We start from the raw sequence: 56,385 nt of genomic DNA, 5'->3' as shown, positions 1-56,385 counted from the left end.
ACGTCTTCAGGGATTACGCCACCGGTCTGGAGTACATCCGCCATGGCAGGGAGATTGCCGAGAAGGGGTTGTTCGTGGAGCTGGAAGCCTACGAGTACCACGCCTTCCTCGATTTCCGCGAGATCCGCGACGACGACTACGGCACCTGGGGCAAGCTTTGCTTCGGGCTTGAGGGGCGAGGGGTACCGAGCATCGACGAGGAGGTGCAGCTTATCCGTTACGCATCCCTGGTGGAACGGTTCCGGGGACTCTCTCCCTTTGCTGGGGGAAAAGCAGCGCCGAAGACGTCTTTGGAACGTTCGAAAGCGTTTCAGGCGGCCCTTGCGGCGTTTCTTAAGGAACTCGCTTCGGTTGCCGGCGTTGACGGCGATCGTGCCGCGACGGCCGGCGCCGTGACGGAGCGCCTCGATCGCCTCCCCGGCCTCTGGAAGTCTCTGGAAAAAGGAGAGCCTGCGACAGAACTGCCGCTCTTTCCGGCAGACCTCACCGCGCGATGGCTTTGTGCGATGCTCCTTGTCCTCCATGAGACCGGTCGGCTTGGTGGCGACGACGCGGAGTATCCTGCCCGCTCTGTCCAATGGTTTGGCACCTTCGGCCTCAGGCGTGCCCTGGCGGACCTCATCCACGAGGCCGTCGAGGAAGGGGACGAATCCCCCCACGGGGACCCTGACCGTCTAGCCCTTTTGGCGGATATCGTCGTGGTCTATCCCAGCCTTGGCGGGCTTCTCGGAAGTTCTGGGCGTTCCGGAGCCCTCCAGCGCCTTATGGACGACCGTCGGGTCAGGCGGTTCATCGGCGTGAACCGCAGCGGCGTCGTCGAGTGGTTTGTCAAAGAACCGTTCGAGGAACTCCTTTCCTGGCTCGTTCTTTTTGCTGCGGTGACACAACCTCCCGTTGGAAGAGCGCTCAGTGGATTTGGTACAGAACTGGCGGAACTAATGGGAGTGCGTGCGTCGCTGATGGCTCTGGCAGAAGAGGCCGGTTACCGGGTTAAAGCTTTCCTTGCCCTTGTGACCCCATCTTCCGGCAGACCGGAAGAGGAATCACGGCAGGGCATCCTACGGACCACTGCGGCGACCCGGGAGGAAGAGTGGTCAGGGTGAGATAAAGCGGCGTTCCAGCAAGGGCGCCGCTTTTTTTGTAGACTATCCCGGTGCCCTTCAGATAATGGCGCCGGAACCATCGCATCACCGACACGAGGGAGCAGGGTATGGGATTTTTCGCTCGTCTGAGACGAAAGCGGCTTGCCTGTCGGGAGTTTCCCTCCGCGTGGCTCGGGATCATCGAGCGGAACGTCCCCTTTTACCGGATGCTCCCGCCGGAGGACCGGCAGGAGCTTCTGGGGCACGTGCAGATATTCCTGGCCGAAAAGCACTTTGAGGGTTGTGGCGGCGCCGAGGTGACCGACGAGGTGCGGGTGACCGTCGCCGCCCTTGCCAGTATCCTTCTTCTCCACCGCGCAACCGACTATTACCCGCTCCTCTCCTCCATCGTCATCTATCCCGACGAATACGTGGGGGAGCGCCGCCGCTGGGACGAGGCCGGAGTTGTCACCGAGGGGCCGGAAACCCGCATCGGCGAATCATGGGAGCAGGGGACGGTGGTCCTTTCCTGGAAGGATGTGCTCCTGGATGCCGAGGCCCCCGACGATGCCTTCAACGTGGTGTTTCACGAGTTTGCCCATCAACTGGATCAGGAGGAGGGGATTACCGACAACGAGGGATTCCTGCCGGGGCTTCCTGTGGAGGACCGGTGGCGGGAGGTGTTCGAGGGGGAGTTTGAGCGGCTCCTGGCCGATGACGAGGCGGGGCGCTGGACCCTCCTGGACCCCTACGGGGCGGAGAGCCCGGCCGAATTTTTCGCGGTGGCTACTGAAACCTTCTTCGAGATGCCCGGGGAAATGCGGCGGCAGCATCCGGAGCTGTACGAGGTCCTGGGCCTCTACTACCGGCAGGACCCCGCATCGTGGAGCTGGTGAAGGGAATGAATGGGTGGCGGATCAGTTCTCCGCCACCTCGATTTCCACGTAGGGGAACAGGTTCGGATCGTTGGCGTGGCGCAGGGTTACGTCGGAATTGACAAGTTTTTTGTCGATGTAGCTGTACCCGGAGAGGACGATGACCTGGGCCGATGTCTTGACGCCGAACACCTCGGCCGGCGAAGGGGCGCTGTCGGCGTCACCGGCCACGATGACGGTCCGGTGGATCTCCTTGAGCTTCGCGTCGAAGAACTGCTCCACGGCGTGCAGATCCCCTTTCACGGCATAGATCACATGGCGACGTTCCCCGTCGTTCTGGCGCACGAGCCACACCCTGGAGCCGGGATAGCGGCCGGTCTTCAGTTCGGGAGCCGCGGGCTCCACCGCGGGAATGATCTCGACCCGCTTCCATGCCTTGCCGAAGTCCTCCTTCAGCGGAATGGAGAGATCATAGATGGAAACGGTCAAGGGCATGAGGGGGAGGTTGGTTTTCGGATCCCGGGCGATTCCCTCGGAAATCTCGATGGTGTCAGGCACCCCCGCAACCGGGCGGGTCATGGTGATGGCCGCGTCGATGACGGTCCTGTCCCAAGAGAAGTCACCGTAATAGGCGGCGCCGTAGACATTGATCCCTTTCTCAATAAGTTTCTGGTTGAACTTGCGGACCGCCCTTCCGTTGAGGATGGAGTCGGTGGTGAGGGTGAGGAGCCGTGTTCCATCCTTTCCCGCAGTCACCTTCGCCTCGCGATGATTGATGGCCGGGGAAAAGATTTGAACCAACTCCCGGCTTTCCGGGGCCGTTTCGCGTGCTTCGACCGCCAGGTATCCAGTCCCCTTGTCCGCAGGCTGCTCAAGGGCAAATGCCGGGGAGCTGACGGCCGCGAGGCCGGCGAGGATCAGGGAGAGTTTCACGCCATTCATGAAATTCGTGCGAAATGACACGGAATGATCTCCTTATGGTGTGGTTTATCTCATCGTGCCGGCGATACTGTTGGCAATGAGAGGATGCTCATTTTACATGGATCGGGGAAAATATCCAGAGTTTCGTTTCGCGAGTTTGAGTCCCTGCGGCAACAAGGCGTAATCCTTGAAGAGTGATGCCGCTTCTGCCGACAAGGCGGAGAGCAACGATACCCTCAGAGGCATGGGGACGTCAAGACCTTAGAGTCACATGCAGGGATACAAGGGAGCCAATCTTTTTATACACCCATCCTGTTGATGCGCAAAGCTATAGATATCAACAAGTTGTGCGGGATAACCATCGTCGGTAACCGACATAACGGGTTAGAAATTGTACATACTTTCTATACGTTTCCCTCCCTTCATGGCACATCCCGATCAGTCGCAAAATGTAAAAATACCTATAATCTCAAGTTGTTAAGAGAATAGTTCTCGCTGTTTTCTGTTCTGGCATGGCGGCTGCTATAGAAAAAGTCAAGACCCAGCGAATTCATCTCATCCGCAGAACCGGGAGGATGCCATGAAAACAACGCTCGCCACCATGATTACCCTGATTGCCGCCTCATCAGCATTCGCCGCCAGCGGAGCGGAGTCCGAAGGAAGCGGCCTTTTTCTGATCCTCTTCATCGGCATCGGCGCGCTGATAATCGTCGGTCAAATGCTGCCCGGCCTGACGCTGTTCGGCTCGATGCTCAAGGGGCTCTTCTCTGGCAAGGATGCCGAATCCCGCAACTGACCGGCAGAAAGGCTGCTGGCCGCAATCCCGCATCCCTGTGCGGAAAGGGGGAACCGTCATGGAAGAACTGCTCATCGCCGAAAAGGATCCGGCCACCCGCCAGCAGATGGCGGAACACTTCATAAAGGAAGGGTATTCGGTCACGGTCACCGACTCCCTTCCCAACACACTTTCCAATATCCTGAAAAAGGTGACGCGGGTCGTCCTGCTGGGGGCGAAATTCGATGAACTCCCCACCTTCGACCTGATTGACCTCATGAAAAAGTGCAACCAAAAGCTGGCCATCATCCTGGTGTCCGATGAACTCCCCCTGCCGCTCCTGCGCAAGGTTCGCAGCAGCGGAATCTTCTATCACGCTCTCAAACCGTCGGGGCCTGAAGATGTGGAGGAGATCTGCCAGGCAGTTCGGTGCGCCTTTGGCAACGGCATGAAAGGCCATGCGGCGCGATAGACGGCAACCGCCCACGATGTTCGCAGAACTAAGGAAAAGGAGGATGTCATGAAAAGCTCGGCCCCCATCATCAACGCCCTGGTACTCCTTTTTGGCTCCGTCTCGTCTGTCTTTGCAGCCTCGGGCGCACGGGAAGACAACAGCGGCATCTTCGTCTGGATTTTCCTCGGGTTCTGTGCCCTGATCGTGGTCCTGCAACTCGTGCCGGCAGTGCTCATGATGCTGGGAATGGCCAAGGGGCTCAAGAAGGAGTTGCCCCAGGAGCAGAAGGCAACCCACTGATCGGCAGCACAACAATCCGGGTATCGTGAACGAGGGGGGTGATCCAGGGTCACCCCCCTCTGCTTTTCTCTCCCTCCCTGGCGCTTGCATCGCCTTCAACCCGCCCTATACTCAATGCAGGAACTATCTGACGGGGTATCCCATGAAAAATTCGGCAATGTTCATCATCGTGGAGCTTGAGGGTCGGAAGATCAGGATCCCGGAGGGGTTGACAGTGATCGAGGCCCTCTGGGACACGGGGTATGACGTGAAGCGGGGGATCGGCTGTCTCTCGGGCCTGTGCGGCGCCTGCACGGTGGCCTTCATCGAGAGGGAGAGTACGAAGGTTAAGTTTGGCCTCGGCTGCCAGAAGGTGGCGGAGGAAGGGTTGAATGTCATTATGATGCCCTGTTTCCCGTCCCGGGCTGCCCGCTATGCCATGGAGGCCATGGCCCATCCCCTGGAGGAACTGGGGACACACTATCCCGAGCTTTACACCTGCAACGACTGCGGTGCTTGCAACGTCTGCCCGGAGTGGATCAACGTCGCCGGGGTGATGAAGTTCGCCAAGGACGGGGATTACGAGGCCGCGGCATCCCGGGTGACTGACTGCATAATGTGCGGTCTTTGTGCCTCCCGCTGCCCCAAGAGCATCGCTCCCCAGTATGTGGCCCTCTATATCCAGCGGGCCCTGGCCAGAGAGCGGCCGTTTCCCCCTAATCTTGCCAAGAGGCTGACTCAGATGGAATCGTTTGTCTTCGAGGCGGAATGGAGTCGGATCGTCGCCATGGGGGATGATGAGCTGAAGGCCTACTGCGCGGCCATGGAGGGCCCCTAGCATGTATCCGGATTCATTGTGCGATTCCATAGCCATTGTCGACGCCACCCGGGAAAAGCGGAAAGGGGAGGAGCTGCTAAGGCTCACCAGTGCGGAGATGGAAGGGCTCCTCAGGCGGTACCACCCGGACTACCGGGAGGCGGGATTCCGGAACCTGAGGATCGGCGCCAACCGGGGCGACCGCACGACCCATGAGATCGCTGACCTTCTGGAGGCATTCAGCAACCTGGACCACTCGAAGATCAGCCTCGAACCCGAATTCGACACCGATGTGCTGGTTCTCGGCGGGGGAGGAGCGGGGGTGACGGCGGCTCTTTTCGCCGAGAGCATGGGGGCGCGGGTCATCCTGGCCACGAAGCTGCGGGTCGGTAACTCCAATACCATCATGGCCCTTGGCGGGATGCAGGCGTCGGTCCACGAAGACGATTCACCCGTCAGACATTTTGCCGACACCATGGGGGCGGGGAAATTCGCCGGGAAGAGGGAGCTGGTGAAGACCATGGTGGAGGACGGGCCGGCCATCGTCAAGTGGCTCCTGGAACTCGGCGTCGATTTCGACCGGGACGAAGAGGGGAACCTCGCCACCCGCAAGGCGGGGGGGATCACTGCCCCGCGGATCATCTCCATCGGCGACTATACCGGACTGAACATCATGAAGGTGCTGAAGGACGAGATCCGGAAAGGTGAGGGTATCGAAGTCATGGAATTCGCCCCGGCGGTGGAGCTTACCACCAACGGGTTCGGCGAGTGCAACGGCGCCGTGCTCTTCGACCTGGGGAGGAAGCGGCATTTCACGGTGCGGGCGCGGGCGGTGGTCCTGGCGACCGGCGGTTCGGGGCGGCTCCACTTCCAGGGGTTCCCCTCCTCCAACAACTTCGGCGCCACCGGGGACGCCATCGTCCTCGCCTACCGTGCCGGGGCCAGGCTGGAGGGGATCGACTCGTTCCAGTATCATCCGACCGGTGTCATGTTCCCTGACCACATGGTGGGAGTCCTGGTGACCGAGGCGGCCCGGAGTCTTGGCGGCCAGTTGGTGAATGGGAAGGGGGAGCGGTTCATCAACGAGCTGGAGACCCGCGATGCCTGCTCAGCCGCCATCATCCGGGAATGTGAGGAGGGAAACGGCGTCAGGACCCCAGCCGGCAAGGTGGGAGTCTGGCTCGACACCCCTCTCATCGAAGAGACCCAGGGAAAGGGATTCCTCAAGAGGCGCTTCCCCTCCATGTACCGGCATTTTATGCGGGTGAAGATCGACATCTCCAAGCGGCCTCTCCTCACCTATCCCACCCTCCACTACCAGAACGGCGGGATTCTCATCGACGAAAAGGGGGAGACCACGGTGAGAAATCTCTTCACGGCGGGGGAGGCCGCAGGGGGAATCCATGGCCGGAATCGCGCCATGGGGAATTCGCTCCTGGACATCTTCGTCTTCGGCCGAAGGGCGGGGCTGGCGGCGGCAAAACGCAAGTACAGCGAGCCGGGGAACGTCACCCTCGGTCATGTCTATCGCTACTACGACCGGCTCAAGTCGCTGCGGATATCGAGCGTTGCCACGTCGCCGACCCTCTTTCCCGAGTTCATCGTGAGCAAGCTGTAGTTTCTGTTCCTGAACAATCAGAAATAGGTTACTTGCAGCAGCGGCGCCAGGATTCCCCGGTTTGAGATGGGATCGGAAATCTCGATGAGGCCGGGGGTGACGGGTCCCAGATCCTCCAGAATCCTCCAGAATCCTCACCTGGAAGTGGGGTAGCCCCAGCCGTTGTGCTTCCACCATGAGTTGCGTCACGTCAATCGATACATGCCTGCCAACGTCGGCCAGTGAAATCGGCGGCGCGATGGTGGTGAAGGCAAGAGGCGGTTGAATCGTCCGGTCGAAGTCGGTTGTGAGCAATGTGGGCGGCTGGAACGATACGAGCTCGATCCGGATCGGTATGGTGCCGGTGGTCGGCTGGATGCTGTTAATGACTATATCGAGAAATGCCGAATCGATAACGGCGTTGGCCGGGACGCCATTGGTGCCCCCTAGGGGGAAGTCGAGAAATGCCCTGAATTCCGTGAGTGCCACGGGATCAATGCCGGCAAAGACGCTTTGCACGCCCGCGGTCATCCCCTGGGTGATCGCAAACGTATTGGGAGCAGTCTGTTCGATATCGCCGTCAAAGACTGGGTTGCTGGGGATTTGGGAAACAAAGGTGGGAGGCGGAGTGCTGTGGTCATCGCCGCAGCCGGACATGGAGATGACGAGCCAGACCAATGTAATCGCAAGAAATACCCTTTTCATCGCTCCCTCCATTCTGTCGCGCTGGTTCATACCCGCGTTTCAGCTTCGCCATGCGTGCAGGGCCACACATCGAATACATTCATAAAATATCATAGGTCGAGCCGAGTACAAGCAAGGCAACGGCGGCTGTCGTTGGGGAAGGGTAGCGCGGAGAGGTGGCACGAAAAAGACCGGCCCGGTCCTGGATGTGGCAAAAAAGAAGGTTCACGGCGAAAACCGTGAACCTTTGTTGTTGGTGGAGCCACCGAACGGATTTGAACCGTTGACCTGCCGATTACGAATCGGCTGCACTACCCCTGTGCTACGGTGGCGAATGAGGAAAAAATAAATACCGTACTTTGTCTGTCAAGTCAACGGCTAATCGGCCGGTCAGTGGCCGGCGGCCCGCTGCTTTTCCATGGCGTCGTCCATGACCTTGTAGGCGCAAAACTCGCCGCACATGGTGCAGGCGCCGTGCTCGGCAACCCCCGATTCGGCCCGTAGCCGCTGAGCCTTCTCCGGATCGAGTGAGAGATTGAACTGCCCCTCCCAGTCGAGCTTCTTGCGGCACTTGGCCATGGCGATGTCCTTCTCCATGGCCCCCTTGACCCCCTTGGCGATGTCGGCGGCGTGGGCCGCGATGCGGGAGGCGATGACCCCTTCCCGGACGTCTTCGACGCTCGGCAGGCGCAGGTGCTCGGAGGGGGTCACGTAGCAGAGGAAGTCGGCCCCTGCCGAGGCGGCGATGGCCCCGCCGATGGCGCAGGTGATGTGGTCGTAGCCCGGGGCGATGTCGGTGACCAGGGGGCCGAGGACATAGAAGGGTGCCCCGTGGCAGAGGCGCTTCTGGAGGAGGATGTTGGCCTCGATCTGGTTAAGGGGGACATGGCCCGGCCCCTCGATCATGACCTGGACGCCGGCGGCCTGGGCACGCTGGGTCAGCTCGCCCAGGATGATCAGCTCGTGGATCTGGGCCCGGTCGGTGGCGTCGGCCAGGCAGCCGGGACGGAAGCCGTCCCCCAGGGAGAGGGTCATGTCGTAGGCCTTCGTGATCTCCAGGAGCCGGTCGAAGTGCTCGAAGAGGGGGTTCTCGCAGTTGTTGTAGGCCATCCACTCCACGGTGAAGGCGCCGCCCCGTGAAACCACGTCCATGAGCCGCCCTTCGTTCTTCATCCGCTCAACGGTGGAGCGGGTCACGCCGCAGTGGACGGTGATGAAGTCGACCCCGTCCTCGGCGTGCTTGATGATCCCCTCGAAGATGTCGTCCACGGTCATGTCGACGATGGCCTTCTTCTTGGTGCGCACTGCGTCGAGGGCCGCCTGGTAGAGGGGGACGCTTCCGATGCAGGCGTTGGTCTCGGCGATGATGGCGCGGCGGATCTCGTCGACAGGGCCGCCGGTGGAGAGGTCCATGATGGCGTCGGCGCCGTGGCGGACCGCAACGCGGGCCTTTTCCAGCTCCTTGGTAATGTCCGTGTCATCGGCCGAGGTGCCGATGTTGGCGTTCACCTTGGTGCGGAGCCCTTTTCCCACGGCCAGGGGGCGGCCATTGCCGTGCTTGATGTTGTGACAGATGATGATGGTGCCGGCGGCGATCCCCTCGCGGATGAACTCGGGGGAAACCCCCTCGGCCAGAGCGGCTTCCTTCATTTTGTCGGTGATGATTCCCTGGCGGGCGTATTCAAGCTGCGTCGTTGCCATGTGCTGATACTCCTTGGTTTGATTGAACGCTGAATTCGTGAGGCGAGGAAACCTGCCTCCGCTCAGAGCGCCCTCCTTCTGCCGCTCTAAGGCTCGTTACGCTACAGCCGATCAACTCACCCTGCGGGTTCGGACACGATCGGCTGTGGCCGCTCCATGTCGCCAAGAGCGGCGACGAAAGAGGGCGCATTCGCTCCGTCAGGCTCCCTCGCCTCACGGATCTGGTTGGACAAAACGGTATTACCGGTCCCCGGTCCCCGGTCCCTGGTCCCCGACTTCAAGCGCGGCGAGGAGGTGGTTCACCGGTCCGTGCCCCCGGCCCAGGGGCTGGCCCAGGCGGATTGCGGCGGTGACGAACTCCTTGGCGCGGCCAACGGCCTCCCGGAGCGGCTCTCCCTGGGCCAGGTAGGTGGCGATGGCCGCGGCGTAGGTGCAGCCGGTTCCGTGGGTGTTCTTGCTGAGGATGCGGGGCGCGGTGAAACGGTGGAAGGCGGAGCCGTCGAAGAGGATGTCCACCGCATCACCGGCCACCAGATGCCCCCCCTTGACGAGGACGTTGCGGGCACCGAGACGGAAGAGGCGCCGGGCCGCCTCCTGCATTCCCTCTTCGTCGACGATGGTGAGCCCCGTGAGCCGTTCCGCCTCGGGGATGTTGGGGGTGAGGAGGTAGGTGCGGGGCATGAGGCGGTCCTTGAGGACGTTCACGGCTCCCCGGTCGATGAGGGGGGCGCCTCCCTTGGCGACCATGACCGGGTCCACCACCACGATCCGCTTCCGGTACTCGGCCAGCTTGTCGGCCACGGTGGCGATGATTTCGGCAGAGAAGAGCATGCCGGTCTTTACCGTGTCCACGGGGATGTCGGAAAGGACCGCATCGAGCTGCTCGGCCACGAAGGAGGGGGGGACGCCGTGAATGCCGGAGACCCCCCGGGTATTCTGGGCAGTGAGCGCCGTGATGACCGATGAGCCGTAGCTCCCCAGCAGTGTCGCGGTCTTGAGGTCGGCCTGGATGCCGGCTCCGCCCCCCGAGTCACTTCCTGCAATGGTGAGCACAGCCCCCCGGGGATGTGGTGCGCGCCGGTTGAAGAGAAGGCCCAGCTCCGTCGCGGCCAGGAACGGGTCCGGATGGGCGAGAACCGCCGAGATGACCGCCAGGGCGTCGGCTCCGGCGTCGACCACCCGTGGGCCGTTGTCCCGGCTGATGCCGCCGATGGCAACAATGGGGATCATGATTCGGCTGCGGATGGCGGCGAGCCCCTCGGGCCCGGCCAGGTGCCCGATCTCCTTGCTGTTGGTGGGGAACATGGCGCCGAAGCCGATGTAGTCGGCCCCCGCCGCCTGGGCCGCCAGGGCTTCTTCCATGGTATGGGTGGAGACGCCGATGATTCTACCCGGTCCCAGTTCGCGCCGGGCAATACGGGGGTCGCCGTCCTCCTGCCCCAGGTGGATGCCATCGGCCTTGAGTTGCAGCGCCAGATCCAGGTCGTCGTTGACGATGAAGATCACCCCCCGCCGGCTGCAGAGGTCCCGTAGTTCCTCACCCACGGCGTAGCGCTGGGCCCGGTCCTTTCCCTTGTTCCGGTATTGGACGATGCGGACCCCGCCGTCGATTGCCGCCTCCACCCGCTCCGCGAGACGGTCGCCGTGGTCGGTGACCAGGTACACCCCCCGGATGGGGGAGTCCTGCTTGTCGCGATTGACGACCAGCCGGAGATTGTGGCCGTTGCTGCCCATGGTGATCTCCCAAACAAAAAAACCGTGACGATGGTCACGGTCCCAGAACTCAACGAGGTAAACGAGGTCTCTGGCCGCTTCCCTACGCCGGCATTACCCGGATCAGGTGGTAAGGGTTCGGGCGGTGCCCGTCTCAGTTCTCGAAGAACTCCCCCAGCAGGCTGCTTTTGTGTAGACAAAGCTAACCGAATTTTCCCGTTAAGTCAATGGATTTAACCCGTTGACGCCGGGCGGATTTCACCCTGAAGCGGGGGCATCACAGTGTCAGGTTCATGCTTTACACCACCGGCGGGAAGTGGTAGGAAAAGGGGCATGGACAGTCGCCCCACCATTGCCGAAATCGATCTTGCCGCCCTGCGTCATAACTTCGAGCAGGTGCAGCGTGCCGTTCCCGCCGGATGCGGGATTCTTGCCATCGTGAAGGCCGATGCCTACGGCCACGGCTTCATGGATATCTCCCGGGAACTGGAGTCCCTGGGGGTGACCGCCTTCGGCGTGGCGTTTCTGGCCGAGGGAATCCAACTGCGCAAGAGCGGCATCGACCGGCCGGTCCTGATCCTCGGCGGGGTCTATCCGGGGCAGGAGCGCAAGTGCGTCGGGTTCAACCTCTCCACCGCCGTCTTCTCCCTGGAGCAGGCGCGGGTCCTGAACGACACCGCCGCCCGTCTCTACCGCAAGGCGAAGATCCACGTGAAGATCGATACCGGCATGGGGCGTCTCGGGGTCGCCGCGGCCGAGGCCCCGGCCTTTTTCCGGGAACTGCGGGAGATGAAATCCCTGGAACTGGAGGGGATCATCTCTCACTTCGCCTCCGCCGACGAACTGGATGATGATGGCCGCCGCTTCTCGGACCGCCAGGCTGCCGTCTTCGCCCAGTCGGTGGCAGAGGCCCGGTCCCTGGGACTCGACCCCCGCTACGTCCACATCGCCAACAGTGCCGCCGCTTTCGGCATGGATCTCCCCTTCTGCAACCTGGTCCGGCCCGGCATCGTCCTCTACGGGGCGCTTCCGTCGGGTGACTTCGAGGGAAAGATGGCGCTCCGGCCCATCATGCGGCTGCAGAGTACCGTGGCCATGCTCAAGTGGGTGGAGCCCGGCACCAGTATCAGCTACGCCCGCCGCTACACGGCCCCGGACCGGCGCCTTATCGCCAGTGTTCCCGTGGGGTACGCCGACGGCTACAGCCGGGCCCTGACCAACCGGGGAGAGGTCCTGATCCGGGGCACGCGGGCACCGGTGGTTGGGACCGTCTGCATGGACTGGATCATGATCGATGTGACCTCCGTCCCTGGCGTGGCTGTGGGGGACGAGGTGACGCTCCTTGGCTGCGACCGGCAGGGTCATTGCGTGCGGGCCGAGGAACTGGCCTCGTGGGCCGGCACCATCCCCTACGAAATTTTCTGCGGCATCAGCAAGCGGGTGCCGCGGGTCTACCTGAACGCGACCCGGTGACTGTGATGATCAAGCTGACATCCCTCGTAAAAGCGGCCGGCTGAGCGGCCAAGCTGGGCCCGGCGGGCCTGGAAGACGCACTGAGCGGCATCCTGGGGAAGGGAGACGATCCGAACCTCCTCGTGGGGCCGGAGACCGCCGACGACGCGGGGGTCTACCGGATAGGGGAGGGGCTCGCCCTGGTGGATACGGTGGATATCATCACCCCCCTGGTGGATGACCCGTTCACTTTCGGCCGGATTGCGGCGGCCAACGCCCTCTCCGATGTCTACGCCATGGGTGGAAGGCCGGTGACCGCCATGAACCTGGCCTTCTTCCCGGCCTGCACCCTGCCGGGACAGATCCTGGCCGACATCATGGCCGGTGGCCTTGACGCGGTGCGGGAGGCGGGGGCCTGCCTCGTGGGGGGGCACACGGTGGAGGACCACGAGCTGAAATACGGTCTCTCGGTCACCGGTCTCATCAGCCCCGGGCGGATCGTGCGCAACTCCACGGCCCGCCCCGGCGACAGGCTCATCCTCACCAAGCCCCTGGGGACGGGGATAGTCTCCACGGCCATCAAGGCCGACATGGTTGCACCCGGCGTTGTCGACGAAGCGATCCGCTGGATGGCGCTCCTGAACGCTTCGGCTGCGGGGCTCATGCTGGAATGCGAGGCTTCCGCCTGCACCGATGTCACCGGTTTCGGCCTTCTGGGGCATGCCTGCGAGATGGCCCGGGGAGCCGGCGTTACCCTCGAAATCGCCCTTGACGCCGTTCCCCTCATGGGAGGAGTCGAGGACCTTGTGGCCGATGGCCTCGTGCCGGCCGGCTGCTACCGCAACCGCGATCACTATACCCCCTTAGTCTCCGTTTCCGCCGGGGCGGGAGGCCGGCTCATCCCCCTCTTCGACCCCCAGACCTCCGGGGGGCTCCTCATCACCCTTTCGCCGCAATTCGCCGACTCCTTCCTCTCCATGGCCCGGGACCGAGGGCTCTTTGCCGTCGCCGTGGGTGGGGTTCTCCCTCCCCGGGAGCATGCCGTTGTCATCGCCTGATCGGCTTGCCATTGCCGTTGACCTTGGCACCACGACCCTGGCCGCCTCCCTCCTCGATATGGCCACCGGCGAGCGGTTGGCCGTTGCCGGCAGCCTGAACCCCCAGCGTGAATTCGGTGCCGATGTCATTGCGCGCCTCGATGCCGCCTGCCGTTCCAAAGAGGCTCGACACCGGATGGCGGAGTTGGTCCGCGGGGCGATTGGCCGCCTGGCGGGGGAGCTTCTGGAGAGCGTCGGGAGATCTCCGGAGCACCTCGTCACTATAGCGGTGGCCGGCAATCCCGCCATGGAGCATCTTCTGCTGGACCTTCCGGTTGATGCCCTCGCGTTCCCCCCGTACCGTCCCCTCTTCACCGCCGGCAAAACCGTTCCCGCTGTTGGGCTCGGCTGGGATCTTCCGGCTGAGGTATTCCTCTTTCCCCTCCCCGGCGGCTTTGTCGGCGGCGACACCGTGGCGTTCCTCCATGGCGTTCCCGGTCCCCGGTCCCCGGTCCCTGGTCCCCGTCTTTACCTCGATATGGGAACCAATGGCGAGATCGCCCTGGCGGCGGACGGAAAGCTCCTCGCCACCTCTGCCGCGGCCGGCCCTGCCTTTGAGGGAGGGAACCTTTCGTGCGGCATGGCGGCGCTTCCCGGTGCCATCAGCGGGGTGACTTTTGACGGTGAGCGCCTGCTCGTCTCGACCGTCGAGGGGAAGCCGGCCACGGGCATCTGCGGCTCCGGCGTCCTTTCGGCCATTGCATTGCTCCTCGATCAGGGGGCCATCGACTCCACCGGCCGGCTCCTGCCGCCGGAGGAGATCCCGTCGAGCATCGGCAACCGGCTTACGACCATGGGGGATGAGCGGGCCTTCGTGCTCCATCGGGATGCGACGAGGACGGTCTGGCTCTCCCAGGAGGACATCCGTCAGGTGCAGCTGGCCAAGGGGGCGATCCGGGCCGGCATGGAGGTTCTGTTCGACCGGGCGGGGATCGAAAGCGGGGCGGTGGGGAGCGTGGTCCTGACCGGCTCCTTCGGCGCCGTTCTCGACCCGCATAGCCTAAAAAGCCTTGGAGTCTTCACGGAAAACATGGTACAAACGACGAGTTTCGTCCGGGAAGGGGCGCTTCGCGGCGTTGAGCACGCGCTCCTTACCTCCGGGGGGCTTGCGGCGGTTGACCATCTTGCCGGAACGATCCGCGTCATACCACTTTCCGGCACCCCAGCCTTCGAGAAGCACTTTCTGCAGCATATCAATTTCCCGCATACAATCTGATCGATTCATCAATTCAATTCTCAAGGAGTGACACCATGGCAAAGATTACCCGTGCGCTTATCAGTCTTTCCGACAAAACCGGCATTGTCGAGTTCGCCAGGGAACTGGCCGGCTACGGCGTCGAGATCCTCTCCACCGGCGGCACCGCAAAGCTGCTCCGGGATGCCGGCCTGACGGTGAAGGACGTGTCCGAGCACACCGGCTTCCCCGAGATGCTGGACGGCCGGGTGAAGACCCTCCATCCGAAGGTCCACGGCGGGCTCCTTGGCATGCGCTCCAACCCGGAGCACGTGGCCACCATGAAGGAACACGGCATCCTCCCCATCGACATGGTGGTGGTGAACCTCTACCCCTTCGAGGCCACCGTGGCCAATCCCGCCTGCACCCTTGAGGACGCCATCGAGAACATCGATATCGGCGGCCCCACCATGCTCCGCTCCGCGGCCAAGAACAACGCCGACGTGACGGTCGTTGTGGACCCGGCCGACTACCGGACGGTCCTTGACGAGATGAAGGCATCGGGCGGCTCCGTTGCCAAGGAGACCAACTTCCGCCTGGCGGTGAAGGTCTACCAGCACACCGCTGCCTACGATGGCGCCATCTCCAACTGGCTCGGCGCCCGGACCGGGGAGGGGGTCGCTACCTATTCCGACACCATTACCCTCCAGTTCAAGAAGGCCCAGGAGATGCGCTACGGCGAAAACCCCCACCAATCGGCCGCCTTCTACGTGGAGCGGCAGGTGCAGGAGGCGTCGGTTTCTACGGCCCGCCAGCTCCAGGGGAAGGAACTCTCCTACAACAACATCGGCGACACCGACGCGGCCCTGGAGTGCGTGAAGCAGTTCAGCGAAGGGCCCGCCTGCGTCATTGTCAAGCACGCGAACCCCTGCGGCGTGGCCATCGGGAAGAACCTCCTGGAGGCCTACGACCGGGCCTACGCCACCGACCCCGAATCGGCCTTCGGCGGCATCATCGCCTTCAATGGCGAGTTGGACGCCGAGACGGCCAAGGCCATCTGTGACCGCCAGTTCGTGGAGGTGATCATCGCCCCCTCAGTTTCCAAAGCGGCCGTGGAGGTGGTGGCGGCCAAGAAAAACGTCCGGCTCCTGGAGTGCGGCATATGGCCGGCCCAGCCGGCCCAGCGCCTCGATTTCAAGCGGGTGAACGGCGGGCTTCTGGTCCAGGACACTGACTTGGCCCTCTCGGCCGAGTTGAAGGTGGTGTCGAAGCGCCAGCCCACGGCGCAGGAGATGATCGACCTCCAGTTCGCCTGGCGGGTGGCCAAGTTCGTGAAGTCCAATGCCATCGTCTATGGCAAGGACGGCATGACCATCGGCGTCGGGGCCGGCCAGATGAGCCGGGTCAACTCGGCCCGCATCGCCGCCATCAAGGCGGAGCACGCGGGGCTTGAGGTGCAGGGGGCGGTCATGGCCTCCGATGCCTTCTTCCCCTTCCGCGACGGCATCGACAACGCCGCCGCCGTGGGGATCACGGCGGTCATCCAGCCCGGGGGAAGCATGCGCGACGCCGAGGTGATCGCCGCTGCTGATGAGCACGGCATGGCCATGGTCTTCACGGGGATGAGGCATTTCAGGCACTAAGGCGAATATTACGAAAATCCACCACGGAGATTTTTTTATGAAAGTACTCGTTGTCGGCGGCGGCGGGCGGGAGCATGCCCTTGTCTGGAAGATTGCCCAGTCCCCTCTGGTTGGAAAGGTCTACTGTGCCCCGGGTAACCCTGGCATCGGCGCCCTTGCCGAGAATGTCCCCCTGACGGTGGACGACCTCCCCGGCCTCCTGGCCTTTGCCAAGGAAAAGGAAATCGGCCTTACGGTGGTGGGGCCGGAGTTGCCGCTCTCCCTCGGCATTGTCGATCTCTTTGAGGAACATGGCCTTCTGGTCTTCGGCGCCCGGAGGAACGCGGCCATCATCGAGGCGAGCAAGGCGTTCTCCAAGGATCTCATGAAAAAGTACGGCGTCCCCACGGCCGCCTACGACGTCTTCACCGAGGTGGACCCGGCTGTCGCCTTCATCGACAAGGTCGGGGTCCCCATCGTCATCAAGGCAGACGGCCTGGCCGCCGGCAAGGGAGTCATCATCGCCCAGAGCCGAGACGAGGCTGTGGCAACGGTGAACGACATGCTCTCCGGCAACGCCTTCGGCTCGGCCGGTTCCCGGGTGGTGATCGAGGAGTTCCTCGTGGGGGAGGAGGCTTCGTTCCTTGCCTTCACCGACGGAAAACAGATTATTCCTCTGGCCAGCGCCCAGGACCACAAGGCGGTCTTCGACGGCGACCAGGGGCCCAACACCGGAGGGATGGGGGCCTACTCGCCTGCGCCGGTGGTTACCCAAACCATCCACGACTTCGCCATGGCCGAGGTGATGCGCCGGACCGTGGACGGCATGGCCGCCGAGGGGCGCCCCTACCGGGGGGTTCTCTATGCGGGGCTCATGATCAACGGCAGCGACGTGAAGGTTCTGGAATTCAACGCCCGCTTCGGCGACCCCGAGTGCCAACCGCTCCTCATGCGGATGAAGTCGGACATCGTGCCGGTGCTCCTCGGCGTGGCCAGGGGGGACCTGTCTGGGGTTGCCATCGAGTGGCACGACAAGGCGGCCGTCTGCGTTGTCATGGCTGCCGAGGGATATCCCGCCGACTACCGGAAGGGGGACGAGATTCGCGGGCTCGACGAGGCTGCCGCCATCGATGACCTCTACGTTTTCCACGCCGGCACTGCTGCCGGGGACGGGAAGATCGTTACTGCCGGAGGGCGGGTGCTGGGGGTTACCGGCCTCGGCGCCACCGTGAAGGACGCCATCGATCGGGCCTACCGGGGGGTCGCGAAGATCTGCTGGGAAGGGGTCCATTTCAGGAAGGATATCGGGGCAAAGGCGCTGAAGCGGTAGCCGGCGCACGGAATCGAGACTGCATACACTAGGGGTACGTATGGGTAATCCACAGGTTCTTATTGTCATGGGGAGCGATTCGGACCTCTCTATCATGGAGGAGGCCGCGAAGGTTCTCGACGAGTTCGGTGTGGCGTGGGAGATGCGCGTCGCCTCGGCCCACCGTTCGCCGAAGAAGGCTGCGGCACTGGCTGCAGGCGCTGCGGCAAGGGGGGTCAAGGCGATCATCGCCGGTGCCGGCATGGCTGCCCACCTGGCCGGGGTCATCGCCGCCGATACCGTTCTGCCGGTGATCGCCGTGCCGATCCCCGGCGGAGCCCTTAACGGCGTCGATGCCCTCTACGCCATGGTCCAGATGCCGGGCGGAATTCCCGTGGCCACCATGGCCATCGGCAAGGCTGGGGCCAAAAACGCAGGACTTCTTGCGGTGCAGATCATTGCCCTCGGCGACCCGGCGCTCACCGCGGAGCTTGTTGCCCACAAGCAGGCCATGGCCGACGAGGTGGAGGCGAAGGACAACGCTCTCCAGGAGCGATTGCGCAGATCCTAGCCTGTTGTGTTAGTTGTGTGTAATTCAACCTGAATGAACAACTTTTTGACTTGCAGGGTTACTCTTGACAAACAAAATTGCTCGGGTATAAGTTTCTGACGGTTTTTTACAAACGCTTCAAGCAAAAGGGGGTACACCAATGAAAAGAATCATCGCATCTCTTGCCCTGTCCGTCTTCTGCGCCGGCCTTGCCTTCGCCGCTGACGAGCTTACCTTCAAGGCAAAGAACGGGGACGTCAAGTTCCCGCACAAAAAGCACCAGCAAGTGGTGGGCAACTGCAAGAAGTGCCACGAGAAGGGCCCGGGCAAGATCGAGGGCTTTGGCAAGGATTGGGCTCACAAGACTTGCAAGGGCTGCCACGAAGAAATGAAGAAGGGGCCGACCAAGTGCGGCGATTGCCACAAGAAGTAATGGTGTAGCAATCCGGCGTTACCAGCGGTAACGGAAAGGGGATAACGGACGACAGTTATCCCCTTTCTTTTTTGTTGATCTTATATGAGAAAAAATTAAATATTTGTTTTTTGACGCGAACTTTGCTTATAATGAGTCCCGTCCGCGAGGACATTTTTTTTGACAAAATCCATAGGAACCTGGGAGCGTTACGTTGACAACCAGCAATCGCGGCTTTTTGGAAACCCTCTGGGATTTCTTCTGCTCTCTTAAGCTTGCCATATCCCTTCTTATCCTGTTGGCAGCCACATCGATCATCGGCACGATCATTCCCCAAGGGCCTCCCCCCCCCGAGTATCTTCAGACGATCAGCGAGGGGAAACACAAGTTCTACCAGGCACTCGGCTTTTTCGACATGTACCACTCCTGGTGGTTCATCCTCCTGCTCTATCTCTTTACGGTCAATATTGTTGCCTGTTCCATCAAGCGTCTGCCGCGGGTCTGGAAGGCCATTTCCGAGCCTACCCTGGTCATGGATGACAAATTTGAAAAAACATTGAGCCTGACCCACGACTTCAAGATGAATGGCGATGCAGCATCGCTTCGGGACAAGATGGTAGCCTTCCTCAAGGGTGAATTTGCCGCACCGGTGGTGACCGAGCGGGATGGCGAGTTCCACCTCTTTGCCCAGAAGACTCCCTACAGCCGGCTCGGGGTCTATGTGGTCCACCTGAGCATTATCGTCATCTTTATCGGAGCACTCATCGGCTCATTCTTCGGGTACAAGGCCTACGTCGAAATCGCCGAGGGCACCAGCACGTCGGTCGTTCACAACCGTGCGGACATGAAGCCGATTGATCTCGGCTTCACCGTCCGGTGCGATAAATTCACGGTTTCATACTACGATACCGGAGCTCCGAAGGAGTTCAAGAGTCTCCTGACCGTTATCGACGGCGGCAAGGTGGTGTTCGACAAGCGGCCGGTCATCGTCAACGATCCGCTTACCTACAAGGGGATTACCTTCTACCAGGCGAGCTACAGGCCGGCCGAGGGGGCGGGGCTCTACTTCTTCACGGTACGTGAACGCAAAGGTGGCGCGCCGGCAAAGATTTCGATCCAGCAGGGTGAGCGGAAAGTCCTTTCCGACGGCTCAACCATGCAGGTTCTCGAGGTTGCCCAGGAGGTGAGCAAGTTCATTCCCCAGTTCCAGGGGCCGGCCGCGAGAATCGAAGTGACCCCCAAGGGAGGCGGCGCCCCCCAGGTCTTCATTGTCTTTCAAAATTACCCCGAGTTCGATGCCCAGCGTGGCGGCGACCTGATCTTCAGTTATGACGGCTCCGAAGAAAAAATGTTTACCGGGCTACAGGTGGCCAAAGATCCTGGGGTGTGGGTCGTCTGGGCCGGTTGTTTCCTCATGGTTGCCGGCTGCTGCATGGCATTCTTCATGTCCCACAGGCGTATCTGGATTCGGGTGCGCAAGGGGGAGGTCACCCTTGGCGGCAGCGCAAACAAGAACCAACCGGGCTTCCAGCTTGCTTTTGACGCGCTGGTCGACAAGCTGAAACAACAGTAACAGGCGGAGGACCACTCAATGACCAGTTCCATGCTGTTCAATATCGCAACTTTTTCCTATCTGATTTCCATGCTCGCCTTCTTCACCTTCCTGGCGGTGAAGGGGAAGTCCGTGGGACTTGTCGGAAGTCTGGCGGCATACTTTGGCTTCATCGTCCACTCCGCCGCGATTCTGCTTCGCTGGAAGGAGTCCTATGACATCGGGATGGGCCATGCCCCCCTCTCGAACCTCTACGAGTCGGTCGTCTTTTTCGCCTGGACCATCATCCTTATCTTCGGAATCATTGATCTCAAGTACAAATACCGGGTCGTGGGCGCCTTCGTGGTTCCCTTTGCTCTTCTCGGTATGGCCTGGGCCCAGTTGGGGATGGACAGCGGCATCCAGCCGCTGGTGCCGGCGCTGCAGAGCAACTGGCTCCTCTACCACGTCATTACCTGCTTCCTGGGGTATGCCGCTTTCGCGGTGGCCTGCGGCATCTCTATCATGTACCTGATCAAGGCGGGCAAGGATGAGTCGGCGGGGAGCGCCCAGTCCGGCGGAATAATCGCCATGTTTCCCTCCATCAAGATTCTCGATGACCTTAACTATAAGGCGATCATCATCGGCTTTCCGCTCCTTACTCTCGGCATCATAACCGGCGCCGCCTGGGCCAACTACGCCTGGGGTACCTACTGGAGCTGGGACCCGAAGGAAACCTGGTCCCTCATCGTCTGGTTCATCTACGCTGCTTTCCTCCATGCCCGCTTCACCCGCGGGTGGGTCGGCAAGAAGGCGGCCATCCTTTCCATTGTCGGATTTGCCGCAACAATTTTCTGCTATCTCGGGGTTAACCTTTTCCTTTCCGGGCTCCACAGCTACGGTGGAGGAGGGTAGCCTTCTCAAAGGGAATCACCTCTCCATGCCCGGACTGCGATATTTCACAGGCCGGGTTTTTTGTGTCGCGCCTCTGGACGGCAGCCATTTTGCATCAAGAGCTACGGCGGGGTGTGGCCCACGTAAACTCCAATGGCACATTCCCTAGATTACTCCCCGGAGCCGAGCCTGGTCCTATGACAGCATCCCCTCTCTTCCTTTCCGTTACTGCAGCCGCATTCTGGCTGCTGTTGACGGGCGGCTTTGCGGCAGCATCTTCCCTGCCTGGCGTGCCCGACGGCTGCAATACCCGCTGCCATAAGAGCAAGGTGCGGGAGGCTTTTGTGCATGGCCCCGTGGGGTCCGACGACTGTATCTCCTGCCATAACCCCACCGGCCTGGAGCATCCGAAACAGCGCGGAGCGTTCCGACTTGTTGCCGAGGGGGCGAAGCTGTGCTCCGTCTGCCACGAAGGAAAGGCGGACAAGAAGGTGGTTCACCCGCCTGTAGCCAAGGGGGCATGTCTCGATTGCCACGATGTGCACCAGTCCCCCTACCGGATGCAGCTCAAGGCGGACGGGGCAGCGCTCTGCTTCGGCTGCCATGATGAGGAAAAATTCAAGGCAACGCATCGGCATGCGCCGGTGGCTGAGGGCTCATGCCTCGGGTGCCACGATCCTCATCAGTCCGATAATCGTGCGCTCCTCAAGGGGAGTGGCGCCGGGCTCTGTTTTATCTGCCATGACAAAAAAATGGCAGAGGGGGTGTCAATTCATGGTCCGGTAGCCGCAGGGGGGTGTACCGACTGTCACGCCCCTCACGGTTCGCCCTTTTACAAGATTCTGAAAAACGCTTTTCCCGAACAGTTCTATCTCCCCTATGCCCAGGAAAACTTCGCCCTCTGCTTCGACTGTCACACAAAGGATCTTGCCCAGGACAAGCGTACCGATACCATCACCGGATTCCGTAACGGCGACCGTAACCTGCACAATCTTCACATCAACAAGCCCGACAAGGGACGTTCGTGCAAGACCTGTCACGATCCCCATGCGGCATTGCAGCCGCGGCTCATCAAGGAGAGGATTCCCGGTTTCGGCACGTGGGAGATTCCCATCCGTTATACGAAAACCGATACCGGCGGCACCTGTGTTGCAGGGTGTCACAAGCCCAAGTCATACGACCGTCTTCGGGCAGTGAGAAATCCCTAGATGGAGGAACCATGTCCCGGAGAGGGATAACAGGAGTCGTGACAGCGGTGTTTCTCGGGTGGGCAGCCGTGGCGTTCGGGGGGGTCTCCTTTATCTATCCCGCGCCGAATGCCTGGGTCGAGAACTCCAATCATCTGATTCTCAAGCTGAACAGTACCGAGGTCACCGGCGTCCGGATCGGGGTGAACGGAGTTGTCAGCGATCTCCTCGTGGTCGGCTCGCCGGAGTACCGACGGGCCTTCCAGGATTTTCTTATTGTGCAACCGGTGTGGGATCGTGGCCGCAACGAAGTGACAGTGGAAACGTTCATCGGCAAGAGCCGCGCGGAAACGGCCCAGGCATCGGTCTACTTCGCGCCAGGCGCCAAAGCGTCCGATATCCCTCCGGAATTCAAGGCGAATTCGTTTCACCAGCCGGATTTGGAGGCCCGGTGCGTCGGATGTCACGACATGGCCCCCTCATCCGACAAGTCCTTGAGTACCCTGGCCAAGGAAAACCCCTGCATCGGCTGCCACCGGAAAATGCTCGACGTGAAATTCGTCCATGGCCCCGCCGGCACCTACTCCTGCGGTTATTGCCACAAGGAAAAGGCGACGCCCAAGTACGTGGTGACCAAGCGGGAGGCCCCCCTGTGCAACGAGTGCCACGGCGACAAGGCCGCCGAGTTCGCCAAGCGGAAGTATATCCACGGTCCCATTGCCGGCGGGATGTGCGAGGTCTGCCACGATTCCCATGGCAGCGCCAATTATGGGCAGCTCAAGGCTCCCATCAACGAGCTCTGCCTGTCGTGCCACGAATCCATCAAGAAAACTCCCCACGTGGTGCGCACCACCACCGGCGCGGGGCACCCGGTGAGCGGTGCAAAGGATCCGTCGGCCCCCAAGACCGGCCGGGAGATGTCGTGCATCTCATGCCACAACCCCCATGCGGGTGATGCGCGGTATTTCTTCGTCAATAACTCCGAGGACCGGTTGCTGCTCTGCCAGATGTGTCATAATAAGTGAGGCCGGGACTGGGGATTGGGGACCAGGGACCGGGAAAGCCAGTACTGCTCAGTAAATCTCATGGAGTGAGGGGAAAATATGAAAACAATACGAAGCATCGGTAGATTTGCTGTGCTGGCGGCCATGGCGGCGCTCTTTGCCGGGTGTGCCGGGCAGCAGGTGAAGAGTGAGCAGCGCTTTTTCTGGCCGCCTCTGCCCGAGCGGCCCCGCATCGAGTGGCTGAATGCCTACAGCAGTCAGAACGATTTTCCGAAGAGTGCCACTGAGAAGTTCTTGACGACTATTATTGGTGAAGAAGAAGGGATATCACTCTCCAAGCCGATCACCGTCCGTTCCGATGGCCGGGGCAAGGTCTACGTGGGTGACCCGGGGGCGCCGGGAGTCTATGTGTTCGATTTTGTAAACAATATCATGCGACCCTTTGGCAAGGCCGAGGCCGAGGCACGCATTGAGCAGCCGGTCGGAATTGCCATCGACGAAAACGGACGTATTTATGTCTCCGACACGAAGAAGGCTGCCATTATGGTGTTCCATCAGGATGAAACCCCGGCAGCGCTTATCAATTTGAAGGGAATGGTTGAAAAGATAGGGGACATTGCCTATGACCGGATCGGGAAACACCTCCTGGCGTTGGACGTGCGCGGGCATAAGGTGCTGGTGTTGTCCCTGAGAGGAGAGCTTCTTTCAAGCTTTGGCAACCGCGGCACCAAGCCCGGCGAATTCAACTTCCCCAGTGCGCTGACCGTTAACAACAAAGGCGAGATCATTGTGGCGGATGCCATGAATGCCCGCATCCAGATCTTCTCCAGCGATGGCAAATTCCTCAGGATGTTCGGCCAGCGGGGGGATTCGCCCGGGACCCTGCAACTGATCAAGGGGGTTGCGGTTGATTCCGACGACAACATCTACGTAACCGACGGCAAGGGGCATAAGTTCGAGATCTTCAGCACGACGGGCGATTATCTGCTGACGGTTGGGGGGGCCTTCTCGGCGCTTACCACCGGCAAGACCGCGCCCGGCGGATTTGTCATCCCCCAGGGGATCGACATCGACAAGGACAACATGATTTATGTGGTTGATCAACTCAACCGCCGTTTTCAGGTATTTCGCTATATTTCCGATTCCTATCTGAAGGCGAATCCCATCCCCGGCTACACCCCTTCTCCCTGATGGCAGAAGCGGCCCTCCACCACGTTACTCTGGGTGGTGGAGGGCCGCATTGTGCCGCTCAAATCTCTCTTCTCCACCTTTCCAGCCTGCCGGATCCTGTGTCTCCATTCCATACCTGCTTTCGTCAGTTGCCAAACTTCCACGTTTCGGTGTCCGCCTCATCTCCGTAAATTTTACGCGAAATAGCTGAACAGGGGCCATCTGATTGACTGTTTCGGGGGAAGGTTTTGTCCGCAATCGTGGGGCGGTCAAGAAAAGGGTAAGTGCGGGAATCCCGGGCGTGGGGCTCGCAGATGGTGTATTTCAGACACTGGATGCGGTCGCCGGGGTGCGAAGGGTTCTTGTTGGAGCTAGTCGACGTTTCAGTGCTGAGGTTGGCATTGTTGTTGCTGTGGTTGTGGTAACACAAGAGATCCGTCGGGATACGGACAGCAGAGGATAGTGCTCGACAACCCACAATAACGAGGAGGAAGGAACAATGAAACGAAGGATTCTTATGACACTGGCAGCGCTTGCACTGATGGGGATGGCTTCGTCCTCGGGTGCGGCACCCTCTGGGACGGTAAAGGGGATTAAGGGATCACCGCATGACCTGAGTTTTACCACTCCCGGTACGAACCAGACCGACCAGGTCTGCGTCTTCTGCCATACCCCCCACAATGCGGTCCAGGCGGTCCCCCTGTGGAACCGTAACGCGTCGACAAACACCGCCAGCAGCTTCAAACTCTACACCTCATCCCAGACCTTTGACATGAAGCCGAATCCCTCCCGTAACGGATTCACCGCCGACAGTATCTCCCTCTTCTGCATGAGCTGCCATGACGGCAGCGCACTTGGCGGCAGCATGATCGGCGCCGAGCCGGTGGGGGTTTCCAATAACGCGTTGATTCCGAATGGTGGTGATACCACAACTGCTGCATCAAAAATTGTCGGTAGCGCGAACTTCGGTACTGACCTGACCAAGTCGCATCCGGTCAACTTCGTATACGATTCGACCAAGGACGCCGGCATAGTTGCCAACGCCACGCTACTTGCCGGTAAAAAATTCCCCCTGTTCAAGGCAGACGGCGTTGCCAATAACCTGGAGTGCGCCTCGTGCCATGCGGTCCATGGGCAGACAAACACTACCTATAACTATCCCAAGTTCCTCCGTTCCACCATGGCGGGGAGCGCCCTCTGCCTCGGGTGCCATATCAAGTAGGTTGTGACGAGCCGATGGAGAAGGCAAGCCCGTCTCCATCGGTTCTGTCAAACGATCGTTTTCGGCCCGGCTCCCCTCTGTGCCGGGCCGTTTTTCCCCTTGTCCCCGTTTCGGTACCTGGTAGAGTCATGATTCGTCGCTCGCTCCTCATAACGTTTCTGCTGATGTCTGCGGTGCTGCTGCAGGCGTCCCGCGCGTCGGCGCGGCTGCGGGGCGATATAGAGCTGAACTATGTCTCCTACGAGGCGCAGGAAAAGGGGACGACGGTAACCGACGCCCATACCTTCAGCCAGCGCTATTCAGTGCTGTACGAAAAGAGCGGCGAACTGTACAGCGACCGCTTCGGCTTTTACAACGGCGCCCTCGGCTACGAGTGGGCCTCCTTCGATTCACGGGTCTACAACGCGGCGGACAACGCCACGTGGAAACCTTCGACGAGCGCCGGCAAGATCCTGTTCAACGGTGAACTGGTGCTGGATCCGGCCGAGCTTCCCCTGAAGCTCAAGGCTTACTCCCGCGACATGACCACCTCGACGTTCACCATGGATTCTCTGCTGACCGAGGGGAGGAGTGGGCGGATTTTCGAGCCGAACATCATTACCTCCCTGAACGGCACCGGGACCAACACCCTCACCGGGGCAACGATGGTATTGGGTGTCAAAAACGGCCTCACCAACGGCTATAACGCCATTTTTCGTCACATCCCCATGGTGCTCCTGGATTATCGGGACGAGCGGCACGAGGATTCGAGAAGCATCACGCCGGTCGACACCCGGTTGCGCAAGCTTGCCTTTGTCAGCCTCAACAAGCGCGACAACTGGTTCCACTACCGGACCACCCGCTTCGATGACTACATCAACCCGGGCCAGAGCTACCAGGAGAGCCAGGTGCAGTTGGGGACCGTGGACCACACGCTCCAGCGCCGCTGGATCGACCTCACCAACTGGCTCAAGATCTCCACTGATTTCCAGTACACCAAGCGGTCTGCCAGTCATAACGATGCCTATGACGTGAACTTTTTTGCCATGGCCCAGCGTAAGAACTGGGACGCCAGGAGTTTTCTCACCTTCTCCCGGGAGCGCGAGGGCAACGAGATCCGCCTGGAGAGAAACATCCCCCTCTACCTGTCGGGGGCGTTCGGCATGGATTCCAGTTGGAATGCGTCGGTTACCCGGCGCGACCGTGAGGTAAAGCAGAACCGCCTGACAACGACGATCGACAACAACACCAGTGCCATGTTCCGGCTGGAGAGCTTCAAACGGTCTCCCTTTACCCTTTCCCAACGGTATACGGTCGAGGATGCCGAATCCAACGGGACAAAGACCCTGGGACTGGAAGCCCTGCTGGAGACCATGAGCACGAGACGCTTTTCCGACCAATTTACCGTGGGGGGGAGCTACAATATCCGCTATCTCGATTCCGAGAGGGAGGGGGCGTCAAGCTATCTCTTCCAGAACGCCAGGGGACGGCTCGGTTACCGGGTAAACCCGCAACTGACCTTGAACCTCGATGAATCCGTGACCGCGGTGCGGGGCAACAGCGCGGCACTGACTGACAGCTACTCAATCACTACCCAGACCAACTTCGGCAACTCAAACGATGTGTTCCGCCGTGAGGAGCAGCCCAATGACTATTACCGCTCCGTCACCACTGCCGGCCTCTCCTGGCTCCCGCTTTCGCGGTTAACCGTCTCCCTGACTGCTACCGAAGATGTTCTCGTGAGTTCACAGGCCACTACGGACTACCTGACCACGGTTAGCAACCGGGTTGACTACACCCTTGACAACCTGCGCTTGAACATGGAAAATCGCGTCTCTCTGCGCAGCAATGCCGATGGCCGCTCAACCGATCTGCAGCACACCGGCAGTGCCCAGTATACGCCGAACCGCTCCCTTGACGCCCTGGTGCGCTATATGATTTACAAACGGGACGAAAAGGGAAACAACTCCACCTATGTGGATCTGATGCAGAGGCTTACCTATTCGTTTTATCAGTTGGGCGGCCAGCAGCGTAAACTTCTGGAGCTGACCGAAGAGTTCACCATATCCCAGAGCGACACGATTTCGTCAACGTCAACGACCACGGGGAGGAAGCGCTTCCTGCTCGGCGCCCGGTATTATCCGCTCCGAAACCTGTACCTTGGCGGCAATGTCGCTTATTCGCTCTTGCTGCCAAGAAACGCCCCTGAATTCATCTACAACGGTTATGTGGGGCTCAATTTCCGCAAGTTTCAGTTCAATATCGACTACAGTTACGGAAAACGCAAGGATGATGAACGGGTCGAGAAGCGCCTGATGGCCTCCATGAAAAAGTCGTTCTGACCGGCTGCCGGACAGGCCATTTCGCATCAAACGTCATGACCGGGATCTCCCGGTTTTTGTGTTTTTCAAGGCATTCAAGGATGAATGATAATCAGCCGGTTTCGATCATAATTCCCGTCCGCCCGGGGGGCGAGGTTCGGGCTGTGGAGCGGCTCCGCACGGTTAACTACCCGGCCGGGAGCATTGAGGTGCTTGTCGCCGAAGGGTGTTCGCCGAGCCGCCAGCGGAACCGGGCAGCTGCCATGGCCAAGGGGAAGCTGGTATATTTCCTCGATGACGACTCGCTGGTTGATCCCGCCTTTTTGCAGCGAGCGGTCGAGCGCTTCGTTGATCCGCGTGTGGCGGCAGTGGGGGGACCGTCCCTTACTCCGGCAACCGACACCTTCTTCCAGCGGGCTGTGGGGCTCGTTATTTCCTCTCCCTTCGGTGGCGGCGGGGCGCGCAACCGCTACCGCCGGACCGGCGCCGCACGTCCCTCAAGCGAGCGGGAGCTGATCCTCTGCAATCTGGCCTTCCGCCGGGAACTCTTCCTTGCCTTTGGAGGGCTCGATGAACGCCTCTACCCGAATGAAGAAAACGAGCTTATGGATCGCCTCCTGACCGATGGATGGCTCCTGGTCCACGACCCGGAGTTGGCGATTTATCGGAGCCAGCGGCCAAGCTTTCGGGCTTTTATGCGCCAGTTTTTCGGCTACGGGACCGGACGGGGAGAGCAGACGCGCATTGCCGGCCTCCGCCACGGGATCGATTTCGCGCCGGCGTTTTTTCTCGCCTATCTTCTGCTGCTCCCCTGGGCACCGACGCTGTTGTGGTTTATCCCCTTGATCTGTTACGGCGCGTTACTTATTGCAGCTGCCGTTGCCGCAGCATGGCAGGGAAGGGCTCCGGCTGCAATCCCTTTGCTGTTTATACTCTTTCCAACCCTCCATCTGTCGTACGGGGCGGGGTTGCTTAAGGGGGTGCTCCGACCCCGTTTCGCACAGTCTCAGACAGAGCCACCGGCGGTGGCGGTGCGGGTGATTAAGGAGTTGGGGATGCCGTGGGCCGCCGCCGGCGTTGCGCGCGCCGACAATGACGGACGGTTGACGCCGTGACCGGGTGTTTGACAGGGATCAGGAAGAGAACGGTCCTGCTGTTCTTCCTTGCGACGACCGTGGTGGTGTACGGGAATACCTTCCTCAACGACTGGACCTATGACGATGTGCCGGTCATTGTGCAAAACCCCGACGCCCATTCCCTTAAAGGCTTTGTTGAGAATAGTCGCCCCGGTCGTCCCCTGCGGGAACTGACCTATATCCCGGAGTATCACCTGTTCGGTGAAAAGCCGGCGGGGTACCGGGTTCAGCAGCTCGCCTGGCACGGGATGAACGGTTTTCTTCTGGTTCTGGTCTTTGGACTGCTCGGGGTCGAACTCCCGTACGCCCTGTTGGGTGCTCTTTTCTTCCTCGTACACCCCCTCCAGTCCGAATCGGTTGCGAATCTTTCGCACCGCAAGGAACTCCTGACGCTCTTCTTCTCCTTGGTTTCGCTCTACGGGTATGTGAAGGCTGCCGCTTTGGCCGGTGGACGGCGGGTGGCGTTTATGGCCGTTGCCGTTGCAGGCTATGTCGTTGCGCTCCTTGCCAACGAGACGGTGATTACCCTTCCCCTGCTCGTCATTCTCGTGGAGTGTTACGGGATGCCACGGGAACGGCGAATTCTCCTCCGTCGCCCCCTGCTTCTTGCCGTGTCCGGAGCCATTGCCGCGGCGTATCTGCTGTACACGTTCCGAGGGTTCATCCGGCCCGAGCAGCTCCTGACCATTTACTCTAAGAACAGTTTCATGGCTTCCCGAAGCTACCTTCCCCTTTTTATGGGGTCGATGACGGCATTCGGGTTCTATCTCTGGAAGATCGTCCTCCCCGTGGGGCTTGCCCCTGAATACACGTTCCGGCTGGCAGAGAGTTTCCTGCAACCGTGGGCGCTTCTTTCCGGTACACTCCTTGTCGTGCTGGTGACCGTGATGGTGCGGGCGGCCCGCCGCCTTCCCCTTCTGTCGCTGGGGATCGGCTGGTTTTTCGTGTTTTGGTTGCCGGTGTCAAACCTCGTGCCGGTTGCCTATTTGGCTGCCGACAGGTATATGTATCTCTGCCTTCCCGGTGTCGGCCTCGCCCTAGCCGTGCTGCTCCAGAGACTGAGAAGCGCGAAGGTTGAGGCAGGCTTTTGTGCCGTTTTGCTCGTCCTCGCCGTTCTCACCGCCATCCAGAACGGATACTGGCGCACCGAGCATACCCTCTGGCGCCATGCTGTCGCGGTGAATCCAGATTCGACCTGGGTTCAGGAGACTGTTGCCCTGAGCTATCTCCTGACGGACGAAACTGACAAGGCCGTTGCCCATGCACGGGAGGCAATACGGCTGAACCGCCTCAATACCCGGGCGTATCTGACGCTGGCAAAGGCGGAGGAACGTCGGGGCAATCTGGCTGAGGCGGTGAAAAACTACGAATTCTTTGCTGCGTACGGCGGCATGGAATACCCTAGCGAGGCCGCGGATGTTCAGGCATCTCTTCCGGCCCTGCGTGAGCGGCTTGCCTTGCAGAAGACGAATCTCCAGTGAGGTCCTTGGTGAAACTGAGTATCGTTATACCGATTTACAACGAAGAAGAGAACATTCCCCCTCTCTATGGACGGGTTACCGAAGCACTGGCCGGGACGGGCATCGACTATGAGCTGATCCTGGTGGACGACGGCTCCAGCGACGGCTCTTTCCCGCTTCTGCGGCAGATTGCCGAGAGGGATTCGCGGGTGAAGGTGATCCGCTTCCGCCGCAATTTCGGGCAGACAGCGGCCATGGCCGCCGGCTTCGACGCCGCCCGGGGAGAAGTTGTCGTCCCCATGGATGGCGACCTTCAGAACGACCCGGCCGACATCCCCATGCTCCTGTCGAAGATCAACGAAGGGTACGACGTGGTCTCGGGCTGGCGCAAGGACCGACAGGACACCTTCATCAACCGCCGGCTTCCCTCCATCATTGCCAACGGCCTCATCTCCCGCATGACCGGGGTCCACCTCCACGACTACGGCTGCACCCTCAAGGCCTACCGCCGGGAAGTCCTCGACGGGGTGAACCTCTACGGCGAGATGCACCGCTTCGTGCCGGCCCTGGCCTCCCAAGTGGGGGCGCGGGTGACGGAGCTGCCGGTGCGGCATCATCCGCGGCTCCACGGCACGAGCAAGTACGGCATCTCCCGCACCATGCGGGTGGTCCTCGACCTCATGACGGTGAAATTTCTCCTCGCCTACTCCACCAAGCCGATCCAGCTCTTCGGCAAGTGGGGGATTTATACCTTGTTTGCGGGCTTTCTCAGCGGGGGAGCAACCCTCTATTTCAAGTTTTTCGAGCATATCAACATGAATCGCAACCCTCTCCTCATCCTCACCGCGTTCCTGCTCTTTATGGGGGTGCAGTTCATCGTTCTCGGCCTTCTCGGCGAGCTTAACGCCCGCACCTATTACGAAGCGCAGGGGAAACCGATTTACGTGATTCGCGAGCGAATCAACGTAGGGGACCGGGGACCGGGGACCGGGGACCGGGAAAATCGCAAAGACTTATGACCGTCAGGAGGATTTGTGCGGGATCATAAGGAGTTGGATGTTTGGAAAACGGGTGTTGAGCTGGTGACGTCGGTTTATGTTGCGACTCAGTCGTTTCCGAAAGAACAACTGCATGGTTTGACAAACCAGTTGCGGCGGGCGGCAGTCTCAATACCGTCGAATATTGCGGAAGGGGCCGCGAGGCAGACGAACAGGGAGTTTGTGCAGTTTCTCTATATCGCTCTTGGTTCGGTTGCCGAAGTTGAAACTCAGTTGATCATCGCTGATAAGTTAAACTACATTGCGGACGTTACGTCTGTTCTCAACCGCATAGCGTCACTCCGCAAAATGCTCCACGGCCTGATTCGCCACTACCGGACCAAGGAGACACAAGGTGACTAGTTTTTCCCCGGTCCCCGGTCCCCGGTCCCCGGTCCCGAGGACGCTCCGCGTCCTGATGGTGGCTCCAACCCCTTTCTTTGCCGACCGGGGGTGCCACGTCAGGATTTACGAGGAGGCCCGGGCGCTCATGGCCTGTGGGCACGAAGTTCGGATCGCCACCTATCACCTGGGGCGCGACATGCCCGGAATTGCCACGGACCGCACCGTGCGCATCCCCTGGTACCGGAAACTCTCTGCCGGTCCCTCCTGGCACAAGCCGTACCTGGACATCCTCCTCTTCGTTACCGCCCTGCGAGCCGCCCGGCGAATGCGCCCCGATCTGATCCACGCCCACCTCCACGAGGGGGCCTTCCTTGGCGTTTTCCTGAAGAGACTCGTCGGTGTTCCCCTCCTTTTCGACTGCCAGGGGAGCCTCACGGGAGAGCTGGCCGACCACGGCTTTGCGCGGCAAGGGTCGCTTCTCTGCCGCTTCTTCGCCCGGCTTGAGGGATGGATCAACCGCAACGCCGATGCCATCATCACCAGCTCCGGCGCCGGCCGGGACGATCTCGTCGGTAAGTGGGGCGTCCCGGCCCGCAAGGTGACGGCCTTCATGGATGGGGTGGATACGGCGGTGTTTCGCCCCTATCCCAGGGACGAGGTTCGCCGCAAGCTCGGCATCGCGTCTCACGCGCCGCTGGTGGTCTTTCTGGGGGTCCTGAACCGCTACCAGGGGATCGATCTCCTCCTTTCTGCCATGGTTATCCTCAAGGCCAAAGGGAGCCCGGTCCGCTTTCTGGTCATGGGGTTTCCTGAAGGGGGCTATCGCGAAAAGGCCCGAGAGTTGGGCGTTGACGACATGGTGACCTTCCCCGGACGTATCGACTATGCCAAGGCGCCGCTCTACCTCTCGGCAGGGGATTTGGCCGTGTCGCCGAAGGTTTCCCTCACCGAGGCCAACGGCAAGCTCTTCAACTATATGGCCTGCGGGCTGCCCACGGTGGTGTTCGACACCCCCATCAACCGGGAGATCCTCGGTGATGCCGGGGTGTATGCACGGTTTGGCGATGCCGTTGATCTGGCGGCGAGGATTGACTCTCTGGCTGGCGATGTCGAGGAACGGGCTCGACTCAGTCAATTGGGTCGCGAGCACGCTGAAAACAATCACTCGTGGCACGCCAGGGGGATGGAGCTGTCCGAGGTCTACCGGCATCTTGTGATCCTGCTCGCTGCACGTCGATGATGACGGTGTTCATAGTGTGAACATTCCTGTTGCTATTTCCCTTTGATTTCAGTAGTGTTCATTGTATGAACGATAAGACCGATAAGGCGTTAGATTCCTACCGTTCCTTTCTCCTCCTCTCGGAAATCGCCGGCGAGGAGCCCCTTTCCCAGCGGGAACTCTCCCGCCGGGCCGGCATTGCCGTCGGACTAGTGAACTCCTACCTAAAAAACCTCGTGGCCAAGGGGTACGTCCGCGTCAAGAACTTCCCCCGCAACCGCTACGCCTACCTTCTTACCCCTACGGGGATCGCCGAAAAGAGCCGGCTCGCCTACCAGCATCTCAGTTATTTTACCAATCTCTACACCGTTGCTCGGCAGGACTATCTGGCGTTGTTTCAGTCTCTCAAGGCAGAGGGGGTGACGGAGGTTGTGTTCTGTGGGGTTGACGAGGTGGCGGAGATTGCGTACCTCTCACTGCGGGAAGCGGGATTGGAGTTGGTCGCGGTTTTGGATGATCAAGGTCATGGGAATAGTTTTTTTGGGGTCAGGGTCATGCCCTTGATTGTATGGGAGCAGCGGGGCAACGAGCCGATAGTTGTTACGTCACTAAAGCGCGGGGATGAACTGATTGAGGGACTAAAAAAGGCCGGTGTTAATGGTTGGCGGTTCATTGTCGCTCCACGTGGGTGTTGAGGTGACTGACCGCACGACTGACAATCAGCAGCAGGAGTTTCAAGAGCTGAAGAAAAAATCGCTTTCAGGGATGACGGCGCTCTTTATCCGCCAGGTCCTGGTGAAGCTGATTTTTTTCGGGGGCAACATCGTCCTTGCCCGGCTCCTGGCGCCGCAGGTCTTTGGAATCTACGCTATCGTCAACTTCGTCGTCACCTTTTTCTCTACCTTTGGCGATGTGGGGATAGGCGCGGCTCTGATCCAGAAGAAAGGAGAGTTGAGTCGGGAAGAGCTCTCCACTACCTTCTGGCTGCAGCAGATGCTGGTCTGGAGTGTGGTGGCGGTGGCGGTGCTGGCGGCGCCGTTGGCGCTGAGGGTCTATCCGACGCTTCCGCCGGTGGGGGTGTGGCTCATTCGGGCTATGGCGCTCAGCTTCTTCTTTTCTTCGCTGAAAACAATCCCGGCAATCCTGATGGAACGGGAGATCGACTTCAACCGGATTGCCTGGGTAGATATTACCGAGAACCTGGCATTCCAAGGTGTAGCCATCACTGGCGCCTTCCTTGGCTGGGAGGCGTGGAGCTTTGTGGCGGCGGCGGTGACGCGAGGGTTTCTTGGCGCGCTGCTGATCTACTCGCTGTCGTCGTGGCGGCCGAGCCTGCACTACCGGTTCGAGTCGGTGAAGGGGTTGGTGCGGTTCGGCCTGCCGTACCAGGGGAACCAGATTCTCAGCTTCATCAAGGATGCTGTGACGCCATTGTTTGTCGGGGCGTATGCCGGGGCGGCGGCGGTGGGATACCTCAACTGGGCGAGGAACTTTGCTTTCGTCCCTCTAGTTATCTCAGAAACCTTTGGCCGTGTGGCCTTCCCGGCGTTTTCCCAACTCCAAGACGATCGGGAGCTTTTGGGGCACACCATCGAGAACTCGATCCGCATGATGACCTTTGTCATGCTCCCTGTCACCGGGATTTTTATCGCGCTTGGGCCGGAGATAACGCACTATTTTTATACGGACAAATGGTTTCCCGCGATCAACGCGTTCTATCTCTTTTCGTGGGCGCCACTGATGATGGGTGTCACCCTGCCGATGTTCAGCGGGATATTGAGCATCGGGAAATCAAAAATTATCCTAGCAATGAGCTTGGCGCTTATCGGGATTGAGTGGGGAATTGGCGCCCCGCTGGTGACACGAATCGGGTTCACCGGAGTCGCTGTTACCCAGCCAATCTCCTACATAATCTTTACAGTGGTTTACAAGCATGTGCTTCGCCGTCAGCGGGTCAGGGTCAACGTCGTCAGGAACGCGTACCTTAACCTACTTATTGCTGCCTTGATGGCTGCAATTGTTTGGTATGCGAAGGGGGGGCTTGTTACATCTCTGCCGGCGCTGGTGGCCTTTGCTGGGATGGGACTTGTCGTGTATCTCTTGTTATCGTTCATGTTAAATCGGGGGACACTAAAGGAGTCCCTCCGTTACTTTCGCAAACTGAGAGAGCCAACATGCTAAACGCACTCAAAAACAGGCTCCGCGTCTGGTACGACCCGGAGATGAAGGCGATTGCCAGGATCATCCGGGAGATGAACTCTAAGGGTGGAGACGACCTTGTGGTAACCGAGTGCAACAAAGTGTTTGTTGATCGGCTTAGGGTTTTCCCGATCGCACTTAAAATGGATTTTTGGGAACACCATTTTGAGCTAGAAGGGTTCAGTGATTTTCCTGAAATTGGTGGGGATATTTTAGACTTTGGGTGTGGGTCTGGGCATCTGGACGTTTATCTTGCGCGGAGAGGTTTTACTGTGACTGGCGTGGATCTAAGCCCTGTCGGGATTGCCATCGCTTCCTTTATAAGAGAGAATGAGGCTGCTGATGTCAAAAAGCGACTTTTGTTTTTCGTTGCCGATGTCACTGCGGACCTTCCGCCTCGGCAATTTGATGCCGCATGGTCTGCGCATGTTTTTGAGCATATAAAGAATCCTGGTCCTGTCTTGGCTGGACTAAAAAATTGGATAAAGCCTGGGGGATCGCTTCTTATTTCTGTCCCATTTGGTCGCGCTTACGATGATCCAGGACATGTAAACCATTTTTATAGCGAAGCTGATTTGCAGCATTATCTTGGTGGCCATATCTCTGTTGAGCGCATAAAAATTTATAGAGATCATCAAGTTATTCGTGCCTTATGTAAAAATGATGGAGATGGGAAGAATGATAGATAATTGTTTGTATTGCGGTTCCGCAACGCTCTTGTCAATCATCCACCTTGCTAACGGTAAAAATGCGGTGACGTGCGGTAAGTGTGGGCTTACAAGGACTATCCCTGTGCCATCTGCAGAATACTCGGAAGTTGCCGAGTATTTTGAGAACTATCTCTTGAAAGAGAAGTTGTTTCGGGCGTTTTCCCGCAAACTTCTCGATTTCGTACTATCGGTTGTCCAGAATGGAAGGCTGCTTGAGGTCGGTTGTAGTGTCGGTTTTTTTTTAGAGGAAGCCAAGCGCGCTGGTTTTTCTGTCAATGGTGTTGAATTGAACGAAAAGGCTGCGACTTTGTCCAAGGGAAAAGACTTTGATGTACGGAACTGTATGCTGCGTGAAGCAGGCTTTCCTTCACACGAGTTTGATGTCGTCGTGATGAGTCATGTGTTGGAGCATATTCAGGATCTTCGCGAGTTCCTCGCTGATATCAAGGTACTGCTGAGACCAGGCGGGAAGGTCATCGTTTCACAACCTACCCCAGACGGGATTGTCCCGAAGATGCAAAAAAAGAAATGGTATGGGTGGGTTCCGAATGAGCATGTCTGGCATTTCACTCCCAAAACATTGTCTTTAGTGTTTGCGGAAAATGGGTTTGATGTCGTAAAGGTGGAAAGAAATTCAATGTACTACTCTCTTTGGCCATCGTCCCTCCGCGGGATTCTCGTTGCACTGGTTGCGCGGACCGCTGCTGTACTTGGTTTGGGTGATCAGTTCTACTTAGCCGCGACTGTGTCTGAAAAGGATAGTCTATGACGACGATATCAGCAGTATTGATTGTTAGGAATGAAGAGTTGAATATCTGTTCATGCCTACAGACGTTATGTTGGTGCGACGAGATCGTAGTGGTAGACATGGAGAGTGAGGATCGCACTGTAGCATTGGCTAGACAGTTTACAAATAAAATATACTCGCATGAAAAAGTCATGGCATTCGATATTGCACGTGACTTCGCAGTCAAACAAGCTACCTGCGATTGGATTTTTATGATTGACGCAGATGAGCTTGTCACGAATACATTGAAAACTGCAGTTGTTTCTGTTGTCGATGAAAATGATTATGATGTGGTTTACTTTCCGAGAATTAATTTCATCTTTGGTAAATGGATTCAGAATGCTGGGTGGTGGCCTGATTATCAGGCAAGGCTTTTTAGGAACGGGGCTATATCCTTTTCTGGCCGAGTTCATAACTTTATCGAAATTGCTCACGGGTCTCGAATAAAATATCTTGATTTAGCAGAAGATAATGCAATTATACATTTTAATTACGAACACTCTCATCAATTTATCTCCAAGCTTAATCATTATACTTCAATTGAGGCACGTGATCTTAAGGCGGCAGGACATAAATTTTCAAAGAAGGTTTTTTTTGTAGAGGTGTTACGGGAGTTTTATAATAGGTATTTTAAGACTAAGGGGTATCGTGAGGGAATGCATGGTCTGTTCCTCAGCCTTTTGATGATGTTTTACCGAATTTCGGTTTTTATCAAACTGTGGGAATGCCATGAGCATGAGAAGAGAAGTGTCAGTGAAATGTATAATGCGATGAAGCAGGAGATTACGGCGCAGCATCTAACAGGTTCAATAAAGGATGAGAACCCACCGGTCGTACGATGAAATTGTCTGCAACAATTGCTATCATCCTTCTCAACTGGAACGGCTGGCGCGACACCGTCGACTGCGTCGAGTCCTGCCGGAAGCTGGATTATCCGAATTTTCGGATTGTCATTGTTGATAACGGCTCTACTGACGGTTCAGAAGCAATTCTGCGGGAGCGCTTCCCCGACGTGGAGCTGATCCAGACTGGTGCCAATCTTGGCTTCGCCGGGGGAAACAACGCTGGCATACGGCACGCTCTTGTCCGTGGCGCCGACTACGTCTGGCTCTTGAACAACGACACTGTGGTGGAGCCCGGCGCCCTCGGGGCGTTGGTCCGGGTGGCGGAGAGCGACCCGCGGGTCGGGATGGTGGGGAGCAAAATCGTCTACTTCGACGACCCGTGGCTGCTCTGGTTCGCCGGGGCGGTGATCGACCCAGAGAGACCACACCGGCCGTTTCACCGGGGGCTGCACGAGCGGGACACCGGCCAGTACGACCGTGTGGCCGAGACCGGCTACGTCACCGGATGCAGCCTCTTGGCCCGGCGGGAGATGATGGCGGAGGTGGGAATGCTGGACGATGACCTCTTCCTCTACTTCGAGGACGCAGACTGGAGCGCTCGGGCTGCCCGGGCTGGCTGGAAGCTCCTCTATGTGCCGGACTCGGTGGTCCGGCATAAGGAGTCGGTCAGTTCCGGCGGTGCTGCCTCGCCGCGGTTAGTCTACTACACGGCGCGCAACCGGCTCTACTTTGTGCGTCGCAACTTCCCGGCGAAACTAGCGGCGGCCCTCTGCTACGACCTCTTCGAACACGTCCTAGTGAACGTGAAGAAGGGGCGATTTCCCCTAGCGGTAGCGGGGTGCAGAGGAATCAGGGATTTCCTTGCCGGAAAGATTGGCCCGATGCCCTAACTGGTGTCAGTTGCGCCTCCTCTAGCAGGCCGTTGAAAAACTCCTTCATTTCCAGGGCAATCCCCTTCAAGGAGATCATTTTAGGCCGATAGTTGCATTGATCTCGCCCTATTCGTTCTTTGAAACTTTGCTTTTTACCTTGATTTGGCCTTTTCGGGCGGGCTTTGCCACCAAGAGTCGCATTATTCCCCTGATTATGCCGTTTTCGTCCCGAGATTGCGCAGCCGGACCAGATTGTATGCCGCAATGGCCATGGTGAAGTACCAGTCGACTTTCGCTATTCCCCGATGCCGGGTCTTGCGGAGATTGCCGACAGTCTTGAGCCAGCCGAAGGCCTCTTCGATCCGCTTGCGAATCCTCAGGCTGGTTTTGTAGCCTTCGTGGCGGGTAGTCCTGCCATCGATGGCTGAGCGGCGGTTAGCGGTGTTCTGAGCAATGTGAGGGGTTACCTTGAGTGCTCGCAGATCTTTGACGCACTCTTTGGTGTCGTAGCCCTTGTCGCCGCCCATGGTGATCCGCTTGTTACCGGCGACGTCTGCGATCATCTCGACTGCGGTATCCCGCTCAGCGGTACCGGTTGCGTGGGTGATTCTGGCATCGACGATGATCCCGTTGCGGTTCTCCATGAGAGCGTGCCCGTGGTAACTGAGCTTCGCCTCTTTGCCCGAGCTTCTCCTGGCAATCCGCGCATCCGGATCGGTGGTGGAGGCATGGGTGTCGTTTTTGAGCTTTTCGCCGTGGAAATCACGCTCCGTGTTACGACCCACTGGAGGCTTTGGTCCATCCTTGGGCCGAAAGCTCTTGATAGAAGCCCACGCCTCGATGAGGGTGCCGTCAACGCTGAAGTGCTCGTCGGACAACAGCTTTGCCCTTCGGGCCTGCTCAACTACTTTTGCCAAGAGCAGCCGTGCCACGTCGGTATCGATCAACCGCTCCAGGTTGGTGGAAAACGAGGAGTGGTCCCAGACCTTCTCGTCCAGGGCCAATCCCACAAACCAGCGGAACAGGATGCTGTAGCTGATCTGCTCCACCAGCAGACGGTTACTCCTGATGGTGTACAGCGCCTGAAGCAGAAGTGCTTTAAGCAACTGCTCAGGAGGAATCGAGGGCCGGCCGGTGTGGGAGTACATGGCCTCGAATTGCGGGCTGAGCTCTGCAAGGGCCTTATCCACCATCGCCCTGATCGACCGCAAGGGGTGGTCCTTCGGGACGTACGACTCAGGGGAGAGATAACAGAACAGAGCTTCGGTTTTTGTCTCGGCGCCGCGCATAACTTTTCTCCTGTAAATTCAGATTGTTACGCGTAAAAATATAGCACAGTTCGCTAACTTATTGAATCAAAAAGGTTTAGTTTTTCAACAACCTGCTAGGAGGACATTCTTTCATGTATATTAATCAGCAACCGGAATTGGAGGAGTTATGTGGCGGGATTGGCTGTCTCTCCAGGGATTGAGGGTTGCAATCAAGGACCCTAAGTACAAGGTCCTCCACGGCCGTTTTGCCAAGTCCGGTTTTGACCTCCTTGATGTCGGCTGCGGGAACCATTCTGCTGGTTTGACGAAAAGGTTATTCCCGAAAGTTAGGTACAGTGGAGTTGACAGAGACGTCTACAACAATAGTGACGAAGACTTCAAGTCTATGGAACGGTATTACCGGATCGATCTCATGGACGGCGACCTACGAGAAATTCCGGACCGGGGATTTGATGCCGTCTGGGTGAACCATGTGATCGAGCATATTCCGAACGGGATAGAAATTGTTGTAGCGCTTACCGGAAAGCTCAGAGAAAAGGGACTTATTTACATTGAATTTCCTTCGGTTCGATCACTGTCTCTTCCCAGTTGGGAAGGGACCCTCAACTTCTGTGACGACGAATCGCACGTTCGGGTCTACGATGTGAAAGAGATTTCAAACGCCTTGCTGATGTCGGGGTGTAGGATCGTAAGGGCGGGTCAACGGCAGGACAAGATCCTTATTGTGTGCAATTTTGTCAGATGGATATTCTTGAAAATAGCAGGTAGAAAAGTGCCAGCCTCTATGTTATGGGACTTCTTCGGCTTTGCCGACTATGTCCTTGCAGTGAAAAATTGAATTAGGATACCGATATGACACTGAGAAACGTCCGCACCGACTGTATCCATCTCGATGGCTACAAGCCGTGTCCTCCCCACAAGAGGAACGGCGTCGTCTGTGGCAACTGTGCCGAGTACCGCCCGGCCCGCTCCCGGATTCTCATCTTGAAGGTGGGGGCCGCTGGCGAGGTGATCCGCAACACGCCGATCCTCCACCGGCTCCGCGCTCTCTACCCCGGCGCCGAGATCACGTGGATGACCGACTACCCCGACTTCATCCCCCGCTCCTTTGTCCAGAGGGTGCTGAAGTTCGACTGGAAGAACGCCCTGCTGGTTCAGGAGCAGGAGTACGACCTGCTCCTGAGTCTCGACAAGGACACCCAGGTCTGCGCCGTGGCGAATCGGGTCCGGGCGGCGGTGAAGAAGGGGTTCCTCCTGGGCCCGCAGGGGAAGATCGTCCCCGCCGACGACGATGCCCGCCGCAAGTGGCTGACCGGGATCTTCGACGACCTGATGAAGGAGAACACCCGGCACTATGTGGAGGAGACCTTCGAGATCTGCGGTTGGGAGTGGGCGGGGGAGCGCTACATCCTGGAGAACGTCCCCCGGGTCCCACTTTCGTTCCCCCGGACGGAGGGGCGGCCGCTGATTGGCCTCAACACTGGCGCCGGCAGCATCTGGCCGACCCGCATCTGGCCCGAGGATAGTTGGCGGGATCTGGCAGCGGCGTTGCAGACGCGGGGGTACGACGTCCTTCTTCTCGGCGGCCCCGATGAACACGAAAAGAATCTGCGGCTTGCGCGGGAGAGTGGAGCCCGCTACGAAGGGCTGAAGAACTTCCTGGAGTTCTCGGGGTTGGTCGGCTGCTGTGACCTGGTGGTAACCGCCGTCACCATGGCGCTCCACATCGCCATCGCCCTGGAGCGCCGGATCGTGCTGCTGGACAACATCTTTAACGCTTCCGAGTTTTATCTCTACGGGCTCGGCTCCATTGTGCAACCGGAGCTCGACTGTCTCGCCTGCTACAAGCGCGCCTTCGACGGGGGCTGCCCGGTGGAGGACTGCATGGAGCTGATCAGCGTGGCGGATGTGGCGGCGGCGGTGGAAACGAACCTATCCGCACAGGAGCCGGTTTCAAGCCCATGATGCAGGCAAGACCAAAAATCCTGGCGCTTTACCCGCGGTTGCCGTCGATGGCGAGGGCGGCTGGTGAGAAGACGGCATTCAAGTTCGTTGAGACCCTCCATGGCCTGGGCCACCGAATCGTCCTGCTCTCATTCGCTTTCAACGGCTACGACGAGAAAGACTACCAGGCACTGGAGCCGTTGTGTGAGAAGATTGTGCTGCACCCCTTCGGCTCCGGAGAGAAACTTGCCAACGTTCTGCGGGGGTGGCACCTGTCGCCGACCCTTGCCGCCCGACGCAGCCCCGGCTTCGGCCGGCTTATCGACGAACATATCGCGGGGTGCGACCTCGTCCACATAGAGTTCACGGAGCTCCTCCCCTGGGCCTGCCATATCTCTAAACGGTATCCGGAGAAGCGGGTCAGCTATGTCGCCCACGACATCGTCTTCCAGAAGAAGTACCGGGAGGCACGCAGGCACCTCTTCCTGAATCCTTGGCGCGACCTGGACCTGGCAATGACCTGGTGGAGCGAGAATCGTTTCCTTGCCTGCACCGATCGGATAATCGTGCAGAATCGCAAGGATGCGGCGCTGATTCCTCGACATCGGGAGCGGGTGCGCGTGGTGGTCCCATACGCGCAGACGGCGGCCTCGGAGGAGTCTAGCGTTCCCCCACCGATCTCCGGACGCTATCTGATCTACTATGGTGCGATGGATCGTCCTGAGAATTATCTCGCGGCTATCTCTTTTCTCCGCATCTGCTGGCCGGAGTTGCGACGGGAGTTCCCGGACTTGGAGTTCTGCGTGCTCGGCGCACGCCCCCATGACCGGCTCCGTGAATTTGATGGCCGTGACGGGGTAACAGTCACCGGCTTTGTGGAGGATCCGAATGCCTACCTTTCCGGCGCATTCCTTACGGTTGCCCCGATTACCCTCGGCGCAGGAATTAAGGTGAAAGTGCTGGAGTCGCTTCTGAGCGGTTCCCCGGTGGTAGCCTTCCCCGCGGGGGCCGAGGGGATCGACGTTGGACCGCGGGAAGGGTTGACCGTGGTGGAGGGGTATCGGGAGATGACTGCAGCGATCCGGCGTGCACTGCATGGCGCGTTGCCGGACCGGGGGGAGATCCGTGCCGCTGCGCGGTGTGCCTTCGACTGGGGTATCACCGAGAGCTTCCTCCGGGAGGACTACCGGTGACGGGACTCAAGCCTCGCGTTTCGGTCATCGTGCTGACATGGAACGGGAAGAGGTATCTCCCCGGCTGCCTTGGGGCGCTGGCGGTACAGACTTTTCGGGATTTTGAGGTGATACTGGTCGATAACGGTTCCGAGGACGGATCGGGACAATATGTTCGGGAGGCGTTCCCGTGGGTCCGACTGGTTGAGCTTCCCGAAAATCTCGGCTTCGCGGAGGGGAATAATCGAGGACTGGCGACCGCGCAGGGGAAATTGATTGTGACGCTCAACAACGATACGCTGGCGGAGCCGGGTTTCCTGGCTGAGCTCGTTGGCGCAGCGGAGCGGTATCCTCGCGCCGGAATGATCGCGGCCCTGCTGGTGAACTTTTACGATCCCGCTCGAATCGATGCTGCAGGAATCGCCCCGGGGTTCGATGGGCTCGGCTACTGCCTCGGGCACGGCGAACCGGTGGGCGCTCCGTGGGATACATCGAGGGAGGTATTCGGCCCTTCTGCGGGGGCGGCGCTGTATCGACGGGAAATGATCGATGAGATTGGCTTTTTCGATGCGGCATTCTTTGCCTACGCGGAGGATTTCGATCTCGCCTGGCGCGGACGGCGCGCCGGCTGGCCCTGCATGACGGCCCCGCAAGCCGTTGTTCGCCATGTCCATTCGGCCACGAGCGGTACGGAAAGCCCATTCACCATTTACCATATTCATCGCAACAAGTGGTACGTGCTCCTGAAGGATTGGCCGACACGCCTTCTGCTGAGGCACCTCCCACGGATTCTGATGGCAGATTTGGCCGCATTATCCGTGGCATTGCTGAAAGGGCGGGGCGGTGCTGCCTTGCGAGCCAGATGGGGAGTGCTTGCTGCGCTCCCATGGCTTCTGGTTAAACGCCGAGAAGATGATGGGAAGCGTGCCCCCCTGCCCGTGGAGCAGTTGTTTGCCCGCGGCCTTTCGCTTGCGGCACTGAAGCGGAAGCTGGGGATGAGCTAGCCGCTGCCGGTTTTTCGTGGATTTCGACGGCCTGGGACCGGCCCATCATTATAGATTGGGGATGATCGTAGCAATGGCTGCTGTCGCACATGTAAAAATTGATGCCGCAGGGGAAAAGCGTGTCCTGTACCTCGTGGACAAGTCGGGATTCGGTGGTGTCCAGACGATTGCGTACACTCTGATGCGCCATGGTGTTGACGAACGGATCGGGATGGATTTCTTCTTCTTGAGAAACATCAATGATCGGTTCGGCATGGAAGACGTCCGTGAACCCAATGTGTTCTATTCACGAGCGACGCATCGGTACAGTCTGCGTCCGTTCGTTGAGATTCTTCGTTTCATCAGGGAGAAAAAAGTTTCGATTCTCCATCTCAATGGCAACAAATCCATTATCCTCGGCCTCGTGATAAAGAAGCTTTTTCAGCCGACGATTAAAATAATTGCCCATGAGCATGGCGGGGTATTTGACTACTCCCGCTGGTATGCCGCGTTCCTGAAGTCTTTCCGCAACTCCTTCGATCTCTTTATCACGATTTCGAACTACCGAAAGCACTTCCTCGTCGAGCGGTGCCTGGTTGCTCCTTCAGCCATCAGGGTAATCGATAATTTTGTCGATCCGGCGCGCCTTGCCACCGCCAGCGCGAGCGCATGCGGCCACACTGACCGCTGCGACTCAGAGGGAGACAAACCCTTTGTCATCGGGTATGTTGGCGGACTCAGCAGAATCAAGGGGTGTGATGTGCTGATCCGGGCACTTCCCCCGTTGCGGGAGCGTCTCGGCAATTTCAGGGTGATGATAGCGGGCGACGGACCGGCCCGGGCGGAACTCGAGGAGCTCGTTGCTGCTCTCGGCCTGGGTGATATCGTTTCATTCCTTGGATTTGTGGATCCACCGGGCATCGCATATGCCCAGTTTGATATGATGGTGATCCCTTCGCGTTCCGAGGAGGGGCCGATTTGCCTCTATGAAGCGTGGATGATGGGGCTCCCGGTCGTGGCCAGCAATGCCCCGGTGCTCAACGAACGCATCCGGGACGGGGAAACGGGCATTCTGTTTCAATCGGATGAGCCGTGCGATCTGGCAGAGAAGATCTATTCGGTTTGCCGTAATCCGGATGTCGCCGCGCATATCAGGGCGGGGGGCTCTTGTGAGGCCGCGCGCCATACGGTGGAGCGCTATCGGGGAGATTTGCGGGACGTCTACCTCTCACTTTGAGATGCATCACTCGAGTGCGCGTTTGCCCGTTCTCGATGAATGAAGACAATCGGAGGCTGCATGGAAAGCAATGAACGGCCGCTCCTTGAGCAAAACTGGTTCTGGATAACCGCGATGGTGGTCATTCTCATCGGAGTTTTCAGCCCGATGCTGTTTACCGGCAAGATTATCCGTGCATCTGACGTCATCACCCAGCTTTTCTGGAATGTCAAGGCGGTCAAGGATCAGTCGCTGCTGGACTATATCCGGTCATTTCCGGATATCTTTCGCGCCGATTGGGATCCGTTGAGTGACGGCGGACGCACCCTGGAGGGAGGGTGGAACGCAATCAACCTGCTGGTCCACCGCTACCTCATCCAGCACTTTTTCCCTTTCCCCGCGAGCATTGCCTGGTTGGCGGTCCTTGCCATGTGCTGGGGAGCGGCTGGGACCTTCCTCTATTGCAGGCTGATCGGCATCGGCCGTTTCGGGGCCTTCGTCGCGGGTCTGCTCTATGTGCTGTGCACCGAGAATGCTTCCCTTATCAATGCTGGTCATATCCAGAAGCTTGAAGCGGTCTGCTGGTTTCCGTGGGTGTTCCTCTTCCTGGAAAAAGCCCTCCGGAACGGCCGTCTTTTTCATTATGCGCTGGCGGCCCTCATGCTTGCCATTCAGTTCTTCCACATGCACTGGCAGATATCGTTCTACAGTTGCCTCGCCGTGGGAGTGTACTGGTGCTGGCATGTGGGGGCGAGGTTCCTTGCGGAGCGGGGAGGCTACGCAAAGCCGTTTTGCAGGGATGTGAGCCTGGTGGTGGCCATGGTAGTTCTCTTTTTCAGTACCATCGCCATGTCTTTCGCTCCCTTGGTGAGCTGGTCACAACAGTCCGAGCGGGGGGATTCTGTAGCCGGCACCGTCGCAGGATCCGGTAAGGACAAGGGTATCGGTTATGAAGAAGGGATGAGCTGGTCCATGCCCCCCGAGGAGGTTCTCACCTTCGTCGTCCCGGGACTGCTCGGCTTCTCTCGCCAGGAGGGGGGGGATGTTCCCTCGCCGGGGCAGGTTTACTACTGGGGAAGGATGCGTTTTACCCAAACCGGCGACTACCTCGGTCTTCTCCCCTGGTTCATGCTTCCGCTGCCACTCATCTTCCGGCGGGACCGTTATACTTGGTTTTTCACTCTTTTCATGGCGGTAACGCTCGTAATGGCTCTGGGTAAATACACCTTCGTCTACCGTTTCATGTTTGACTATCTTCCCGCCTTTTCCAAGTTTAGGGTGCCGAAGATGATACTCTTTCTCTTTGCCTTCGGCGCAGCGGTTCTGACTGGCCGCGGGATTGATCTGCTGGAGAAGGAGGCTGCGGCGCGGGAAAAGCTTAGGTGGTGGCTTGCCGGTGCGGCTCTCTCCGTGGCCGCCATAGGCGCGCTCTGGTTTATCCTTCGGGGGAGCGCGGCCTGGCTTTCGGAAAATGCGGCGGAATACATTGCCGCCCCTACCCGCTATCAGCAGAATGGGGGGGGACTTGCCCCGCAGCGCTACGACTTCATGCTCCGTGAAACGGCCATTGCGTTCGGTGTCGCCTCTCTCTATCTGGCAGTTCTTCTCGCCTGGTTCAGAAGATGGCTGCCAGCACGGGTAGTCTTCTTGTCCCTAGCGGTTCTCCTCGTCGCGGATCTCTGGCGGGTGAACCAGCATTTTTTTGTGCTCACGACGTCGCCTCAGTCTGACAGAAGGGCGGCCCAGAACGACATCGTCCGCTTCTTGGAGCCGCGCATCGATCATTACCGGGTGCAGCCGCTCTCTGATGAGAATGCCCACTATTATGCGGATTACGGCTTTGCCAACCTATCAGCCTACGTCACCATCAGCGAGAGACGTTACAAGGAGTTTCTTGAGGGCTTTAATCTGATGAGCGGGATGCCGGATATCATGAATCTGAGGTACGTGATAATGCCGGCCGCCGATTATGAAGCCCAGAAGGGGATGCTGGCAGGCAAGTATGTGCCGGTATTTGCCTCGTCCAACGGTTCGGTGGTGCTGGAGAACAGGACGGTCCTTCCGAAGGCATGGCTCGTCCCTTCGGTGGCGGAAGTAGTTGATCCGCAGCAGCGGATCAGTATCATGAATTCCGACCCCACCTTTAGCCCTGCTATCGTCGCTCTCACGGAAAGCCGGCCGCCGCTTCCCCTTGCTCCCTTTGGGCAGTCGGCGGCAGCGGGCACTGCCCAGGTTAAGGTCTATACCCCCAATCGGATTGTGGTGGAGGCAGCAGCGTCGTCGAATGCCCTCCTCGTCCTCGGAGAGAAATACTATCGCTGGTGGTATGCGTGGGTGGATGGCAAACCCGAGGAGATTTATCCGGTGGACCATGTCCTGCGGGGCGTTTATCTGTTCCCCGGAATCCATACGGTGGAATTCCGCTTCGATCCGCTCCCCTTTAAAGTCGGCAAGTATCTTACACTTGCCTCTCTTGCGCTGTTTGCCGTCATGCTGGGACGTGAATGGCGGTTGCGTAAACGGGTGAAGAGTGAAGGCTGACGAGACCATAGACGAACTGCAGACCTACGACCTGCGGATTGCTCAAGAGCGTCATGGATACCGGTTTTCCCTCGACCCGCTGCTCCTCTGCGCTTTTGCCGCCCCGCAAGTTGGGGCACGGGTCATTGATCTGGGAACCGGCAGCGCCGTCATCCCGCTCGTCCTCGCCCGTCGGACCGTGCAAGCCACTTTTGTGGGGGTGGAACTCCAGGAAGGACTGGCCACATTGGCAGAGCGCAACGTAGCGTTGAACGGGCTCGTCGACCGGATATCCATTCTCTGTGATGATGTCCTCGGGTTGCGCAAGCGTTTTCCCGTTTCCTCCTTTGACGTGGTCGTTTCCAACCCCCCCTACCGCAAGCGCGGAACGGGGAAGGTAAGCCCCAAGGTGGGACGCGATGATGCCCGCCATGAGTCATCGGCAACCCTCGCCGACTTCCTTGCTGCTGCCAAGTACCTGGTGAATCCCACCGGCCGCATCTGTTTCATCTATCACCCGTCGCGGCTTCCGGAGCTTTTCTCGGAGGCGCATGTCCAGAAACTTGCATCCATGAGACTGCGTCTTGTACATGGGACCTCAGACGCTGAGGCCCGAATGGCCCTCATCGAGTTTTGCAAGGGACGCAGGGCGGATTTGAAGGTGCTTCCACCCCTGATTGTCAGGGGAGATGGGCTGGGCTACACCCCCGAGGTCGCTGAGATTCTGGGTGGTGACAGGCAAGGAGATTGCCGGCAGTCAGTAAAAGCGTCGGGATAGGGACGTTACGCTTCGTCCGGTGGCGACGATGCGAGGTGTCGTGCCATGAGGCGGGAGATGATGGCGCGGAGTTCAGGGTCTTCGATGGATTCGGTCTCTTCCCGAACAAATTCTTTTTCGACGGTGGTCAGTTCTCGAACAGGGGGGCGCTGCTCGGAAGAGGGGGCGGGAGGGGGCTCGGTCCTCCCTGCCTTCAAGTAGATTTCCGTGACTACCGGTCCGCAGAGAAGGGCGTTCAGTTTATCCATTATTCCCTGCTTCAGGAAGTTCAGTTGCTGCATCCAGGGGGCGTTTGCCACCGCTACGGTCAGTGTCCCCCCACGAAACCCCACGGGGCGTGCAACGGAAGCGATCCGCTCACCCACTGCCTCATCCCAGAGAAGCCAAATCCGGCCCTCTTTGAGGCGCCGCTCCGCGGGCTTGCCGCGCAGGGCCTCCGTCAGCAGGTCGGCGACGGGGCGTGGGCGCGTCATGCGGGAGCGGGCATTACCCATTGCGCTGGCGCCGTCGGTGGATCATGCCGCCGATAATCTGGCCGACCATGGCTCCTCCGAGGGTAAGGGGGATAAATTTCCAGCTGAAGCCGGATTTAACGCGGAGATAGATGATGAAGGGGATGGAGATGTGGACGTAGAAATACCAGCCGAAGGTGAACTTCTCGTACCCTTGCCGAAGAAAGCCGCAGGGAATGTTGATGATGAGTGCGAGCAGTATTAGCCCGAAAATTATTACATAGGGATGCATCGATTTACCTCTTTGCGGCATGGTACGTGATGAGTTCTCACTTTGTCAATCTGCTTGAGCTGTTGCAAAGGCACCACCGGCGTGTATCATTGCTGCGGGTAATGAAAAGGATTAATGATGATTCGAGATGGCGATTGTGTTGCGATTTTTCATTCGATACACCGGGTCATGAAGGCTGAGAAAGTGCTCAAGGGGCAGGGTTTCCCGATCCTTCTTATTCCGGCTCCCCGTGCCCTCCATGCAGACTGTGGCCTGGCCATCCGCTACGCCTCAGCGGACCGGGATGCGGTGGAAGAGGTTCTGGCAGCGGAGGGGTTGCTGCCGGAAGAGATCCATGTGAAGCAGGGTGAGCAGTACCTCAAGATCGGCTAGCGTTTCGGGTAGAGCTGCAGGTCGCTATCCCCTTGTGGGAAAAATGTTTTTGCTTGACACTGGCTTGTGGCCTCATCTATAGTTAACCTCTTTCTCAATGGATACGTGCGCCCTGTGTGGCGCTTTCCGCCGCTTGTACGGCATTGTGGAATAGATGTTCGAAAACCTTTCCGACAAACTTGACCTCCTCTTTAAAAAGCTCCGCGGCCAAGGGGTGATGACCGAGGAGAACATCAAGGAGGCGCTCCGTGAGGTGCGGCTTGTCCTTCTTGAGGCAGACGTCAATTTCAAGGTTGTCAAGGATTTCGTCGAGAAGGTCCGCGAGCGGGCTGTCGGCACCCAGGTTCTCCAGAGTCTCTCGCCGGGGCAGCAGGTCATCAAGATTGTGCAGGAAGAGCTCGTGGCCCTCATGGGGGGCGGCGAGGACAATAGTCTCGATCTTGCCGCGAAGCCCCCGGTCGCCCTCATGATGGTCGGTCTCCAGGGCTCCGGCAAGACCACCACCTGCGGCAAGCTGGCGCGGCTCCTCAAAGGGCAGCGGCGGCGTCCGCTTCTCGTGCCCGCTGACGTCTACCGCCCTGCCGCCATTGAGCAGCTCAGGACCCTTGGTCGTCAGCTTTCGGTGGAAACGTTTGATTCGCGGGCCGACCAGGACCCGGTTGATATCTGCCGCGAGGCGCTCCGTTACGCCACGCTCAATGGCTTCGATACGGTGATTCTCGATACCGCCGGTCGTCTCCAGATCGACGAGTATCTCATGAATGAGCTCGTCCGTATCAAGGAGGCGGTACAGCCCCGGGAGATTCTCTTTGTGGCCGACGCCATGACCGGCCAGGAGGCGGTTAACGTCGCCACCGGCTTTAACGAGAGGCTCGACATCACCGGCGTGGTCCTTACCAAGCTGGACGGCGATGCCAAGGGGGGCGCTGCCCTCTCTATCCGTGCGGTCACCGGCAAGCCGGTGAAGCTCGTGGGGCTCGGCGAAAAGCTTGATGCCTTGGAGGTCTTCTACCCGGACCGCCTCGTTTCCCGCATTCTTGGCATGGGTGATATTCTCACTCTGGTCGAGAAGGCCCAGGCCACGTTCGATGCTACGGAAACGGAGCGGCTTCAGCAGAAGCTCAAGAAGAGCCAGTTCGATCTGGAGGATTTCAGGAGCCAGCTCCAGCAGATCAAGAAGATGGGGTCCCTTGAATCGATTCTCGGCATGATTCCCGGCGTGGGCAAGGCCATGAAGCAGATGCAGGGAGCCCAGCCGTCGGAGAAGGAGCTCAAGCGGATCGAGGCGATTATCGATTCCATGACTCCCGGCGAGCGGGCGAACCATCAGATCATCAACGGCAGCCGTCGTTTGAGGATCGCCAAAGGGAGCGGCACAACGGTCCAGGAGGTCAATCAGCTCCTGAAGCGGTTCACCGAGGCACAAAAGGTGATGAAGCAGCTTCAGAAGATGGGCCCCAAGGGGCTGATGCGGGGGATGAAAGGGATGGGAAAGGGAATGTTCCCCTTCTGAGAGGATGCAGCAGGCAACGCTCGATTCGTCACCAATGTGACGTACAACATACACACGAAAACTCTCGCCGGTCAGCGGCCGGGAGAACACCAGGAGGAAGAAGATGGCTATCAAGATGCGTTTGGCCCGTGCAGGGGCGAAGAAGAAGCCCTTTTATCAAATTGTTATTGCTGACGTGCGCAGCCGCCGTGATGGGCGGTTTATCGAGAATGTCGGGACCTACGACCCGAACCAGAATCCTGCCGCTGTGAAATTCGAAGAGGGCAAGGCCCTTGAATGGCTCGGCAAGGGAGCCCAGCCCACCGATACCGTCAAGCAGATGCTCAAGACGGCCGGTCTCTGGGAGAAATTCACGACCAAGCCTGCATAATTAACACGTTGTAACGCTGCTTCGTTCCCGGTCCGCCGGTCATTCCCATTGCAGAGGTTACCGACATGAAAGAGCTTGTAGAGACCATCGCAAAGGCGCTTGTGGACGACCCCTCCCAGGTGAGAACCACCGAGGAGATGGAAGAGGATACAATGGTCATCAAGCTGACCGTGGCCAAAGAGGACATGGGACGAATCATCGGCAAAGAGGGGCGGACAGCAAAGGCAATCCGGACCCTGCTCAACGCGGTGTCCACCAAGGACAACAAGAAAGCCGTGCTGAAGATCGTCGAATAATGCTGGGCAGTACCGATCTCGTGTTGCTCGGCAAGGTCGTCGCAACACACGGCATCAGGGGACAACTGTCAGTCGTCCCCTTTTCGGGCGAGTTCAGCACCATTCTTTCGATGCAGACAGTTTACCTCAGTGGGCCGGACAACCGTAAGGAAAGCTTTGAAGTGGACCGCGCGGCTGTCCATCGCAATCGGGTTCTCCTGACACTGAAGGGATTCGCGAATATAAACGAAGTTCTCCACCTGGTCGGGCGTGAGTTGTTCGCTCGACGGGACCAGTTTCCCCCCCTTGACGAGGGGGAGTTCTACTGGTGTGACCTCATTGGCCTTTCGGTAACGACAAGTGAAGGGTTGTCCCTTGGCCGTATCGAAGAGATTATTGCCACGGGAAGTAACGACGTCTATGTGGTCAGGGACGGGGAGAGGGAATATCTGATTCCGGCCCTTGAAGACATAGTTGTCGGTGTTGATTTGGATAAGGGAATCATGACCGTCAGCCCCACAGAGGGGCTGCTTGATCTATGAAATTCGATATTTTGACCCTTTTCCCTGCCATGTTCGAGGGACCGCTTACCGAAAGCATCATCCGGCGGGCAGTCGAGAAAGGGCTCCTTGATATCCGGTTGCACCAGATCCGTGACTTTGCCACTGATCGGCACAAGGTTGTCGACGATGCACCCTATGGTGGTGGTGACGGGATGGTCATGAAGGTTGAGCCGATTGCCGCCTGTCTGGAAGCGGTCAAGGCCGAGCGCCCAAAGGCGCGGGTCCTACTCACCAGCCCTCGGGGCCGTCTCTTCGATAATGCGGCGGCCCGCGAGCTGGCCCAAGAGCAGGAAGTCATCATTATCTGCGGACGGTATGAGGGGATCGACGAGCGGGTCCGCGAGCTTTTCGTGGAGGATGAGTTTTCAATCGGCGATTTTGTCCTCACTGGCGGAGAGTTGGCAGCCATGGTCATGATCGACGCCACCGTGCGGTTTGTTCCCGGAGTACTCGGCTCGCCCGGGTCGGCCGAAACTGACACGTTCTCCGACGGCCTGCTTGAGTACCCTCACTATACGCGTCCTGCCGAATTTCGCGGCCATTCGGTCCCGGCTGTGCTGTTGTCCGGCAACCATGCAGAAGTGGCGCGTTGGCGACGTCGCAAGGCCTTGGAGGAAACGATCCGTTCGAGACCGGATTTGCTCGAAAAGGCAGTGCTGGATAGTGACGACCGGCGCTACCTGCTAGAACTCGAAGAGGGAGCCTCGAAGTGAGCGGGGCGACTCTTTCCAATGCCAATGTGAGTGTCGCGCTCCTCCACCATCCGGTTTATGACAAAAATCGGCAGGTGGTCTCCACGGCGGTAACGAATCTCGACATTCACGATATCGCGCGGTCAGCGAGAACCTTCGGGCTGCTCAGCTACTACATCGTGACGCCAGTTCCCGGACAACAGGAACTTGCAGGCCGAATCGTCCGGCATTGGCAGGAGGGATGGGGTGCCACATATAATCCCAAGCGGAAGGCTGCGCTTGAGCTCATAAAGATCGCCGCAACTCTAAATGATGCCCTGGAGGATATGCAAGAGCGCTTCGGACGGCCAGTTCGGCTCGTGACGACCGGAGCACGACTCCATCCCCGAAGCGTCACATTCAGCGACCTGCAGCACCTCATTACCGAGCGGGATCAGCCCTATCTGCTCCTTTTCGGTACCGGTTGGGGGCTCGTCGAAGAGGTGTTTGAAAAGGCCGACCTGGTTCTCGAGCCGATCCAAGGGGCTGGAGATTACAACCATCTCTCGGTGAGGTCTGCGGCAGCAATCATCATGGATAGACTGTTCGGAGCGCGTTGAGCGTCTCCGTTCGTAATATACGAAACCAGTACGCGTTTGCGCACATAAAGGGAGGAAGACGCAGATGAACACTATCGACATGCTTGAACTTGAACAGATGAAGAAAAACATCCCCCCGTTTAAACCGGGAGATACCGTCAAGGTCCACGTCAAGATCGTGGAGGGCGACAAGAGCCGGATCCAGGCCTTCCAGGGTGTGGTAATCGCTCGTCAGAACGGCGGCATCCGCGAATCGTTCACGGTCCGTAAAATCTCCAATGGCATCGGCGTTGAGAGGGTCTTCCCGCTCCATTCGCCGTCACTTGATGCCATTGAGGTGATCACCCGTGGCCATGTCCGCCGCGCCAAGCTCTACTACCTCCGCAAGCTCCGCGGCAAGGCCGCGCGGATTCGCGAGAAGAAGTACGTGGCTGCCCACTAACGAAATTGCCCCGCCTGGCGGGGCTTTTTCATTTCAGGAGAGATCGGTGCGTCTACCGTTGTTTGACGACATTGGTGAGAGATCCCTCTGGACATTTGAAAACCTTGTCAGCCGAAATGGTTTCCACGCGGTAGCGGGGGTTGACGAGGCCGGACGCGGTCCCTTGGCCGGTCCTGTCGTGGCGGCTGCAGTCATTCTTCCGCAAGGGGCAGAGTTGCCGGGGGTCGACGACTCAAAGAAGCTTTCTGCACCAAAGCGCGAACATCTCTTCGGCCTGATATCCGGTTGTGCCCTGGCCGTAGGTGTCGGAGTGGCTGACCACGCCTGCATTGATCGCATCAACATACTTCAGGCCACTCTCCGCGCCATGGCGGAAGCTGTCGGACAACTGGCCGTTCCTCCTGATTACCTCCTCATAGATGGAATTTCAACGATTCCCCTTAACCTCCCTCAGAAAACCATCAAAAAAGGGGACAGCTCCAGCATTTCCATCGCATCCGCCTCAATCGTTGCCAAGGTTACCCGGGACCGGATGATGATGGAATATGATCAACAGTTCCCCGGTTACGGATTCGCCGAGCACAAGGGCTATGGCTGTGCCTCTCACCTTGCTGCGATTGCGGAACTGGGTCCATGCCCCATCCACCGGAAAACCTTCAGGGGGGTGAAAGAGCATGTCGCTCCATAACAAGTCCCTGGGCAGCAAGGGGGAATCCCTGGCGGTGACATATCTGGAACGTCATCGTTACAAAATCCTGGAGAGAAACTTTCGTTGCCGCGGCGGCGAGATAGATATTGTGGCTCGCGATGGCAAAACCATTGTCTTCGTGGAGGTCAAGACGAGGACAAGCGGTCACTATGGACCACCGCAACTTGCAGTCACCTCCTTCAAGCAGCGGCAGATATCCAAGGCGGCGCTTACCTGGCTTGCTAAGCAGCGGCAGCTTGACGCCTGCGCCCGCTTCGACGTCATATCGATTACGTTCTCGGGTCAGATGCCACAAATCGAGCATATTCCCAATGCCTTCGAATTGGCGTATTAGCCCGGAAATACCGTTGAAAACGGCAGTTTGCTATGCTACCTTTGACCGAAAAATCGGGGGCTTATACCGTGGATTTCATTGTCGCACTGGCGCAGATAAAGCCGAAGCTCGGCTGTCTTACTGAAAACTGCACCCTTGTCGAGTCCGCCATTGAGCGTGCTGTCGCTGATAAGGCTGACCTGATCGTGTTTCCTGAGCTTGCTCTAACCGGCTATTTTCTCAGGGATCTGGTGCCGGATGTGGCGTTGCGCCTCGATGCCCCGGAGATCGCCCGTATCCGCGAACTTTCCCGTCATGTCGCGATCGTTGTCGGCTTTGTGGAGGTCTCCGACGATTATCGCTTCTTCAATTCCGCGATCTATGTGGATGGCGGCGAAATCCGACACATCCATCGCAAGGTCTACCTCCCCACCTATGGCCTCTTTGACGAGCAGCGTTATCTTGCCCGCGGTGAACGGTTCCGCGCCTTCGATACCCGTTTCGGTCGGATGGGGATGCTCATCTGCGAAGACATGTGGCATCTCTCCGCTCCCTATATCCTTGCCATGGATGGGGCTACAACCCTTGTATGTCTTTCCAGCAGCCCGGGTCGGGGGATTAGCGAGGACGAAAGCCTGGGTTCAACCGCTGCCTGGCAGAAACTCACCTCCACGACGGCAATGTTTCTCAACAGCCGCGTGTTTTATTGCAACAGGGTCGGCTACGAAGACGGCGTCAACTTCTGGGGGGGATCCGAAGTGATTGCTCCCTCCGGCAGTGTTGTTTCCCGTGCCCGGTTGTTCGACGAAGATCTGCTTGTCACCCGTGTCGATGGAGGAGAGTTGCGGCGTGAGCGCATTTTTTCCCCAATGATGCGCGACGAGAGCCTCTCTATTACCATGAAGGAGTTGCGGCGTATTGAGAAGGGGAGGGACTGTTGATGGCTGACGTTAATGTCAAGCTGTTGCGTCGGATACTGGTCGGTTTTATCCGTGAGGAAGTCACCAAGGTTGGAATTCGCAAGGCGGTTCTCGGCCTCTCTGGAGGGATCGACTCCGCTCTCGTTGCGTATCTCGCTGCCGAGGCCCTCGGCCCTGAAAATATTCATGCCTGCATCATGCCGTATAGAACCAGTAATCCTGAAAGCGAGGCCCACGCAAGGCTCGCCGCGGAGCATCTCGGCATTCACTATCAGGTAATCGACATTACGCCGATGATAGATGCCTATTTTTCACGCTTCCCCGATGCCGATAGCATGCGTCGCGGAAACAAGATGGCCCGCGAACGGATGACAATTCTCTACGACCACTCGGCGGCACTTCCTGCCCTTGTCCTCGGAACAAGCAACAAGACGGAGCTCTTGCTTGGCTATGGGACCCTGTATGGAGACATGGCCAGCGCCCTGAATCCCATCGGTGACATTTACAAAACGCAGGTCTGGCAGCTTTCCGAAGAGATGGGAGTTCCCCGCGACATCATTGAAAAACAGCCTTCCGCT

The 56,385-nt window shown here is 58.9% G+C and carries 58 protein-coding genes, 1 tRNA gene and 1 riboswitch (2 of these 60 cut by a window edge); of the genes, 51 read left to right on the top strand and 8 right to left on the bottom strand.

Annotated features, from left to right (window positions below):
- Together GMET_RS14650 and GMET_RS14645 are read left to right on the top strand one after the other, a co-directional pair.
- On the top strand, positions 1-1,103 hold the 3' portion of the coding sequence (locus tag GMET_RS14650) for an alpha-amylase family glycosyl hydrolase (RefSeq protein WP_011366121.1). The gene continues 2,443 nt to the left of window position 1, outside the view; the window shows 1,103 of its 3,546 coding nt (coding positions 2,444-3,546); its start codon lies beyond the left edge, outside the window; it ends in the stop codon at positions 1,101-1,103.
- Positions 1,104-1,210: 107 nt separating this feature from the next.
- Positions 1,211-1,978, top strand: a complete 768-nt coding sequence (locus tag GMET_RS14645) for a zinc-dependent peptidase (RefSeq protein ID WP_004512853.1) — start codon at positions 1,211-1,213, stop codon at positions 1,976-1,978.
- A gap of 21 nt (positions 1,979-1,999) precedes the next feature.
- On the opposite strand, the gene GMET_RS14640 is transcribed toward GMET_RS14645, so the two are convergent.
- Positions 2,000-2,920, bottom strand: coding sequence for a hypothetical protein (locus tag GMET_RS14640; protein ID WP_004512852.1), 921 nt, complete (start codon positions 2,918-2,920; stop codon positions 2,000-2,002).
- Positions 2,921-3,458: 538 nt separating this feature from the next.
- Here GMET_RS14640 and GMET_RS14635 point away from each other — a divergent pair.
- The 5 genes from GMET_RS14635 (at position 3,459) to GMET_RS14615 (ending at position 6,821) form a co-directional block, all read left to right on the top strand.
- Positions 3,459-3,674, top strand: coding sequence for a hypothetical protein (locus GMET_RS14635; RefSeq protein ID WP_004512851.1), 216 nt, complete (start codon positions 3,459-3,461; stop codon positions 3,672-3,674).
- A 58-nt stretch (positions 3,675-3,732) separates the two neighbouring features.
- Complete coding sequence (locus GMET_RS14630) at positions 3,733-4,125, top strand: response regulator (RefSeq protein ID WP_004512850.1); 393 nt, start codon at positions 3,733-3,735, stop codon at positions 4,123-4,125.
- A 48-nt stretch (positions 4,126-4,173) separates the two neighbouring features.
- Entirely contained in the window at positions 4,174-4,407 is a 234-nt protein-coding gene (locus GMET_RS14625) for a hypothetical protein (protein WP_004512849.1), read from the top strand.
- A gap of 142 nt (positions 4,408-4,549) precedes the next feature.
- On the top strand, positions 4,550-5,224 hold the full coding sequence (locus GMET_RS14620; protein ID WP_004512848.1) for a 2Fe-2S iron-sulfur cluster binding domain-containing protein: 675 nt from the start codon (positions 4,550-4,552) through the stop codon (positions 5,222-5,224).
- 1 nt (position 5,225) lies between these two features.
- Positions 5,226-6,821: an FAD-binding protein gene (locus GMET_RS14615; RefSeq protein ID WP_004512847.1), complete on the top strand. Its 1,596-nt coding sequence runs from the start codon at positions 5,226-5,228 to the stop codon at positions 6,819-6,821.
- Positions 6,822-7,741: 920 nt separating this feature from the next.
- On the opposite strand, the gene GMET_RS14610 is transcribed toward GMET_RS14615, so the two are convergent.
- The 3 genes from GMET_RS14610 to thiD form a co-directional block, all read right to left on the bottom strand.
- Positions 7,742-7,816, bottom strand: a tRNA-Thr gene (locus GMET_RS14610).
- A 58-nt stretch (positions 7,817-7,874) separates the two neighbouring features.
- Positions 7,875-9,185: a phosphomethylpyrimidine synthase ThiC gene (gene thiC, locus GMET_RS14605; protein WP_004512846.1), complete on the bottom strand. Its 1,311-nt coding sequence runs from the start codon at positions 9,183-9,185 to the stop codon at positions 7,875-7,877.
- Between the two features lie 240 nt (positions 9,186-9,425).
- Positions 9,426-10,919, bottom strand: coding sequence for a bifunctional hydroxymethylpyrimidine kinase/phosphomethylpyrimidine kinase (gene thiD, locus GMET_RS14600; RefSeq protein WP_004512845.1), 1,494 nt, complete (start codon positions 10,917-10,919; stop codon positions 9,426-9,428).
- A gap of 62 nt (positions 10,920-10,981) precedes the next feature.
- Positions 10,982-11,084: riboswitch (TPP riboswitch) on the bottom strand.
- 147 nt (positions 11,085-11,231) lie between these two features.
- Here thiD and alr point away from each other — a divergent pair.
- The 12 genes from alr (at position 11,232) to GMET_RS14540 (ending at position 24,321) form a co-directional block, all read left to right on the top strand.
- Positions 11,232-12,371, top strand: coding sequence for an alanine racemase (gene alr / locus GMET_RS14595; protein WP_004512844.1), 1,140 nt, complete (start codon positions 11,232-11,234; stop codon positions 12,369-12,371).
- Positions 12,372-12,376: 5 nt separating this feature from the next.
- Positions 12,377-13,408: a selenide, water dikinase SelD gene (selD, locus tag GMET_RS14590; RefSeq protein ID WP_011366119.1), complete on the top strand. Its 1,032-nt coding sequence runs from the start codon at positions 12,377-12,379 to the stop codon at positions 13,406-13,408.
- Positions 13,389-14,663 (top strand): ASKHA domain-containing protein, encoded by a 1,275-nt coding sequence (locus GMET_RS14585; RefSeq protein ID WP_035468651.1) that lies wholly within the window; start codon positions 13,389-13,391, stop codon positions 14,661-14,663. The genes selD and GMET_RS14585 overlap by 20 nt, the downstream gene beginning before the upstream one ends.
- Positions 14,664-14,698: 35 nt before the next feature.
- The gene (gene purH, locus GMET_RS14580) at positions 14,699-16,264 is read left to right on the top strand and encodes a bifunctional phosphoribosylaminoimidazolecarboxamide formyltransferase/IMP cyclohydrolase (RefSeq protein WP_004512841.1); all 1,566 of its coding nucleotides are present in this window, start codon (positions 14,699-14,701) and stop codon (positions 16,262-16,264) included.
- A gap of 37 nt (positions 16,265-16,301) precedes the next feature.
- Positions 16,302-17,573 carry a phosphoribosylamine--glycine ligase gene (purD, locus tag GMET_RS14575; protein WP_004512840.1) on the top strand — a complete coding sequence of 424 codons (1,272 nt, stop codon included), beginning with the start codon at positions 16,302-16,304 and terminating at the stop codon, positions 17,571-17,573.
- A 40-nt stretch (positions 17,574-17,613) separates the two neighbouring features.
- On the top strand, positions 17,614-18,123 hold the full coding sequence (purE, locus tag GMET_RS14570; RefSeq protein WP_004512839.1) for a 5-(carboxyamino)imidazole ribonucleotide mutase: 510 nt from the start codon (positions 17,614-17,616) through the stop codon (positions 18,121-18,123).
- A gap of 139 nt (positions 18,124-18,262) precedes the next feature.
- Positions 18,263-18,535: a cytochrome c7 gene (locus tag GMET_RS14565; protein WP_004512838.1), complete on the top strand. Its 273-nt coding sequence runs from the start codon at positions 18,263-18,265 to the stop codon at positions 18,533-18,535.
- Between the two features lie 193 nt (positions 18,536-18,728).
- On the top strand, positions 18,729-20,087 hold the full coding sequence (resB, locus tag GMET_RS14560; RefSeq protein ID WP_004512837.1) for a cytochrome c biogenesis protein ResB: 1,359 nt from the start codon (positions 18,729-18,731) through the stop codon (positions 20,085-20,087).
- Between the two features lie 18 nt (positions 20,088-20,105).
- Entirely contained in the window at positions 20,106-20,960 is an 855-nt protein-coding gene (gene ccsB, locus GMET_RS14555; RefSeq protein ID WP_004512836.1) for a c-type cytochrome biogenesis protein CcsB, read from the top strand.
- 176 nt (positions 20,961-21,136) lie between these two features.
- Positions 21,137-22,147, top strand: a complete 1,011-nt coding sequence (locus GMET_RS14550; RefSeq protein ID WP_004512835.1) for a cytochrome c3 family protein — start codon at positions 21,137-21,139, stop codon at positions 22,145-22,147.
- A gap of 11 nt (positions 22,148-22,158) precedes the next feature.
- Entirely contained in the window at positions 22,159-23,151 is a 993-nt protein-coding gene (locus GMET_RS14545) for a cytochrome c3 family protein (protein WP_004512834.1), read from the top strand.
- 78 nt (positions 23,152-23,229) lie between these two features.
- Positions 23,230-24,321 (top strand): 6-bladed beta-propeller, encoded by a 1,092-nt coding sequence (locus GMET_RS14540; protein ID WP_004512833.1) that lies wholly within the window; start codon positions 23,230-23,232, stop codon positions 24,319-24,321.
- On the opposite strand, the gene GMET_RS19195 is transcribed toward GMET_RS14540, so the two are convergent.
- Positions 24,303-24,434 (bottom strand): hypothetical protein, encoded by a 132-nt coding sequence (locus GMET_RS19195; RefSeq protein ID WP_274377786.1) that lies wholly within the window; start codon positions 24,432-24,434, stop codon positions 24,303-24,305. The genes GMET_RS14540 and GMET_RS19195 overlap by 19 nt on opposite strands.
- A 365-nt stretch (positions 24,435-24,799) precedes the next feature.
- Here GMET_RS19195 and GMET_RS14535 point away from each other — a divergent pair, with 365 nt between their 5' ends.
- From GMET_RS14535 to GMET_RS14475, 13 genes are all read left to right on the top strand, one after another.
- Positions 24,800-25,522, top strand: a complete 723-nt coding sequence (locus GMET_RS14535; protein ID WP_004512832.1) for a cytochrome c3 family protein — start codon at positions 24,800-24,802, stop codon at positions 25,520-25,522.
- Between the two features lie 128 nt (positions 25,523-25,650).
- Entirely contained in the window at positions 25,651-27,843 is a 2,193-nt protein-coding gene (locus tag GMET_RS14530; protein WP_004512831.1) for a hypothetical protein, read from the top strand.
- Positions 27,844-27,923: 80 nt separating this feature from the next.
- Positions 27,924-28,937, top strand: coding sequence for a glycosyltransferase (locus GMET_RS14525; protein ID WP_004512830.1), 1,014 nt, complete (start codon positions 27,924-27,926; stop codon positions 28,935-28,937).
- An 8-nt stretch (positions 28,938-28,945) separates the two neighbouring features.
- Positions 28,946-30,439 carry a tetratricopeptide repeat protein gene (locus GMET_RS14520; RefSeq protein ID WP_011366115.1) on the top strand — a complete coding sequence of 498 codons (1,494 nt, stop codon included), beginning with the start codon at positions 28,946-28,948 and terminating at the stop codon, positions 30,437-30,439.
- Between the two features lie 8 nt (positions 30,440-30,447).
- Positions 30,448-31,437, top strand: coding sequence for a glycosyltransferase family 2 protein (locus GMET_RS14515; protein WP_004512828.1), 990 nt, complete (start codon positions 30,448-30,450; stop codon positions 31,435-31,437).
- A 15-nt stretch (positions 31,438-31,452) separates the two neighbouring features.
- Positions 31,453-31,818: a four helix bundle protein gene (locus tag GMET_RS14510; RefSeq protein ID WP_004512827.1), complete on the top strand. Its 366-nt coding sequence runs from the start codon at positions 31,453-31,455 to the stop codon at positions 31,816-31,818.
- Positions 31,811-33,040, top strand: a complete 1,230-nt coding sequence (locus tag GMET_RS14505) for a glycosyltransferase family 4 protein (protein ID WP_004512826.1) — start codon at positions 31,811-31,813, stop codon at positions 33,038-33,040. The genes GMET_RS14510 and GMET_RS14505 overlap by 8 nt, the downstream gene beginning before the upstream one ends.
- Positions 33,041-33,105: 65 nt before the next feature.
- On the top strand, positions 33,106-33,714 hold the full coding sequence (locus GMET_RS14500; protein ID WP_004512825.1) for a winged helix-turn-helix transcriptional regulator: 609 nt from the start codon (positions 33,106-33,108) through the stop codon (positions 33,712-33,714).
- Between the two features lies 1 nt (position 33,715).
- Entirely contained in the window at positions 33,716-35,200 is a 1,485-nt protein-coding gene (locus tag GMET_RS14495) for an oligosaccharide flippase family protein (protein ID WP_011366114.1), read from the top strand.
- Complete coding sequence (locus GMET_RS14490) at positions 35,194-35,907, top strand: class I SAM-dependent methyltransferase (protein WP_004512823.1); 714 nt, start codon at positions 35,194-35,196, stop codon at positions 35,905-35,907. The genes GMET_RS14495 and GMET_RS14490 overlap by 7 nt, the downstream gene beginning before the upstream one ends.
- Complete coding sequence (locus tag GMET_RS14485) at positions 35,897-36,697, top strand: class I SAM-dependent methyltransferase (RefSeq protein ID WP_004512822.1); 801 nt, start codon at positions 35,897-35,899, stop codon at positions 36,695-36,697. Before GMET_RS14490 ends, GMET_RS14485 begins: the two co-directional genes overlap by 11 nt.
- A complete protein-coding gene (locus GMET_RS14480; protein WP_004512821.1) occupies positions 36,694-37,557 on the top strand; it encodes a glycosyltransferase family 2 protein in 864 nt (287 codons plus the stop codon). The genes GMET_RS14485 and GMET_RS14480 overlap by 4 nt, the downstream gene beginning before the upstream one ends.
- Positions 37,554-38,450, top strand: coding sequence for a glycosyltransferase family 2 protein (locus tag GMET_RS14475; protein ID WP_004512820.1), 897 nt, complete (start codon positions 37,554-37,556; stop codon positions 38,448-38,450). The genes GMET_RS14480 and GMET_RS14475 overlap by 4 nt, the downstream gene beginning before the upstream one ends.
- A 194-nt stretch (positions 38,451-38,644) precedes the next feature.
- Here the strand turns inward: GMET_RS14475 and GMET_RS14470 are convergent, their stop codons facing one another.
- Positions 38,645-39,721 carry an IS5-like element ISGme1 family transposase gene (locus tag GMET_RS14470; RefSeq protein WP_011365646.1) on the bottom strand — a complete coding sequence of 359 codons (1,077 nt, stop codon included), beginning with the start codon at positions 39,719-39,721 and terminating at the stop codon, positions 38,645-38,647.
- A 148-nt stretch (positions 39,722-39,869) separates the two neighbouring features.
- Here GMET_RS14470 and GMET_RS14465 point away from each other — a divergent pair, with 148 nt between their 5' ends.
- The 7 genes from GMET_RS14465 (at position 39,870) to GMET_RS14435 (ending at position 48,316) form a co-directional block, all read left to right on the top strand.
- Complete coding sequence (locus tag GMET_RS14465; protein WP_004514613.1) at positions 39,870-40,541, top strand: class I SAM-dependent methyltransferase; 672 nt, start codon at positions 39,870-39,872, stop codon at positions 40,539-40,541.
- Positions 40,542-40,555: 14 nt separating this feature from the next.
- The gene (locus GMET_RS14460; RefSeq protein ID WP_004514612.1) at positions 40,556-41,668 is read left to right on the top strand and encodes a glycosyltransferase family 9 protein; all 1,113 of its coding nucleotides are present in this window, start codon (positions 40,556-40,558) and stop codon (positions 41,666-41,668) included.
- A complete protein-coding gene (locus GMET_RS14455) occupies positions 41,665-42,840 on the top strand; it encodes a glycosyltransferase (RefSeq protein WP_004514611.1) in 1,176 nt (391 codons plus the stop codon). Before GMET_RS14460 ends, GMET_RS14455 begins: the two co-directional genes overlap by 4 nt.
- Positions 42,786-43,823: a glycosyltransferase family 2 protein gene (locus GMET_RS14450; RefSeq protein ID WP_315971701.1), complete on the top strand. Its 1,038-nt coding sequence runs from the start codon at positions 42,786-42,788 to the stop codon at positions 43,821-43,823. The genes GMET_RS14455 and GMET_RS14450 overlap by 55 nt, the downstream gene beginning before the upstream one ends.
- Before the next feature lie 61 nt (positions 43,824-43,884).
- Entirely contained in the window at positions 43,885-45,039 is a 1,155-nt protein-coding gene (locus GMET_RS14445; protein ID WP_238378940.1) for a glycosyltransferase family 4 protein, read from the top strand.
- A gap of 60 nt (positions 45,040-45,099) precedes the next feature.
- A complete protein-coding gene (locus GMET_RS14440) occupies positions 45,100-47,559 on the top strand; it encodes a hypothetical protein (protein WP_004514608.1) in 2,460 nt (819 codons plus the stop codon).
- Positions 47,549-48,316: a tRNA1(Val) (adenine(37)-N6)-methyltransferase gene (locus GMET_RS14435; protein ID WP_004514607.1), complete on the top strand. Its 768-nt coding sequence runs from the start codon at positions 47,549-47,551 to the stop codon at positions 48,314-48,316. The genes GMET_RS14440 and GMET_RS14435 overlap by 11 nt, the downstream gene beginning before the upstream one ends.
- A gap of 5 nt (positions 48,317-48,321) precedes the next feature.
- Here GMET_RS14435 and GMET_RS14430 read toward each other — a convergent pair whose 3' ends face one another.
- Both GMET_RS14430 and GMET_RS14425 read right to left on the bottom strand, forming a co-directional pair.
- Positions 48,322-48,789, bottom strand: coding sequence for a DUF721 domain-containing protein (locus GMET_RS14430; protein ID WP_390139995.1), 468 nt, complete (start codon positions 48,787-48,789; stop codon positions 48,322-48,324).
- Positions 48,790-48,802: 13 nt separating this feature from the next.
- Entirely contained in the window at positions 48,803-49,060 is a 258-nt protein-coding gene (locus GMET_RS14425; protein WP_004514605.1) for a hypothetical protein, read from the bottom strand.
- Between the two features lie 117 nt (positions 49,061-49,177).
- On the opposite strand from GMET_RS14425, the gene GMET_RS14420 reads away from it, so the two are divergent.
- The 12 genes from GMET_RS14420 to GMET_RS14365 all read left to right on the top strand — a co-directional run.
- Complete coding sequence (locus tag GMET_RS14420; protein WP_004514604.1) at positions 49,178-49,432, top strand: DUF3343 domain-containing protein; 255 nt, start codon at positions 49,178-49,180, stop codon at positions 49,430-49,432.
- Between the two features lie 154 nt (positions 49,433-49,586).
- Positions 49,587-50,945: a signal recognition particle protein gene (ffh, locus tag GMET_RS14415; RefSeq protein ID WP_004514603.1), complete on the top strand. Its 1,359-nt coding sequence runs from the start codon at positions 49,587-49,589 to the stop codon at positions 50,943-50,945.
- A gap of 103 nt (positions 50,946-51,048) precedes the next feature.
- Positions 51,049-51,315 carry a 30S ribosomal protein S16 gene (gene rpsP / locus GMET_RS14410; protein WP_004514602.1) on the top strand — a complete coding sequence of 89 codons (267 nt, stop codon included), beginning with the start codon at positions 51,049-51,051 and terminating at the stop codon, positions 51,313-51,315.
- Between the two features lie 65 nt (positions 51,316-51,380).
- Entirely contained in the window at positions 51,381-51,611 is a 231-nt protein-coding gene (locus GMET_RS14405; RefSeq protein ID WP_004514601.1) for a KH domain-containing protein, read from the top strand.
- The gene (gene rimM / locus GMET_RS14400) at positions 51,611-52,132 is read left to right on the top strand and encodes a ribosome maturation factor RimM (protein WP_004514600.1); all 522 of its coding nucleotides are present in this window, start codon (positions 51,611-51,613) and stop codon (positions 52,130-52,132) included. Before GMET_RS14405 ends, rimM begins: the two co-directional genes overlap by 1 nt.
- On the top strand, positions 52,129-52,866 hold the full coding sequence (trmD, locus tag GMET_RS14395) for a tRNA (guanosine(37)-N1)-methyltransferase TrmD (protein WP_004514599.1): 738 nt from the start codon (positions 52,129-52,131) through the stop codon (positions 52,864-52,866). The genes rimM and trmD overlap by 4 nt, the downstream gene beginning before the upstream one ends.
- A complete protein-coding gene (locus GMET_RS14390; RefSeq protein WP_004514598.1) occupies positions 52,863-53,444 on the top strand; it encodes an RNA methyltransferase in 582 nt (193 codons plus the stop codon). The genes trmD and GMET_RS14390 overlap by 4 nt, the downstream gene beginning before the upstream one ends.
- Positions 53,445-53,508: 64 nt before the next feature.
- Positions 53,509-53,865 (top strand): 50S ribosomal protein L19, encoded by a 357-nt coding sequence (rplS, locus tag GMET_RS14385; RefSeq protein WP_004514597.1) that lies wholly within the window; start codon positions 53,509-53,511, stop codon positions 53,863-53,865.
- 46 nt (positions 53,866-53,911) lie between these two features.
- The gene (locus GMET_RS14380) at positions 53,912-54,553 is read left to right on the top strand and encodes a ribonuclease HII (protein WP_004514596.1); all 642 of its coding nucleotides are present in this window, start codon (positions 53,912-53,914) and stop codon (positions 54,551-54,553) included.
- Complete coding sequence (locus tag GMET_RS14375; RefSeq protein ID WP_004514595.1) at positions 54,540-54,908, top strand: YraN family protein; 369 nt, start codon at positions 54,540-54,542, stop codon at positions 54,906-54,908. Before GMET_RS14380 ends, GMET_RS14375 begins: the two co-directional genes overlap by 14 nt.
- Before the next feature lie 68 nt (positions 54,909-54,976).
- Entirely contained in the window at positions 54,977-55,828 is an 852-nt protein-coding gene (locus tag GMET_RS14370) for a nitrilase-related carbon-nitrogen hydrolase (protein WP_011366113.1), read from the top strand.
- A protein-coding gene (locus GMET_RS14365; protein WP_004514593.1) for an NAD+ synthase crosses the window boundary here: on the top strand, positions 55,828-56,385 show its 5' portion. 258 nt of this gene lie beyond the right edge of the window; only the first 558 of its 816 coding nucleotides appear in the window; it begins with the start codon at positions 55,828-55,830; the stop codon falls past the right edge of the window. The genes GMET_RS14370 and GMET_RS14365 overlap by 1 nt, the downstream gene beginning before the upstream one ends.

The organism is Geobacter metallireducens GS-15 (genome assembly GCF_000012925.1).
Classification (GTDB): Bacteria; Desulfobacterota; Desulfuromonadia; order Geobacterales; family Geobacteraceae; genus Geobacter; species Geobacter metallireducens.
Note: the sequence above shows the minus strand (reverse complement) of the source record. Positions and strands in the feature narration are given on the sequence as shown.

What these genes read in the sequence shown, in the direction of transcription:
- thiC (WP_004512846.1), bottom strand. Translation starts at nt 9,185, where the DNA reads ATGGCAACGACGCAGCTTGAATACGCCCGCCAGGGAATCATCACCGAC.
- ccsB (WP_004512836.1), top strand. Translation starts at nt 20,106, where the DNA reads ATGACCAGTTCCATGCTGTTCAATATCGCAACTTTTTCCTATCTGATT.
- GMET_RS19195 (WP_274377786.1), bottom strand. Translation starts at nt 24,434, where the DNA reads ATGGAATGGAGACACAGGATCCGGCAGGCTGGAAAGGTGGAGAAGAGA.
- GMET_RS14635 (WP_004512851.1), top strand. Translation starts at nt 3,459, where the DNA reads ATGAAAACAACGCTCGCCACCATGATTACCCTGATTGCCGCCTCATCA.
- GMET_RS14620 (WP_004512848.1), top strand. Translation starts at nt 4,550, where the DNA reads ATGAAAAATTCGGCAATGTTCATCATCGTGGAGCTTGAGGGTCGGAAG.
- GMET_RS14500 (WP_004512825.1), top strand. Translation starts at nt 33,106, where the DNA reads ATGAACGATAAGACCGATAAGGCGTTAGATTCCTACCGTTCCTTTCTC.
- rplS (WP_004514597.1), top strand. Translation starts at nt 53,509, where the DNA reads ATGAACACTATCGACATGCTTGAACTTGAACAGATGAAGAAAAACATC.
- GMET_RS14420 (WP_004514604.1), top strand. Translation starts at nt 49,178, where the DNA reads ATGATTCGAGATGGCGATTGTGTTGCGATTTTTCATTCGATACACCGG.
- alr (WP_004512844.1), top strand. Translation starts at nt 11,232, where the DNA reads ATGGACAGTCGCCCCACCATTGCCGAAATCGATCTTGCCGCCCTGCGT.
- GMET_RS14460 (WP_004514612.1), top strand. Translation starts at nt 40,556, where the DNA reads ATGACACTGAGAAACGTCCGCACCGACTGTATCCATCTCGATGGCTAC.
- rpsP (WP_004514602.1), top strand. Translation starts at nt 51,049, where the DNA reads ATGGCTATCAAGATGCGTTTGGCCCGTGCAGGGGCGAAGAAGAAGCCC.
- GMET_RS14430 (WP_390139995.1), bottom strand. Translation starts at nt 48,789, where the DNA reads ATGACGCGCCCACGCCCCGTCGCCGACCTGCTGACGGAGGCCCTGCGC.
- rimM (WP_004514600.1), top strand. Translation starts at nt 51,611, where the DNA reads ATGCTGGGCAGTACCGATCTCGTGTTGCTCGGCAAGGTCGTCGCAACA.
- GMET_RS14530 (WP_004512831.1), top strand. Translation starts at nt 25,651, where the DNA reads ATGATTCGTCGCTCGCTCCTCATAACGTTTCTGCTGATGTCTGCGGTG.
- GMET_RS14440 (WP_004514608.1), top strand. Translation starts at nt 45,100, where the DNA reads ATGGAAAGCAATGAACGGCCGCTCCTTGAGCAAAACTGGTTCTGGATA.
- GMET_RS14405 (WP_004514601.1), top strand. Translation starts at nt 51,381, where the DNA reads ATGAAAGAGCTTGTAGAGACCATCGCAAAGGCGCTTGTGGACGACCCC.
- GMET_RS14585 (WP_035468651.1), top strand. Translation starts at nt 13,389, where the DNA reads ATGCCGTTGTCATCGCCTGATCGGCTTGCCATTGCCGTTGACCTTGGC.
- GMET_RS14645 (WP_004512853.1), top strand. Translation starts at nt 1,211, where the DNA reads ATGGGATTTTTCGCTCGTCTGAGACGAAAGCGGCTTGCCTGTCGGGAG.
- GMET_RS14465 (WP_004514613.1), top strand. Translation starts at nt 39,870, where the DNA reads ATGTGGCGGGATTGGCTGTCTCTCCAGGGATTGAGGGTTGCAATCAAG.
- trmD (WP_004514599.1), top strand. Translation starts at nt 52,129, where the DNA reads ATGAAATTCGATATTTTGACCCTTTTCCCTGCCATGTTCGAGGGACCG.
- GMET_RS14485 (WP_004512822.1), top strand. Translation starts at nt 35,897, where the DNA reads ATGATAGATAATTGTTTGTATTGCGGTTCCGCAACGCTCTTGTCAATC.
- GMET_RS14565 (WP_004512838.1), top strand. Translation starts at nt 18,263, where the DNA reads ATGAAAAGAATCATCGCATCTCTTGCCCTGTCCGTCTTCTGCGCCGGC.
- GMET_RS14535 (WP_004512832.1), top strand. Translation starts at nt 24,800, where the DNA reads ATGAAACGAAGGATTCTTATGACACTGGCAGCGCTTGCACTGATGGGG.
- GMET_RS14480 (WP_004512821.1), top strand. Translation starts at nt 36,694, where the DNA reads ATGACGACGATATCAGCAGTATTGATTGTTAGGAATGAAGAGTTGAAT.
- GMET_RS14545 (WP_004512834.1), top strand. Translation starts at nt 22,159, where the DNA reads ATGTCCCGGAGAGGGATAACAGGAGTCGTGACAGCGGTGTTTCTCGGG.
- GMET_RS14425 (WP_004514605.1), bottom strand. Translation starts at nt 49,060, where the DNA reads ATGCATCCCTATGTAATAATTTTCGGGCTAATACTGCTCGCACTCATC.
- GMET_RS14625 (WP_004512849.1), top strand. Translation starts at nt 4,174, where the DNA reads ATGAAAAGCTCGGCCCCCATCATCAACGCCCTGGTACTCCTTTTTGGC.
- GMET_RS14475 (WP_004512820.1), top strand. Translation starts at nt 37,554, where the DNA reads ATGAAATTGTCTGCAACAATTGCTATCATCCTTCTCAACTGGAACGGC.
- purH (WP_004512841.1), top strand. Translation starts at nt 14,699, where the DNA reads ATGGCAAAGATTACCCGTGCGCTTATCAGTCTTTCCGACAAAACCGGC.
- thiD (WP_004512845.1), bottom strand. Translation starts at nt 10,919, where the DNA reads ATGGGCAGCAACGGCCACAATCTCCGGCTGGTCGTCAATCGCGACAAG.
- GMET_RS14445 (WP_238378940.1), top strand. Translation starts at nt 43,885, where the DNA reads ATGATCGTAGCAATGGCTGCTGTCGCACATGTAAAAATTGATGCCGCA.
- GMET_RS14375 (WP_004514595.1), top strand. Translation starts at nt 54,540, where the DNA reads ATGTCGCTCCATAACAAGTCCCTGGGCAGCAAGGGGGAATCCCTGGCG.
- GMET_RS14525 (WP_004512830.1), top strand. Translation starts at nt 27,924, where the DNA reads ATGAATGATAATCAGCCGGTTTCGATCATAATTCCCGTCCGCCCGGGG.
- ffh (WP_004514603.1), top strand. Translation starts at nt 49,587, where the DNA reads ATGTTCGAAAACCTTTCCGACAAACTTGACCTCCTCTTTAAAAAGCTC.
- purD (WP_004512840.1), top strand. Translation starts at nt 16,302, where the DNA reads ATGAAAGTACTCGTTGTCGGCGGCGGCGGGCGGGAGCATGCCCTTGTC.
- GMET_RS14490 (WP_004512823.1), top strand. Translation starts at nt 35,194, where the DNA reads ATGCTAAACGCACTCAAAAACAGGCTCCGCGTCTGGTACGACCCGGAG.
- GMET_RS14470 (WP_011365646.1), bottom strand. Translation starts at nt 39,721, where the DNA reads ATGCGCGGCGCCGAGACAAAAACCGAAGCTCTGTTCTGTTATCTCTCC.
- purE (WP_004512839.1), top strand. Translation starts at nt 17,614, where the DNA reads ATGGGTAATCCACAGGTTCTTATTGTCATGGGGAGCGATTCGGACCTC.
- GMET_RS14455 (WP_004514611.1), top strand. Translation starts at nt 41,665, where the DNA reads ATGATGCAGGCAAGACCAAAAATCCTGGCGCTTTACCCGCGGTTGCCG.
- GMET_RS14540 (WP_004512833.1), top strand. Translation starts at nt 23,230, where the DNA reads ATGAAAACAATACGAAGCATCGGTAGATTTGCTGTGCTGGCGGCCATG.
- GMET_RS14615 (WP_004512847.1), top strand. Translation starts at nt 5,226, where the DNA reads ATGTATCCGGATTCATTGTGCGATTCCATAGCCATTGTCGACGCCACC.
- GMET_RS14630 (WP_004512850.1), top strand. Translation starts at nt 3,733, where the DNA reads ATGGAAGAACTGCTCATCGCCGAAAAGGATCCGGCCACCCGCCAGCAG.
- GMET_RS14550 (WP_004512835.1), top strand. Translation starts at nt 21,137, where the DNA reads ATGACAGCATCCCCTCTCTTCCTTTCCGTTACTGCAGCCGCATTCTGG.